This is a genomic window from Microcoleus sp. LEGE 07076 (assembly GCF_015207455.1).
In the GTDB taxonomy this organism is placed as follows: domain Bacteria; phylum Cyanobacteriota; class Cyanobacteriia; order Cyanobacteriales; family Microcoleaceae; genus Microcoleus.
Map to the genome: position 1 here is coordinate 1 of NZ_JADEWV010000026.1, position 46,904 is coordinate 46,904.

General features: G+C 46.1%; 40 protein-coding genes, 1 tRNA gene and 2 pseudogenes. 18 read left to right on the forward strand and 25 right to left on the reverse strand.

Going from position 1 to position 46,904, the window contains the following annotated elements; translation table 11 throughout:
- Window positions 1–574: hypothetical protein (locus IQ270_RS06540; RefSeq protein ID WP_193972437.1), on the reverse strand; the 574-nt coding region annotated here is incomplete at its 3' end.
- Window positions 575–1,436: 862 nt separating this feature from the next.
- Here IQ270_RS06540 and IQ270_RS06545 point away from each other — a divergent pair.
- The 4 genes from IQ270_RS06545 (at window position 1,437) to IQ270_RS06560 (ending at window position 4,290) form a co-directional block, all read left to right on the forward strand.
- The gene (locus IQ270_RS06545; RefSeq protein ID WP_193972438.1) at window positions 1,437–2,462 is read left to right on the forward strand and encodes a site-2 protease family protein; all 1,026 of its coding nucleotides are present in this window, start codon (window positions 1,437–1,439) and stop codon (window positions 2,460–2,462) included.
- Window positions 2,463–2,525: 63 nt separating this feature from the next.
- A complete protein-coding gene (locus IQ270_RS06550; RefSeq protein WP_193972439.1) occupies window positions 2,526–3,203 on the forward strand; it encodes a PEP-CTERM sorting domain-containing protein in 678 nt (225 codons plus the stop codon).
- 160 nt (window positions 3,204–3,363) lie between these two features.
- Window positions 3,364–3,445 (forward strand) — tRNA-Leu (locus tag IQ270_RS06555).
- Window positions 3,446–3,519: 74 nt separating this feature from the next.
- On the forward strand, window positions 3,520–4,290 hold the full coding sequence (locus tag IQ270_RS06560) for an RNA methyltransferase (RefSeq protein WP_193972440.1): 771 nt from the start codon (window positions 3,520–3,522) through the stop codon (window positions 4,288–4,290).
- Here the strand turns inward: IQ270_RS06560 and IQ270_RS06565 are convergent.
- From IQ270_RS06565 to IQ270_RS06580, 4 genes and pseudogenes are all read right to left on the reverse strand, one after another.
- Window positions 4,287–4,442: a hypothetical protein gene (locus IQ270_RS06565; RefSeq protein ID WP_193972441.1), complete on the reverse strand. Its 156-nt coding sequence runs from the start codon at window positions 4,440–4,442 to the stop codon at window positions 4,287–4,289. The two genes, IQ270_RS06560 and IQ270_RS06565, sit on opposite strands and share 4 nt — an antisense overlap.
- Before the next feature lie 123 nt (window positions 4,443–4,565).
- Window positions 4,566–5,155, reverse strand: a pseudogene (locus IQ270_RS30750) (IS1634 family transposase); the annotation flags it as partial.
- A 141-nt stretch (window positions 5,156–5,296) separates the two neighbouring features.
- Window positions 5,297–5,470: pseudogene (locus IQ270_RS30755) on the reverse strand (IS1634 family transposase); the annotation flags it as partial.
- A gap of 92 nt (window positions 5,471–5,562) precedes the next feature.
- Window positions 5,563–5,748, reverse strand: coding sequence for a hypothetical protein (locus tag IQ270_RS06580; RefSeq protein ID WP_193972444.1), 186 nt, complete (start codon window positions 5,746–5,748; stop codon window positions 5,563–5,565).
- A gap of 2 nt (window positions 5,749–5,750) precedes the next feature.
- Between IQ270_RS06580 and IQ270_RS06585 the strand changes: the two genes are divergently transcribed.
- A complete protein-coding gene (locus IQ270_RS06585) occupies window positions 5,751–6,374 on the forward strand; it encodes a hypothetical protein (protein WP_193972445.1) in 624 nt (207 codons plus the stop codon).
- 137 nt (window positions 6,375–6,511) lie between these two features.
- Here the strand turns inward: IQ270_RS06585 and IQ270_RS06590 are convergent, their stop codons facing one another.
- From IQ270_RS06590 to IQ270_RS06600, 3 genes are read right to left on the reverse strand one after another with little or no spacing between them, the layout of a single operon-like run.
- Window positions 6,512–6,859 (reverse strand): transposase, encoded by a 348-nt coding sequence (locus IQ270_RS06590; RefSeq protein ID WP_228056128.1) that lies wholly within the window; start codon window positions 6,857–6,859, stop codon window positions 6,512–6,514.
- On the reverse strand, window positions 6,856–7,035 hold the full coding sequence (locus tag IQ270_RS06595; protein WP_193972446.1) for a hypothetical protein: 180 nt from the start codon (window positions 7,033–7,035) through the stop codon (window positions 6,856–6,858). Before IQ270_RS06595 ends, IQ270_RS06590 begins: the two co-directional genes overlap by 4 nt.
- On the reverse strand, window positions 7,032–7,202 hold the full coding sequence (locus tag IQ270_RS06600; RefSeq protein WP_193972447.1) for an NblA/ycf18 family protein: 171 nt from the start codon (window positions 7,200–7,202) through the stop codon (window positions 7,032–7,034). Before IQ270_RS06600 ends, IQ270_RS06595 begins: the two co-directional genes overlap by 4 nt.
- A gap of 235 nt (window positions 7,203–7,437) precedes the next feature.
- Here IQ270_RS06600 and IQ270_RS06605 point away from each other — a divergent pair, with 235 nt between their 5' ends.
- From IQ270_RS06605 to IQ270_RS06615, 3 genes are all read left to right on the forward strand, one after another.
- Window positions 7,438–8,034, forward strand: a complete 597-nt coding sequence (locus IQ270_RS06605) for a phycobiliprotein lyase (protein ID WP_193972448.1) — start codon at window positions 7,438–7,440, stop codon at window positions 8,032–8,034.
- Between the two features lie 12 nt (window positions 8,035–8,046).
- On the forward strand, window positions 8,047–8,193 hold the full coding sequence (locus IQ270_RS06610; protein WP_193972449.1) for a hypothetical protein: 147 nt from the start codon (window positions 8,047–8,049) through the stop codon (window positions 8,191–8,193).
- Between the two features lie 103 nt (window positions 8,194–8,296).
- Window positions 8,297–9,055, forward strand: coding sequence for a phycobilisome rod-core linker polypeptide (locus tag IQ270_RS06615; protein WP_193972450.1), 759 nt, complete (start codon window positions 8,297–8,299; stop codon window positions 9,053–9,055).
- 352 nt (window positions 9,056–9,407) lie between these two features.
- Here the strand turns inward: IQ270_RS06615 and IQ270_RS06620 are convergent, their stop codons facing one another.
- On the reverse strand, window positions 9,408–10,367 hold the full coding sequence (locus IQ270_RS06620; RefSeq protein WP_193972451.1) for an RluA family pseudouridine synthase: 960 nt from the start codon (window positions 10,365–10,367) through the stop codon (window positions 9,408–9,410).
- A 217-nt stretch (window positions 10,368–10,584) separates the two neighbouring features.
- A complete protein-coding gene (locus tag IQ270_RS06625; protein WP_193972452.1) occupies window positions 10,585–12,036 on the reverse strand; it encodes an ATP-dependent DNA helicase RecQ in 1,452 nt (483 codons plus the stop codon).
- Window positions 12,037–12,457: 421 nt separating this feature from the next.
- Between IQ270_RS06625 and IQ270_RS06630 the strand changes: the two genes are divergently transcribed.
- Window positions 12,458–13,267, forward strand: a complete 810-nt coding sequence (locus IQ270_RS06630) for a phytanoyl-CoA dioxygenase family protein (protein WP_193972453.1) — start codon at window positions 12,458–12,460, stop codon at window positions 13,265–13,267.
- A gap of 536 nt (window positions 13,268–13,803) precedes the next feature.
- On the opposite strand, the gene IQ270_RS06635 is transcribed toward IQ270_RS06630, so the two are convergent.
- Window positions 13,804–14,184 (reverse strand): hypothetical protein, encoded by a 381-nt coding sequence (locus IQ270_RS06635; RefSeq protein WP_193972454.1) that lies wholly within the window; start codon window positions 14,182–14,184, stop codon window positions 13,804–13,806.
- A gap of 298 nt (window positions 14,185–14,482) precedes the next feature.
- Here IQ270_RS06635 and IQ270_RS06640 point away from each other — a divergent pair, with 298 nt between their 5' ends.
- The gene (locus tag IQ270_RS06640; protein ID WP_193972455.1) at window positions 14,483–15,091 is read left to right on the forward strand and encodes a M23 family metallopeptidase; all 609 of its coding nucleotides are present in this window, start codon (window positions 14,483–14,485) and stop codon (window positions 15,089–15,091) included.
- Window positions 15,092–15,444: 353 nt separating this feature from the next.
- Here IQ270_RS06640 and ftsH read toward each other — a convergent pair whose 3' ends face one another.
- Window positions 15,445–17,385, reverse strand: coding sequence for an ATP-dependent zinc metalloprotease FtsH (gene ftsH, locus IQ270_RS06645; protein ID WP_193972456.1), 1,941 nt, complete (start codon window positions 17,383–17,385; stop codon window positions 15,445–15,447).
- A gap of 418 nt (window positions 17,386–17,803) precedes the next feature.
- Here ftsH and IQ270_RS06650 point away from each other — a divergent pair, with 418 nt between their 5' ends.
- Window positions 17,804–18,349, forward strand: a complete 546-nt coding sequence (locus tag IQ270_RS06650) for an NADPH-dependent FMN reductase (protein WP_193972457.1) — start codon at window positions 17,804–17,806, stop codon at window positions 18,347–18,349.
- A gap of 232 nt (window positions 18,350–18,581) precedes the next feature.
- On the opposite strand, the gene IQ270_RS06655 is transcribed toward IQ270_RS06650, so the two are convergent.
- Complete coding sequence (locus IQ270_RS06655) at window positions 18,582–18,812, reverse strand: hypothetical protein (RefSeq protein ID WP_193972458.1); 231 nt, start codon at window positions 18,810–18,812, stop codon at window positions 18,582–18,584.
- Between the two features lie 124 nt (window positions 18,813–18,936).
- Here IQ270_RS06655 and IQ270_RS06660 point away from each other — a divergent pair, with 124 nt between their 5' ends.
- Entirely contained in the window at window positions 18,937–19,659 is a 723-nt protein-coding gene (locus tag IQ270_RS06660) for a photosystem II repair protein Psb32 (protein WP_193972459.1), read from the forward strand.
- Window positions 19,660–19,822: 163 nt separating this feature from the next.
- Here the strand turns inward: IQ270_RS06660 and IQ270_RS06665 are convergent, their stop codons facing one another.
- Complete coding sequence (locus IQ270_RS06665; RefSeq protein WP_193972460.1) at window positions 19,823–20,206, reverse strand: DUF4346 domain-containing protein; 384 nt, start codon at window positions 20,204–20,206, stop codon at window positions 19,823–19,825.
- 264 nt (window positions 20,207–20,470) lie between these two features.
- On the opposite strand from IQ270_RS06665, the gene dcm reads away from it, so the two are divergent.
- Window positions 20,471–21,505: a DNA (cytosine-5-)-methyltransferase gene (dcm, locus tag IQ270_RS06670; protein ID WP_193972461.1), complete on the forward strand. Its 1,035-nt coding sequence runs from the start codon at window positions 20,471–20,473 to the stop codon at window positions 21,503–21,505.
- Here the strand turns inward: dcm and IQ270_RS06675 are convergent.
- The 5 genes from IQ270_RS06675 to IQ270_RS06695 form a co-directional block, all read right to left on the reverse strand.
- Window positions 21,492–21,902 carry a hypothetical protein gene (locus tag IQ270_RS06675; RefSeq protein WP_193972462.1) on the reverse strand — a complete coding sequence of 137 codons (411 nt, stop codon included), beginning with the start codon at window positions 21,900–21,902 and terminating at the stop codon, window positions 21,492–21,494. The two genes, dcm and IQ270_RS06675, sit on opposite strands and share 14 nt — an antisense overlap.
- Window positions 21,903–21,983: 81 nt before the next feature.
- The gene (locus IQ270_RS06680) at window positions 21,984–22,391 is read right to left on the reverse strand and encodes a hypothetical protein (protein ID WP_193972463.1); all 408 of its coding nucleotides are present in this window, start codon (window positions 22,389–22,391) and stop codon (window positions 21,984–21,986) included.
- Entirely contained in the window at window positions 22,388–22,807 is a 420-nt protein-coding gene (locus IQ270_RS06685) for a hypothetical protein (protein WP_193972464.1), read from the reverse strand. The genes IQ270_RS06680 and IQ270_RS06685 overlap by 4 nt, the downstream gene beginning before the upstream one ends.
- Window positions 22,808–22,971: 164 nt before the next feature.
- Window positions 22,972–24,780: an aspartate kinase gene (locus IQ270_RS06690; RefSeq protein ID WP_193972465.1), complete on the reverse strand. Its 1,809-nt coding sequence runs from the start codon at window positions 24,778–24,780 to the stop codon at window positions 22,972–22,974.
- Between the two features lie 270 nt (window positions 24,781–25,050).
- On the reverse strand, window positions 25,051–25,857 hold the full coding sequence (locus IQ270_RS06695) for a Uma2 family endonuclease (RefSeq protein WP_193972466.1): 807 nt from the start codon (window positions 25,855–25,857) through the stop codon (window positions 25,051–25,053).
- Window positions 25,858–26,058: 201 nt separating this feature from the next.
- Here IQ270_RS06695 and IQ270_RS06700 point away from each other — a divergent pair, with 201 nt between their 5' ends.
- Window positions 26,059–26,718, forward strand: a complete 660-nt coding sequence (locus IQ270_RS06700; protein WP_193972467.1) for an HAD family hydrolase — start codon at window positions 26,059–26,061, stop codon at window positions 26,716–26,718.
- A gap of 629 nt (window positions 26,719–27,347) precedes the next feature.
- Window positions 27,348–30,695 carry a PAS domain S-box protein gene (locus IQ270_RS06705; RefSeq protein WP_193972468.1) on the forward strand — a complete coding sequence of 1,116 codons (3,348 nt, stop codon included), beginning with the start codon at window positions 27,348–27,350 and terminating at the stop codon, window positions 30,693–30,695.
- 333 nt (window positions 30,696–31,028) lie between these two features.
- Here IQ270_RS06705 and IQ270_RS06710 read toward each other — a convergent pair whose 3' ends face one another.
- Window positions 31,029–33,317 (reverse strand): iron uptake porin, encoded by a 2,289-nt coding sequence (locus IQ270_RS06710; RefSeq protein WP_339384359.1) that lies wholly within the window; start codon window positions 33,315–33,317, stop codon window positions 31,029–31,031.
- Between the two features lie 181 nt (window positions 33,318–33,498).
- On the opposite strand from IQ270_RS06710, the gene IQ270_RS06715 reads away from it, so the two are divergent.
- Window positions 33,499–34,230 carry a sucrose-phosphate phosphatase gene (locus IQ270_RS06715; RefSeq protein WP_193972470.1) on the forward strand — a complete coding sequence of 244 codons (732 nt, stop codon included), beginning with the start codon at window positions 33,499–33,501 and terminating at the stop codon, window positions 34,228–34,230.
- A 147-nt stretch (window positions 34,231–34,377) separates the two neighbouring features.
- On the forward strand, window positions 34,378–34,758 hold the full coding sequence (locus IQ270_RS06720; protein ID WP_193972471.1) for a DUF6464 family protein: 381 nt from the start codon (window positions 34,378–34,380) through the stop codon (window positions 34,756–34,758).
- Window positions 34,759–34,818: 60 nt separating this feature from the next.
- Here the strand turns inward: IQ270_RS06720 and IQ270_RS06725 are convergent, their stop codons facing one another.
- The 5 genes from IQ270_RS06725 to IQ270_RS06745 form a co-directional block, all read right to left on the reverse strand.
- The gene (locus IQ270_RS06725) at window positions 34,819–35,169 is read right to left on the reverse strand and encodes a late competence development ComFB family protein (RefSeq protein WP_193972472.1); all 351 of its coding nucleotides are present in this window, start codon (window positions 35,167–35,169) and stop codon (window positions 34,819–34,821) included.
- 80 nt (window positions 35,170–35,249) lie between these two features.
- Window positions 35,250–35,558 (reverse strand): DUF1830 domain-containing protein, encoded by a 309-nt coding sequence (locus IQ270_RS06730; protein WP_193972473.1) that lies wholly within the window; start codon window positions 35,556–35,558, stop codon window positions 35,250–35,252.
- Between the two features lie 951 nt (window positions 35,559–36,509).
- A complete protein-coding gene (locus tag IQ270_RS06735) occupies window positions 36,510–39,986 on the reverse strand; it encodes a PAS domain S-box protein (protein ID WP_193972474.1) in 3,477 nt (1,158 codons plus the stop codon).
- 166 nt (window positions 39,987–40,152) lie between these two features.
- Entirely contained in the window at window positions 40,153–42,054 is a 1,902-nt protein-coding gene (locus IQ270_RS06740; protein ID WP_193972475.1) for a response regulator, read from the reverse strand.
- Between the two features lie 748 nt (window positions 42,055–42,802).
- Window positions 42,803–44,089: a chemotaxis protein gene (locus IQ270_RS06745; protein WP_193972476.1), complete on the reverse strand. Its 1,287-nt coding sequence runs from the start codon at window positions 44,087–44,089 to the stop codon at window positions 42,803–42,805.
- A 252-nt stretch (window positions 44,090–44,341) separates the two neighbouring features.
- Between IQ270_RS06745 and IQ270_RS06750 the strand changes: the two genes are divergently transcribed.
- Complete coding sequence (locus IQ270_RS06750) at window positions 44,342–46,888, forward strand: GAF domain-containing hybrid sensor histidine kinase/response regulator (RefSeq protein WP_193972477.1); 2,547 nt, start codon at window positions 44,342–44,344, stop codon at window positions 46,886–46,888.
- Window positions 46,889–46,904: the final 16 nt, after the last annotated feature.

Consider the following 46,904-nt stretch of genomic DNA (forward strand, 5'->3'; position numbering starts at 1 on the left):
CCCCAGGCTTCAGCAACGGATTATCATCCCCGCCCACATAATCGCGGCCCTGCTTAATATTCGCGTAATTCAAATAAGGACTATCCGCACTCACACCCGTATCAATACTCCCCACCAACGGCTGATCAGCCAAAGGAAAATTGAGCAATTGACGGATTGCATTCGGATTGTTAGGATTCGGCGAATGCGGATCGACGGGAATCAAAGCAATCGGCAAAGTCTCAAACGCACCGCCCGGAGTGTAAGGGGTTTGAGTGGCAATCCCATCATGGTACAGACCCAGCGGGTCAAAATCAATCAGCGGTGGTAAATTATTAGTTGGCGCAGCAGGGTCGATCGGGCAAACACCGCTATCAGCCAAGAAATTAGGTAAATGTAAATCAGAAAGCGACAAAGAACCCAATAATTGATGTAGCTGGTCGAATTCGTGATCCCAATCTCCAAAACCCGCACTCGGAGTCACAATTCTTTCTAAGATAAAACTTTTCGGTCGTTTCCGACTCTTTGTTTTACTTGAATCCCCAAAACCTTGAGCCCGATCGCGTTTTTTGCCACCAAAATTTAGCCAACCCATAACTTTTGCACCCTGTATTAATATGAAGTCGATCGCCAGAACCTAATTAAATGCCTTCAGACACTCAACCAAAATCCTTTCCCTACAAAGATTTTTTAATAATCGTCAAAAATTTCTGTTTATTTGAAAAATTACGCAAAATTAACAAATTTTCAGTATAGGCGATCGCTTTAAATATGCCGCGCTTTGCTAACGGTCAGGCGGGCGATCGCACAAATACTTTGTTAATGCTTAATTTCTGTGGTTTGTAGCTTCTTCACGGTCATCATACACCAAAAATGATTTTAGCGATCGTAAAGTTTCTGTAAACTTTTTGGGAGAGCAATCCCCTCCTCAACCAGAAGTATCAGCTACACAAGGTTTCCCGCGCAATCACAGGTGAAAAATGCGTAATTTCTAAAATAGTTAGAACTTACACTTGCTTTTTTTCGGCTTTCTGATACCATAAACACCAAGGTGAAATTTGGATTAAAGTCTAAAGCCCAAACAAATATCACTCAAGCTTCTTCACAAAATGCTTCAATACTTCCCTGCTTCATTGAAATGGGGTCAAATTTCTTTTGAAAAATACGCTTTTCAGGGAAAGAGAGGGTTGATCGAAATACTCAAAAACCTAGCGGAGAAAACTGAAAAATATAAATTTGCGATCGATTCAAGACAATTCAATAAAAACACCCACTGTCTCTCTGCTTGATCCGAAAGTCTAGATCCCCCTCGCATCCCCCTTAAGAAGGGGGACTTTGAGAGAACTCTTGTCCCCCCCTTCTTAAGGGGGGCTAGGGGGGATCGAAATCTCCGCCTAAAAACGCCTAATTCCTATTCAATTAAATCGAAACTTTGCCATCCAAAGTTACAATTTACAATGCAACTCAAATCAGCGGTGCAGTGGATACCTCATCCCGACGGTTATTGGATACTTCGCAATCCCGAAGACATTACCTGTCTGCAAGTTGACGACTTTGACAAACAGGTAATCTTGCAACTAAGTCAACAGCCACTAACTAATATTCTCGCCGAATACGACCTAGATTTAGAAGATGTGCAAAATCTCTTAAAAGACTTAGCACAAGCAGGAATGCTAGAAGGAACCAAGCCCCCAAAAGCCAAATTCAATCTGCTATCCTTCACAATTCCCCTCGTCAATCCCGATGTTTTGCTGTCGCGGCACATCGACAAACTCCGCTGGATTTGGACGTGGGAGTTTGGCTTTTTTCTGTGCGCTTTCATCTCTTCCTCTGTAGCAGTGTGGTTGGCTTCCCCAGCGGAAGTTGCCACTTCGCACCAGCAGTTATTGACAGCCGGAAAACTTGAGAACATAATCAAAGTCGTCTTGCTGACAATGCTAGTAATAGCTTTGCATGAACTCGGTCATGCTTTCACCCTCAAACACTACGGCGGTATTGTTAAAGAAATTGGATTGTTGTTTATGTGTTTCATCCCCGGATGCTATACAGATACAACTGACCAATACAGTTTAGTCAGGCGGAAACAGCGAGTTTTAGTAGTAGCGGCGGGAGTATTGATTCAAGTAACAATTTGGGCATTTGCTGTTTGGATGTGGCTGTTTTCTCAGTTCAATCCAGTTTGGCATCAAATTAGTTACTTGTTGATGGTGGCGGCATTGCTGACAGTTGCAATTAACTTGAATCCGTTGAATAGATTTGATGGTTATTATTTGTTGGTTGCTGGAACTGGCATTAACAATCTGCGACAAAGGTCGTTTGATTTTTATGGGGATTTGTTGCGGAGGGAGGAGATTGAGGAAGCAGCAGAAACTCGATGGGTTTTGGCGGCTTATGCGCCTTTAAGTATAGTTTATACTGTTTGGGCTTTTAGTTACTTAATGTCTTTGATTGGAAATTGGGCTTTGCGGAGTTGGAGTTTTTAACCGCAGATGAACGCGGATGAACGCGGATAAAATACAATTTGATTATTTTAGGGGTTGATCGAAATGAATGTTTATCAAAAGTTGGGAATTGTTGGCGGAACTTTAAGTTTTGCAGTTGTTAGTCAATGTTTTGCTGTACAAGCTGCTACTCTCACTCAAACTTATACTGTGGATCTGGGTTCGCAGCCATTAAATAGTAGCACGAATGTGGTTTTGCCTAAGTTTAATTCGCTGTTGGGAACGCTATTAAAGGCTTATGTTACGGTTAAGTCTACTGTTAATAATAGTGTTAGCATTACTCCTTTGACAGGAGATTTTATGGGGACGGCGGCGACTAATGCCAGTATTGCTGTGAATATTCCGCTGTTGAAAGTTGACCCTAATTTGACTTTAAGTGTGTTAGCAAGTCCGCCGGAAACTAAGATTGGTAGTGGCACTACGGGAAGTGTTAGCGGTTCGGCTTCCGGTACTGTGTCAAAGAGTTATGATTCTCCGGAGTCTCTGAGTGCGTTAAGTGGATGTGATGGTGATACTTTGATCGCAGGTTTGATGACGACGGGTTTTACTCAAATTCAGGGGAATCCTGTGAGGGGAAGTTTCGACGGTAAGGTTGCGGCTAACACTACGGTTAGTGCAATTTATGAGTATGAACCTGTACCGGAACCGATGACTGCTGTTGGTACGTTTGTGGCTGCTGGAATGGGTTTGTGGTGGAAAAGAAGGGCTTCAAAAAAGGTGTAATATTAATTTGGATAGCCTCCTAGCCCCCCTTAATTAAGCAGGGTGGATAAGCGGTTCTTAAAGTTCTCCCTATTACTCGCAGCCGAGAAGAATAAAATAAATTGCCCAAAACAGTTGACAGATTTTCCAAGATATGGGATAGTATAAGTTCGTGACAAATGCGGAACTGGCGAAATTGGTAGACGCGCATGATTCAGGTTCATGTGGTGCAAGCCTTCCGGGTTCAAGTCCCGGGTTCCGCATTCTCAAGGCAGAAGAAAGTTTGGGGTTAACCCGATACAGGCAATAACCCCATTGGCTCTGCTGAATTAATACAATGCTCACAAGTATTCAAAACCCCCTAGTCAAAGAAATCCGCAAGCTGCATAGCTCGAAGGGACGCAGGGAAAAACAATTATTTTTACTCGAAGGGACGCATTTGCTGGAAGAAGCTTGCGCGGTGAAATACCTGTTAGAAACAGTTTGCTGCACTCCTGAATGGTTGAATGGGCATGAGAAACTGTGGGAGCAAATTGGTAGTTTAGCCGATCGCACAGAATTAGTCAGTGCCAAAGTGTTAGATTCGATCGCCACCACAGTTCAACCCGACGGCATCATCGCCACCGCACCCCCAGAAATTTCAACTTTAGGAATAGCCTTAGAAAAAATCCAAGATCCCGGCAACTTGGGGGCGATCGTCCGCACGGCAGCGGCTGCTAGTGCCGACGGTTTGCTGCTGAGCGCCGACAGCGCCGATTTAGATCATCCCAAAGTGCTGCGCGCCTCCGCCGGAGCTTGGTTTAAGCTGCCAATAGCAGTCGCTCCAGATTTAACCGCAGCAGTCTCGGGGTACAAAAATCGGGGAATGCAAATTTTAGCCACCGCTGCGGGCGCGAGTTTAACTTATTGGGAAGTAGATTTGCGAGTGCCGACTCTGATAGTTTTGGGTAACGAAGGTTCTGGATTGTCGCCAGAATTGAGAAGTTTGGCCGATCGACAAATCCAAATCCCCCTAAGCCGCAACGTAGAATCATTAAATGTGTCGATCGCCGGAGCCCTCATCTTATACGAAGCTCAACGGCAAAGAAGTCAGGCGCTGCTAAATTAGGGTACGATCGAGCAACGCCCGCCATCGCCTACTATCCAAATAATTTCTTTGATTTTGATACGGAATTGAAACATCTCCAAATTTAAGAAGCGCGAATTAATCATCGATCGAATGGACTGTTTGAGCAATTTGCTGTCTGAGGCCTGAATCACCAAGAGTTTTTCGTTTCAACCCCGCTATCACCCACATTCCGCAGGTACGATCGCCTCATCCAAGATTTTTCAAAATATAGGACTTGAAAAAAAAATGACTCGAGCGATGTACTAGCGTTACTCTCAAGAAAGCAGGTAATATTTGCGACAAGGCGCACCAAAAAATTGGATAATCCACAATCTTTCTCGATTGAGATTGGTAATTTGTTTGACGCCATTAACCGTTAACAAATGAATCGACATAAAACAGTGAAAAACCCATCTCATTGTGGGTTTGGCAGTAGGTTTACTTACTTGATTGTCAATGGTTTGTTTCGCTCGTTCGAGAGCTTGACGCAGCGAGGGTTGACCCAAACTATAAACAAACACAAACCCATTAACCTTGCCAGCGCAGCCACTCGCTCAGGGGTCTTGCTCAAGAAACTCGAAGTAAAAAATAACGCAGCTTTGAGAAACCGAAAACCTCGCTCCGCCGATGGCTGCGCCTTGTATTATTGTAGAATTTGTTCATCATTTAACACCTTCTAGTCTAACACATTGGTTGCCAACAAAAACAACCCTGCACGTTGCCGAACGGCCGCAATGACGCTACCTTTAGGAACAAGTACCGCACAGATTTGATAATGTTTCTGACCGGCTGCATCCAGGCGGGGTCTGCCAGATTTTTTGTGTTCTCTAATTTCGATCGCTTGCTTGTCCTGTAATTGATGGTAGGGTAACTGTTGCGACAATGCAGCCGCGGCAGCGTCGGGCATCTGGTTCACAGGCTTGCCTGTTGACTCTGTAATTGTTTGAGTACACAAACGGCTTTTGCTTGTTGTTTTGCTAGGCGTTTCTCCAATTGGAGAGAGGTCAGATACCCATCTCAATTGGGTCATCTGTTGGAGGTTAGCAGCAGTGTAGAGGGCTGCATCAGCCAGAAACAGTGCATCGACATTCCATTGCTGTTTCAATTCCAGAATCAGTTGGGCAAATACAGCTCCGTCGCTTTCATGGCCCGAGCCCACTCTCAGGTACAAAGGGATATCTCTCATATCAGACGCTTCAATATTGCTGATCTTTTAAAAATACTCGATCGCGCTCGTGCAGTATCCGAATGTGGGTTGTACTGGGATTATAGCTAAATTTTGTTGCCTGCGTCGTCGGTTTCTTCGGTGCCGATGGAGATGCGGGTTTGGAGGATGATTTGTTTGAGGGTTTGGTTTTGTTGGTTGAGGGGTTGCAGGTTGGGGGCGCGATGGCTGATGGGCGTTGCTGATTCATACGCCAGAATCAACTTTTCGCTTGATGTTACAAAGCTCACCATACTTGGCTTATAGCAATTGGGAAATCTTGAATTCATGTTTATATTCAGCAACGCCAGATTTAAGTTCTCAAATATCTAACCGCAGAGAACGCAGAGAAATCAGAGAAAGGGGAGAGAAATTCGATCGAGCTGACTGTACTGGATTTCACATTACCACAAGACCTCTATTCCCTCTTCCCTCTTCTCTCTGCGCCAAGAGCGCCCTCTGCGGTAAAAAAAAGGCGTTGCTGATTCTGGCGTATGAATCAATTTTTCGCTTGATGTTACAAAGCTCACCATACTTGGCTTATAGCAATTGGGAAATCTTGAATTCATGTTTATATTCAGCAACGCCAGATTTAAGTTCTCAAATATCTAACCGCAGAGAACGCAGAGAAATCAGAGAAAGGGGAGAGAAATTCGATCGAGCTGACTGTACTGGATTTCACATTACCACAAGACCTCTATTCCCTCTTCTCTCTGCGGTCTCTGCGCCAAGAGCGGTAAAAAAAAAGGTGTTGCTGATTCTGGCGTATGAATCAATTTTTCGCTTGATGTTACAAAGCTCACCATACTTGGCTTATAGCAATTGGGAAATCTTGAATTCATATTTGTATTCAGCAACGCCGGCTGATGTTGCCGTTTGATTGGATTACCCAGATGTAAATTTCTGAAAAGACAATGGAATATTCAACTATTGTGCAGTTTCTGGATCGGGCAATTTGTTGGATTTTGGGGATGGATAAGTAGGTCGGTATAAAAAAACAAGGCAAATAAAGAAATGTTAACAAGCGGAATTGGAGCTGAATTTAAAGCGATTAGTTATATAATTTCCTCGTTGCCCTCTCGCTTCAATTCCATCCATTACTGCGTAGGCAATATCTAGTTCATCTTCAAACATTTGTCCGACCAGTTCATGATTTTTAAGTTGCTGCCATTCCAGTTCAATCTTGTTCATTTCCGAACAGTATTTAGGTAAAAAGAAAATATACAATCCCTGGCTTTCCCACTGAGACCATTTTTGCTGGACATCCAGAAATTTGTGTATGGAACCATTATCTTGAATTATCACTCTGCTCCGTCCAGTTAATTTCATTTCCAACTCAGCTTCTTGTGCTTCATTTTCCATCATAGTGATATATGATTTGCTGCTGCGGGCCGGAGCGGGTCAATGCCCCATGCCCGGAGCGAGCCCATGCCCCAAATAATTGTCCCCGCACCTACTCGCGAAGCAGGTACGGGGATTAATTTATCAAAAAAGTTGTGTTGTACAGCTCTAGTGCAGCGGGCGATTGTCGAAAAGCTCACATTTTCTTCATCCAATACTTTAACAAGTTTTCTTTGACCATGTTCTGCCGCATAACTTCTAGCAGGTATTCCTGAGCTTGGTCTTGGCTCAAGCTTTTGACTTGTTCGCGCAGCACTTGCAATTTGAACTGCTGCTCCATGCTGAGGCTGGTTGTAGGCATATCCATAAATCGCTCCTCCAGTTTGCTACATGAGATCGTCTGTGCGATCGCGATCGTAATCACCTTTCGCAAGATTTCTTGTGTCTCCTACATTGTAAACTATCATAACATTCACTTGACAATATGTCCAAAGTAGACATTTTGAGACTAATTTGTTTCGCAAAAGTACATCTAAGTGGAGGGAGCTTTATCATAAAAAAGCGTAAAAACTGGGAAGCCTCAGCCAAAGGAGTTAGTTTGTATGGATGCAATGGAGTTTTTTCACAGTAGTGCTGGAGAATGGCGATCGCAGCGCAGCACTCACCACCTCGCTTTCCGCCAAGCGGAGATTGGGGATTCAAATATTCAGGTAACGGCCCTAGGTGCGGATGACGCGCGAGTGGCTGAAATTTGCCAGATGCACGAGGTCGATCCGAGTCGGGCTGCTGGGGGAGCATTTGTGACTTGGCACGGCACGATGGCGTGGGATAAGGATGATGAGAATCACAAGGGCTCTACTGTGTTCGCGATCGTCCCAGACCCTGAAAATCCGCGGCAGGGTTTGATGTTGCGGGAACGGGGTTATGCCGAAATCGTGCCGGTGGCGGGCCGTTTTGAGATGGACGATGAGGATGCGCTGCTGCTGATTACCGAATACGAGACTATGAGTTCGATCGAGCGTTTTTGGTTTCCCAATCCCAACGTGCGGATGCGGACGAGTAGCGTCAAGCGCTTTGGCGGTTTCAGCACTTCAACTTTTTGTACTGAAATTCGGGTGGAACCAGACTCGGATGCAGCGGCCCCGGCTGCTGAGAAGGAGTCGGTTGCTACCGAGTTTTACTCAGCCCTAGGCTGGTAATTTATTTGGCAGTTGGCAGTTGTCCGTTGTCCGTTGTCAGTTGTCAGCGAACAGCCAACAGTCAACAGTCAACAGCCAACAGTCAACAGCCAACAGTCAACAGTCAACAGCCAACAAATGTTACAGATTGTTGCAAAAATTCAGGAAAATCGGATTTAGATTGCCTGAATCCCCTAATCTGTATGTTGGTTAGTTGTATCCGTTATGCTGGCAGCTCGCGGTATCAACTATTTCGGAAATTTGAGATAACGGAGATTATAACGTGGCGCTTCCTTTGTTAAATTACGCCCCCAAAAGCCAAAACCAGCGCGTTGCTGGTTATGAAATTGGGGGCGACGAGCAGCCCAGAGTTTTCACAACTGAAAATGTGCTCTCGTCTGGAGACATGGAAAATTTGATTTGGGCTGGATATCGCCAGATTTACAGCGAACACCAAATCCTCAAGAGCAACCGCCAAAAGTTTTTGGAGTCGCAACTGAAGTTCGGCCAGATTACGGTGCGGGATTTTATTCGCGGTTTGGCGACTTCGGCTCCTTTCATGGAGCGGAATTATCAAACTAACAGCAACTACCGATTTGTCGAAATGTGCGTGCAGCGCATTTTGGGCCGGGATGTTTACAGCGAGCGCGAAAAGATTGCTTGGTCGATCGTGGTAGCCACTAAGGGGCCTCAAGGGTTTATTGACGATCTGGTCAATAGCGATGAGTACCTGGAAAAGTTCGGCTACGATACAGTACCTTACCAGCAGCGCCGGATTTTGCCTCAGCGTGTTGGAGGAGAAACTCCTTTCAACTTGAAGACGCCCCGCTACGGTGAGTACCACCGCTCGCAGCTCGGCTTCCCGCAAATTATCTGGCAGACAAGTGTCCGCCGTTTTGTTCCTCAAGAACAGCAGCCGAAGGCTGGCGATCCGTCGAACTATTTGGGTATGGCGCGCAATATGCCCATGCCTGCTACTCCGCCGCAGCGCGTGCCACTGGCCAATATCAATATCGACACGATGGTTCCTTACCGTCGGTAATTGATGCTGCTTGGTATTATTGTTTGTGTCGGGCGATCGACTTTTAGTTTGAGAAAATTTTGAGTTTTGAGTTTTGAGGTTTGAGTTTTGCAGTAAACTTGGAATCCAAAACTCAGGACTCATAATTTTTTGTGTGCTAAGCGAACCTGATATTAAAGGTTCGTAGTCAGGACTTTAGTCCTTTTTTCTAAATAAAAAAAGAAAAAACTAAAGTCCTGACTACAAACGGTGCCAATCGCCTCTATTGATTCTCCCGAGATTGGATGCTGCTAAGCGAACCTGATATTAAAGGTTCGTAGTCAGGACTTTAGTCCTTTTTTCTAAATAAAAAAAGAAAAAACTAAAGTCCTGACTACAAACGGCGCAGGCGCAATATTTTTAACAAGGTGTTGAATTGATCGGGTAAAGGTGCGATCGCCTCAATCAACTCTCCTGTCACCGGATGCTGCAATGTCAGCCGCCATGCGTGGAGGGCTTGTCCGGTCAAATTGACTCCTATAGAACGGTTGGAACTGTAAACTGGGTCGCCGACAATCGGATGTTTGATCTCCGCTGTATGCACGCGAATTTGATGGGTGCGGCCTGTTTCTAATTGATAGTGGATTAAGCAATAGTTGCCGAGTCTTTCTTGAATTTTCCAGTGAGTAATTGCGGGGCGGCCGCCTTTTTCTTCTGCTACTACTGCCATTTTTTTGCGGTCTGTGGGATGGCGACCAATTGGTAAATCTATTGTACCTGTTTCGATACTGGGAACGCCGTAAACTACGCCTAAATATTCGCGGCGGGCGGTTTTGGTTTTCAGTTGGGCTTGCAGGTGTTGGTGGGCAACATCGGTTTTGGCGATCGCGATCGCACCTGTGGTATCTTTGTCCAATCTGTGGACGATTCCCGGCCGCTGAACTCCGCCGATTGCTGCTAGGGGACAATGGGCTAAAAGCGCGTTAACTAATGTGCCGTCTGGATGTCCGGCGGCGGGGTGGACTACTAATCCGGCGGGTTTGTTGATGATAATTAATGCCTCATCTTCGTAGAGGATATCCAGGGGAATTGCTTGGGGCTGTAAGGATGTGGGCTGGGTTTCGGGTAAGGTGAGGTGAATGCGATCGCCCGTTTTTACTGATATTTTTTTCGACGTACAAGTTGCGTCGTTGACTTTGACATTGCCTTGTGCTATGAGGGTTTGCACGCGCGATCTCGATAAGTCTGGTATCTGGTTTGACAGCCAAATATCTAATCGCTGAGTGACATTACTATGGTTAAATTCCTCTGTATTTTCTACTGTATACATTTCTTTAGTATTTATTTCTATCATTTAGTTTATTTGTAATTTGTAATTTGTAATCGGTAATCGGTCGTCGATATATAATTATACCTTAAGGTGCGTCGCTATTAGATTGTCGATTTTTCTGGGGAATTTTTGATGGCGACGCACTCTACGGCTACTACGGCTACTTTCTTTCATATTTCTTAGTCCGCGGAGGCGGACTTTGTTTGACAAGGAGCGGTTTCAACCGCCGAGTTATCTAGAATTACCGACAATTATCGCAGTGGCCGCAGCGCATAGATGTAGCTTCCTTGGTAAAGCCAAAAGCTTGCAGCAAAAATTGCCATCTACACTGTCGGTGTTTGAGATATTTTGCCATTTCTGCGGCGGCGGTAAAGTTTTGTTTGGTGCCTTTTTGTGGTGCGGATTTGTCGATGATCGCATAATTGAAAGGATCTGACCATCTTAACTGTCCGCTGCTGTGCAAGATGGAAAGGGATCTCGCACTTTGGGGAAATTCCCGCCCCACAGCATCTACATCGCCCTTAGCTGGGAGTTGTTTCGCCAACTGCTGCGCTTCTCGAAATTGCGATCGTAATTTGTCTTGAAAAAATTGTGCTCTTTGTTTGTCATCGGGATAAAGCAAACCCGTAGGTTCGCTAATCAACGTCAGGGCGATCGATGATTTACCGTCCCGTCCGCCTCTACCTATTTCCTGAATGTATTCCGATAATAGCAAAGGTGCTTGAAAATGAACAACCCAGCGCACATCAGGCTTGTTAATTCCCATCCCGAAAGCACAGGTACAAATCACAAACTTAATATCTCCATTCAGCCAAGCTGTTTCGATTTTTCGCCGCGATTCTGGACTTAAGCCTGCATGATATGCTGCTGTTTCATAACCTGCATCTTCCAACAAAACCGCCAAGTTTTCGCTATCTTTTCTAGTGCGGACGTAGACTAAACCTGCTTGTTTTGGTCGAGCTTTGATAAAATTAAATAATTGCTGTTTGCGTCCTCTCGGAGTCCAAACTGTTTGCACTTGCAGGTGTAAGTTAGAACGGTAAGGACTTAGCAAAAATGCTTCTGGTTTTTGCAGTTGTAAAACATTTTTGATTGTTTTTTGTGCTGACGGGTTGGCGGTAGCGGTGAAAGCTGCGATCGCAATTTTACTACCTTCCGGCTTAGATTTTAACAAAGTCGGCCGTACTGTTCCCAAACGGCGGTAAGCGGGTCGAAAAGTATCGCCCCATTGGACTAAACAGTGAGCTTCATCTAATATTAAACCGTTGATTGGTATGTGCGGCTGACTGATAATTGCCCAAACAGGTTTGCTGAGTAATGTTTCGGGAGACAGATACAGCAATCTCAACTTATTTTGTTGCAGCGATTGCATAGTTTGTTGGCGTTGCTGCGCTGATAATTGACTGTGGAGGAGGGCAGCCGGGAGATTGAGTTCGCGCAATTCTTGCACTTGATTTTCCATCAGTGCGACTAACGGCGAAATCACCAAAGTTAAGCCTGTTTCTAACAAAGCTGGCAGTTGAAAGCAGATTGATTTGCCGCCACCTGTCGGCATAATTATCATTGTATCTTTCCCGGCTAACAAACTGCTAACGATTTCTGCTTGGGGCGGCCGAAAGTCGTCGTATCCCCAGATTTCTTTGAAGGCGGCGCGGGCTTGATTTAATAATGTTGGTTCTGGTTGGTATTTCATTTGGTTTATTCCCAGATCAGACCTGTCAATTATACCTGAGTCCGTAGGGTGCGTCAGCAAAAGTCCGATCTGTTTTTAGCAAAAATTTTATAACTGACGCACCCTACAATAACTGATTCCGTAGGGTGCGTCAGCAAAAGTCCGATCTGTTTTTAGCAAAAATTTGATAACTGACGCACCCTACAATAACTGATTCCGTAGGGTGCGTCAGCAAAAGTCCGAGCTGTGTTTAGCAAAGATTTGATAACTGACGCACCCTACAATAACTGATTCCGTAGGGTGCGTCAGCAAAAGTCCGAGCTGTGTTTAGCAAAGATTTGATAACTACTGACGCACCCTACAATAACTTCAGAGTATGCAAATATCGAGCATAATTAGTGTTAATTTAATAACAGTTAATAACTTTACTCAAATTTGAATTATGAACGCAAGCACCTTAAACGAAGTTTTTAGCTATCAGCAAAAGACTTGCGACATTTCGGATACAGCGGGCGCGGTAGCAGCACTACATGAAGATGGTTTTGCGCTGATTCCCGGTGTGCTAGGCGAGTCGGAAATAACGGCGGCACGGGAAGCACTCGATCGCCTGCAACCCTTCGGACTCGATGGTAGCAGTTGGAGTGAGTTGAACAAACATTTTAAATGCGTGTTCAATCGCGATCGCCTGTGGCTTTCATATATCGATCGACCTGGTATCATTGAATTGGCAGAAGCATTGATGGGCAGCGATTGCCACATTATCGGCATGACTGCGTGGAAAAGTGGCCCCGGTTACGATGGTTGGCGCGTGCAAGTCGATCAGGTGTTTGTCCCAGTACCCGAAAACGTGTTTACCGTTAGCACTTTTCAACTACCTGTCTGGATTTGTACAGCCCATTTCTATCTCAGCGACATCACAGAAGACCTCTGTCCTACCTATATTATTCCTGGCAGTCACAAATCTGGTAGAAAGCCCGATCGCAGTGAAGAAACTTGGAACGGACACTCGCCAGAACCAGTTGTGTGCAAAGCAGGAGACGTGCTGTTTTTTTGCAGTGAAATTTGGCATTCCGGCGGCAGAAATACGACAGTCGATGGCAGTCGCTATATGCTGCAAGTGCATTATTCCCATCGCAACATCGCGCAGAAGTTTTCGCCTTGGCCGTGGCAATTCAATCCCGAAATTATCGCTACCGCTACAGAAAGACAACTGCGACTTTTAGGCAAACATCCTGAGTCAAACTACGGTTAAAATATAGCCTTTCTCAAAAAGATGAGGTATGTCTGGTAATCAGTAATCGGTAATTGGTAATTGGTAATTGATAATCGATAGTTCCTATAAGCTTTCTGAAGTTTTTGGAGGTAAAGACGCTGTACGTTTGTGTGTGTTATTCTTAGTGATAGCAGAATTTGGCATACGTTATATTTATGATATAGCGGTTCTCAAAAAGGTGAGATATGCCCTATGCCCTATGCCCACGAGAGTACCTCATCTTTGTGAGAAAGGCTATAACCGCTATATGATCAGTTTGGCTTGAGGCGCGATCGACAAATAAACGTGAAATGTCATATTTATTAGATCGGATTGCCCAACTCAAAAACTCTCTTCAAATGAATCTGCGTTTGTCTGCCTTACATCTGCGGTTAATCTATCAATCAAAAATGTATGCAATTAAACTCTATTTTAGATTTTGAGTTTTGGATTTGAGACGATCGTCAATTCTAGATCCCTGCGAATCCCCGAATATCTTCAGCAATCCCAATCCAAAATCCCAAATCTAAAATCGCCTAAGATTGACCGTCTCGGCGGCCGAGTTCGTAAACGCCGCAGCCAATACAGGCGATCGTCCCCATAGATACCGCCCAACTGGTACCCAACGACAATTCGACGCCCCAATTGCACAATCCGCCCACAATTAAAAAGGGCAGAATACTCAGCAGGGAAGCATAAAAAGTATTTTGAGCTTCTCGCGCTTGGCGGGTTCTCTCAAACTCCGCTTCCGAGGTATAGAGGGATCTTTCGGCAAAATTCATCCAGCGGTTGAGTTGCAGGATTACCCATTCTGTGAGGGGCGAGAGACCCCAGTACAGGGCTAAAGACCACAATGACGCGCCGGCGATCGCAGTTGCATCTATGGCAAAACTAAAAGGGAAAATTTCAGTAAGCATTGCTGATGTGTGTTATAAATTTGAGATTTCAGAAAGCATCCAAAATCCCGGACTAAACTATAGTGTCAAACAAAAGCTCGATCGAATTCAACCGCACGACAAATTTCTCAGTCCAACGACTTTCGGTTCCCTAGCATATTTAACCTGAACGCTTGACACCAGTTCTGTATGCAGTAAGATACACGTTGGTTAACTGATTCGCTACTGGGCAAAGCACGCGAGGCAATCTTGCAGCGAATTGGCACAACAGACAACGCAGATTCGCAAATACATTAAACTTTCAGGAGTTAAATAAATCGTGCAAGACTCTACAATACCGAGAGTGGCCAAACGCTTTTTTCGCCCCAAATCGCTGCTGCTGGTAGCAGCTTCCATCGGCATTGGTTTACTTGGTATGGGGTGGCGGCAGGAGTTAGTGCGGGCTCAGCAAGCTTCGCCAACCAAAATCGCTACGGGTAATTTGTGGCAAGAAGCTTCTTTCCCTGTCGAAAATTTTGAAGCCTACAGTTCTCCGTTCGGTCCCCGCGGCGGCGATTTTCATTACGGTTTGGACATGGCGGCCCCGGAAGGCAGCTATATCCGCAATTGGTGGGGGGGTCAAGTGGTGGAAGTTTGGGAAGATGGCAGGTGCGGCACTGGTATGGTAGTGCGATCGGGAGATTGGGAACACATCTACTGTCACCTCAGAGGTAGAGTAGAAAAAGTTAACGGCGGGCGCTATTATGTCGATCGCGAAGGCGGCCTGCAAATTTGGCAGGGTCAAACGGTGCCGGCGGGTGCGAGAATTGCCAGAGTGGGAATGACAGGGCGCACGAGTGGGCCTCACTTGCACTGGGGATTGAAGTACGGCGGCCGCTGGGTAGACCCGGCTTTGGTATTGCGGGAAATGTATTCGCAACAATCTTAATTAGTCATTAGTCAGCAGTCATCAGTCAGTAGTCAGTAGTCATTAGTTAAGATAAAGAGTCATTGGTCATTAGTCATCAGTCATTAGTGATTAGTTAGCAGTCTTTTTTTTTGTTAGCAGTAAGGAATGCAAGTTCTTGTCCTTATTTGTCAAAGCAGTAAGCTGCTTCAGGCGAACCCTAAAAGTAGAGTCTGTGCATAATTCCTACTTCGTTAACTAATGACTAATCACTAATCACCAATGACTGATGACTAATGACTCTTTACATTAACTGCTGACTAATGACCAATGACTAATGACTCTTTACCTACTGCCATTTGCCAACTGCCAACTAACAACTGTCAACTGACTATTTACGTTGGAGCTAACTCTTTTTTGGTCAACTCGGTGTATCGAGCGACAATTTTGCGGAATTGGTCTCCGTCGATCGTTTCTTCATCCAACAGCACTTCCACAAGTTTGTCTACCAAAGCGCGGTTTTCGCGGATAATCCGGCGAGCTTCTTCGTAGCAGTGAAAGGCAATCTCCCGGACTTGCCGATCGATCTTGATTGCCATTTCTTCAGAATACTCGGCTCGCGAATTCCAGCTTTGACCCAAAAACACCTCATTGTTCGGACTTTCCAAAGCCACAGGCCCCAAATCCGACATCCCGTAAAGCGTTACCATCTCCCTAGCGAGACTGCTGACTTGTCTGATATCGCTGCTGGCACCCTTGGTTACTTCGGCATCGCCGTAAATTTCAGCCTCCGCAGCCCGTCCCCCCAAAGCTACTGTAATCCGGCTTAACAGCCAAGCCCGACTTGTCAAACCTTCGCTGTCGATCATTTCGTCGTCGTACACAAAGTTAGCAAAGCCTCCGATGCCGCCCGAACGGGGAATAATCGTTACTTTTTCCAGCGGATCGGCATTTTTGAGCATGGTCGCGACTAGGGCGTGTCCGATTTCGTGGTATGCTATGAGCCACTTTTTCTTGCTGTCGAGCAGCGGGTTGAGCGTCAGCCCGATCGTGATCCGGTCGATCGCATCGTTAACTTCTAAGTTACCAATCGTGTCTTTGCGCCGTCGGGCGGTGAGAATTGCCGCTTCGTTGAGCAAGTTTGCCAAGTCAGCGCCGGAAAAGCCGGGGGTGCGGCGGGCGATCGTGTCTAGAGCAACTTCTGCGTCGAGTTTTTTGTTGCGCGCGTGAACTTGCAAAATTCCCAAACGTCCTTTGTAGCTGGGTAAATCTACCGTTACTTGTCGATCGAACCTGCCGGGCCGCAGCAGGGCAGTATCGAGCACGTCAGGGCGGTTAGTAGCTGCAATCACAATCACCCCGCTGTTACCCTCAAAGCCGTCCATTTCTGTCAGCAACTGGTTGAGAGTTTGTTCGCGTTCGTCATTTCCACCGCCGATACCGGCGCCGCGCTGCCTTCCTACCGCGTCTATTTCATCGATAAAGACGATGCAGGGGGCATTTTCTTTAGCTTTTTTGAACAAGTCGCGGACGCGGGAAGCGCCGACTCCGACGAACATTTCGACAAATTCCGAACCGGAGATGCTGAAGAATGGGACGGCTGCTTCGCCTGCGATGGCTTTTGCCAACATTGTTTTACCGGTTCCCGGAGGCCCGATCAACAAAACTCCTCTGGGAATTTTGGCACCGATAGCGTTAAAGCGTTCGGGTTTTTTGAGGAAGGTTACGACTTCTTGCAGTTCTTCTTTGGCTTCTTCTATCCCTGCTACGTCGTCGAACATCACGCCGGTTTTGGCTTCCATTTGGAAACGGGCTCGGGATTTGCCGAAGTTCATGGCATTTCCTTGCGATTGGGTCGATCGGCGCAGGATAGCCATCAACACTGCCAACACTGCAAAAATCACTAGCAAGTTTACTACTAAACTGACTGCCGCGGCATTGTCGGCTGTTTGTTTGACTTCAAAGTCAATCTTTTTGGCGCGGATTTGCGAGTAAAGTTCTCGGTTGTTGTAATCGAACAGGGTAACAGTTTGGGTTCGATCGGTTTTTTGATCTTTTAGCTTAACTTTGGCACTTCTTTGAGTTTCGTCTATTTCGATTTTACTGACTTGCCCTTTGTCTATGTTTTCGATGAGTTTGCTGTAACTCATGGTGTTGTTTGGTGCGCTGTCGGCAAAAACCGGGGTCGAGAGCAATATTCCTTGAGAAATCACCAAACTGCCCAGGATTCGCCAAAGATTCCGTGCGGGCATTGATTTTTTAGGATTCTGCTGGCTCGATTTGTCTTTGTTTACAGCTAGAGGCCCCAGCCATGCGTGTTTCCAAGAATTTTTCATATTGCTTTTTTGCCCGAGGTTGAAGACTGCCAAGATTGACTGCTTGTGGTTTGCTACGTTCGTTTATTTTAACAAGATGCCGGGTGTTGGATGGGTTGATCTCTGGCTGGGATCTCAACAGGCCACTCGAGATAGTCCGTAAAAAACCCGCTGCGACTGAGAAATCGGGTTTTTTACCGAATTTCGTGGCTGTAACCAAGTATTGTAAAAACCTGGTTTTTCCACCCTGTAGGCTGAATTTGCCGACTGCGACTGAGAAACCGGGTTTTTTACCGAATTTCGTAGCTTTAACCAAGTATGTGGTAAAAACCAGGTTTTTCGGCCCGGGTAAATCTCAAATCGATTGACAGTTGCCGATCGAACTTGCTAGATTAATCATAGTCGTAATGAGTACGCTTTAGGGTGGTTTTTAAGTTTTATGGTGAAGATTGTCGGCATTGGTGGAAGTTTGCGGGCTGGCTCTTACAGCCAGTTAGCGTTGAAGGTGGCAGCAAGTCGGGCGCAGGCCTTGGGCGCAGAGGTTGAAATATTCGATTTGCGATCGAGCGCTCTGCCCTTCTGCGACGGCGAGAATGATTATCCCGATTACCCGGATGTGGAAAAGCTGCGGAATGCGGTGAAGCAAGCAGACGGTTTGATTTTGGCAACGCCGGAGTATCACGGCAGCGTCAGCGGTGCTCTCAAGAATGCTCTGGATTTACTCACTTTCGAGCATTTAGATGGGAAAGTTGCGGGTTCGATTAGCGTTTTGGGAGGGCAAGTCAACAGCAACGCGCTTAACGATTTGCGAACTATTTTGAGATGGGTGCACGCTTGGGTAATTCCCGAACAAATTGCGATCGGACAAGCTTGGAAAGCTTTTAGTCCTGACGGTAAATTGTTGGATGAAAAACTGTCTGAAAGGTTCGACGAATTTGCTAAAAGTTTGGTAGAAAATACGCAAAAATTGCGAGGAGTTTCTTAGTAAAAGGCTAGCTTTTGGAAATTATTAACTGTTGACTCTTGACTGTTAGTTGTTGTTTGTTAGTTGTTAGTTGTTAGTTGTTATTGGAAATTGAGAAGTGGAAATTGGGAATTCGTAGCAAGTAACCAATAACCAATAACCAATAACCAATAACCAATAACTAATGACTACTGACTACTGACTATTGCCAACTGCCAACTGCCAACTGCCAACTGCCAACTGCCAACTGACTTCAAAATGGCATATCGATCGTGTCTCCGAAAGGATACGGTACATCGATCGGCATTCTTCCGGGTTTTGACTCATACTTGTCAATCCACTTTTTGGCTAATTCCAAAGCTTCCTCCTCAGTCTTGGCATTTTGGACGGCGACGTGGCGGTTGCCCCGGCTATCCCAAACTTCGACGTAGAAGACTTTCTGCGATTGCATAATCCAACCTTTATAACTGTCTGCTGGCTGCATAGTTAAAATCCTAAAATCATCGGGCGGGGCGTTAGCAGGGCGACCTAAATTTAAATATTGCTTTGCATAAATTGCATTTTACGCTGGTTTCTATAGTATTTTTGGAAAAAAGTCAGTTTTACGGTTGACTAGACTCCTCAAGCAATTATTTAAATGGAGAAAATATCTCCAACCAGTGGCGGCGGCGATCGCGATTGCCCTGATCGCCTCCCAGATAGCGGTATTGCCGGCATTGGCGACTGGCGTTTACGAAATGCCGCTGCTGTCGGCGGGCGATCGAATTTGGGTGTTCGACAAAGGCGACGTACTCAGCCGCAGCAGCGAAAGCAATATCACCAGCCAACTCGACAACCTAGAAAAAGAAACAGGCAAAGAAGTCAGGTTTGTCACCATCCACCGCTTAGACTACGGCGAAACAACTGCCACTTTTACTAACCAACTGTTTGAACAGTGGTTTCCCACAAAAGAAGACCAGACCAATCAAATTTTACTGGTTCTCGACACTGTTACCAACAGCGCCGCAATTCGCATCGGCGAAGGGGTGAAGTCCCTGCTAACCGATGAAATTGCCCAGAGTGTAGCTGGGGAGACCTTGCAAGTGCCGCTGCGGGAAGCTAACAAATACAACGAGGCATTGACGGAGGCGAGTTCGCGCATTGCTGCTGTTTTGTCCGGTGAACCAGATCCGGGCGCGCCTGAAGTTGTTGATAACATTCAAGTTGAAGGCACGTTTAAAAAAGCTGAAGAAACAGACCAAGGTAATGCCACAGTTGTTGTGGTTGTGCTGTTGGTGTTGGCGACAGTGATTCCGATGGTGACTTATTTCTGGTATCAAGGTTTTTCGTGATCGGTTGCTGCCAGATGCCATAAGTTGTTCTGTATTTAAATTGTATTTCAAGAACAAATCAAACTCTTGTGGGATGATGCTTCAAGCACAGTCTGGAATATCCAATTTAAATATGCAACAGCTTAAGTTGCCGTTTTGTCAAGCAATTCATGGCGCGGCTGGATTAATCTTGAACGTATTCTCGATCGCTCAACAAAGCAATTTCTGCCCGTACAAATTCCCGTCCCAGATAAGCCGCGTGATCTAACATTGTCACCGGGCTGGGGCGGGTTTCTTCTAGGATTTTGACGCAAAGTTCTTTGGCGGTTCTGGCGGTAAAAAGTGTAGACTGAGTGCGTTCTACCTTGCCGCGGGCGGGGATGGGTTTGCCGGTTTCGGGATCGACTGCGAGACCTCTATCGTCGATGATGTTGGTGAAATGTTTCGCACAAATTAGGCTGGTTGTGCGATCGAGGTAGATGATGAAGTAGCCGCCTGGATCGAGGTCGATGTGGCGTTTGGATAGGTTGTCATCGATGGCGGTGAGGTTTTCCAAGGTTTGACTCATGGTTGGTGAAAGGAAGTAGATAATGGCTGTAATTTTTCCTGCTATTTCTAGTTTAGTCGGCTGCGGGACAAGTTTGGGAGTTTTTGGGCGATCGACATTCTACACGATATCTGTAGGGACTTAAGCCTTGCCCTGTCTGGCGCGGGGTTTTGGTTTAAATTAGTATTTTGAACCACAGAGAGCGCAGAGAGCGCAGAGTGGAAGAAGAGAGAGAAACAAAATATGTTATAATTGGCTTGAGTAAGATTTAGTATTAAATTATAGATGAAATTTATAGATTTATTTTCGGGGATAGGAGGTTTTAGACAAGGGTTTGAAAAAGTGGGTTTTGAATGCGTTTTTTCCTGCGAAATTAACAGCAAATGCCGAGAAGTTTACACAGACAATTTCGGCGAAGTACCTTTTGCTGACATCAGTAATATCAATCCCGCCGATGTAGCAGACTTTGATGTTTTAGTCGCCGGGTTTCCGTGCCAACCTTTTAGTATCTGCGGCAAAAAGCTCGGTTTTGAAGATACTAGAGGTACGCTGTTTTTCGAGATTTGTAAAATTATCAAAGTAAAGCAACCTCAAGTAGTTGTGCTGGAAAATGTCAAGCACTTAATCCATCACGACAAGGGAAATACCTTAAAAGTAATTATTGCCAGTCTTGAAGATTTGGGATACAGCGTAAATTGCAAAATGCTAAATGCTAAAGACTTCGGCATTCCCCAACACCGCGAAAGAATATTCATTATTGCAACTAAAGGTAAAGAATTCAATTTTTCTCGTCTCAAAACCAAGTTTCCGCCAAAACTCAGGGATTTTCTAGACGAGACAGGAGATTTTGAAATATTGGATAAATCAGAGTATACTTTAATTGAGTATCCGAGAAAGCAAGATTCGGGACTTGTGTTTGTAGGCTATAGGAATAAAGGTACTTGGAAAACTGGCGTGAGGCCGAATACAGAACATTTGTCGAGGGTTCACAGACAGCCGAATCGCATTTATTCGGTGGATGGCGTGCATCCGACAATTCCTTCGCAAGAAACATCGGGCCGGTTTTTTGTCTATTTTCTCGATCGAGATTTGGTGAGAAAGTTGACGCTGAAAGAATGTTACCGTCTCATGGGTTTTCCTGAAGATTTTAAGAGTTATCCGAGTGCGGGGGAGAGTTACAAGCAAATTGGGAATTCTGTTTGCGTGCCCGTGGTGGAGGCGATCGCGAAAGAAATATTAAGTCAAAACTTATTGTATGATGAAATGAAGGAATTGCCATCTGATGCACTACGAGAACATTTATCGTTCATGCTTCATTAAACCAGTTTAGCCGATCGACTAATATTACCGCTGAAGTAATATGTTTTGAGCGATATTCCGCACTCACATGATAAATGTAAGATGTCTGATCGGCATTAATCGGGCAGCTCAAGCGTACTGCGCGATCGGCATTTGTATTTTCCCAAGCAAGCCAAATACTACCTTTCTTATTTGGACTTATCTTTGAGGCTTTTGGAAAACTGTTTCCCATGCGATCGTAGGCTTCAACCACCAATTTCATCGCTGTCCTGAAAGCATACTCGGTCGGTCTCAAAATTCCGTACTCATCCTCTTCTTCTAAATCTAAAAGCTCGATCAGACGTTCGATAGTGATGCGGAAATTCGATAAACCGCTATTGCTACTGCTATCAGTAATTTTTTCGTTAGCTACAGTCATAAGATTAAATCCCTTTTGGGCGATCGCTAGTTTTATGCTAACACACCCTAATGCTATGAAATTATTAAACAACTTGCTGCACTATACTTGGGAAGGTTTCCATATAATTTGAGATTGCTGTGCTAACAAATCAGCCAGCAAATCAGCCATCTCAGGGTCATCTTCAGCGTAAGGTAGGCCTATGATATCAGCATGAGATATAGAGTCAGGAATTACATCTAAACCTAACTCGCGAACGCTACCTACCTCAAGGCGAGCAACTCCATAACAAGTTCTGAATCTTGCAGCACATTCTTCCGGAGAACAAACACTAGCAATGTTTACAGAAATACCCTGTTCGTTTTTATTTTTTCGCAAGTAGTAAGCTTCAGATTCAACCAGCCCCGTATCCTCATTTATCCACGGTTTACGAAGTAATGCCCGGTAGACAATAGCCCTATTAGAGAGTGGTTCAAACTCTGCCCGATCGCTAAAATCTTGTTCGTTCATGCTTGATTAAACCACTGTAGCCGATCGACTAATATTGCTGCTGAAATTACCTTCTCTGAACCGTGTTCATGATCTTTGCGATGATAAATACGAACCGGTTGCTCGTCATCGTCAATAAACGGACAAAACAAGCGGACTTTACAAGCTGGATCTACACTTGTCCAAGTCAGGCTAACACCACCTTGATGATCGGTACAAGCTGACGCTTTTGGGAAACTGCTTCCCATAACAGAATGTGCTTCTACCACTAAATTAAGTGCTGTTTTGAAAGCAAAATCGCTGGGTTTTAAAATGCCATATTCATCCTCATCATCTTCGCCTTCATAAAGTTCTCCAAGACGTTTGAGAGTGATACTCAATCCTGAGCGGCTGTAGTTGCTACCGCTATCAGTAATCTGTTCGTTGGCTAATGTCATAAAATTAAATTCCTTTTAGCCGATCGCTAATTTTATGCTAACACACCCTAATCCTATGCAATAACTATCGATAGTGTCGAACTATCAGGACACTCAAGATGCTGTTTCCCTACAATTAATCGAGGTAGGGACACGGCATTGCCGTGTCCTCCTTGGTGACTTTATCAGGCGGGAACTTGAATTCTTTCACTCCCCGCAAGCTCAAAGGCTGCGTGAATTGCTTTCAAAGCTGTGACACCCTGTGCCTCATCCACAACGCAGCTAATTTTAATCTCGGAAGTAGCAATCATTTGAATGTTGATTTGGTGCTGGGAAAGCGCTTCAAACATCTTTGCCGCAACTCCCGGATGCGCTACCATCCCGGAACCGACAACGCTAACTTTGGCGATTTCTGTATCGACGGAAACTTCGCCCCAGCCGAATTCTACTGCTGATTTTTCTAGGACTTCTTTCGCTGCTTCTGCGTCAATTTGTGCTACGGTAAATGCAATGTCGCGAGTCAATATGCCGTCGATATTGTGGCAGCGCTGCGATTGAATGATCGTGTCTACGCTAATATTTTCTTCGGCTAACAATCCGAACAGTTTTGCGGCTACTCCGGGTCGATCGGGCAATTGGCGAATTGCCAGACGCGCTTGATTGAGATCCAACGCCACAGCGCGCACAGCAGGCGGTTTTTGGGATGATAAACGCAGCCCTACAGGGGAGTTTGCTACGTCAAATGCTTTGCAAAGTTCGGCAACTGCCCGATCGCAATCCGTAGCATCGATCGTACAACTAACTTTCACCTCGGATGTGGAAATCATCTGAATATTAATCCCCGCATCCGCCAATGTCTTAAACATCTCCGCAGCTACCCTCGGCCGCCCGATCATTCCCGCACCCGCAATGCTAACTTTGGCTATGGGTCTTTCCTCTGCTTTCACTTCTGGTTCCCCCAATTCTGGGCGAGAATTCTTACCCAAGGCGGGGACAATTGCATCTGCAACCGCCACAGCTTGATTCAGCGAATTTCGCCTCACCGTAAAGGCGATATCGTTAGTATTTCCTTCGTGAATTGACTGGATAATTAAGTCTACATCGAGGTTTTGCTGCGCGATCGCCCCAAACAACCTGGCTGCTACTCCCGGGCGATCGGGTAAACGCAACAGCGACACCCCCGCCTGATCCAAGTCAAATTCCACCGCATCCACCGCTTTCGCGAGCTCCAAGCCCTCCAAAGGTCGGGCGGATGGAGGGGGGGAAACTACCCGCGTACCGGGCGCGTCACTCCAGCTAGAAAGCACCACCAGCGGCACGCCGTAATTCTTGGCAATTTCTACCGCGCGCGGGTGCAAGACTTTTGCACCCAAACTCGCCAATTCCAGCATTTCGTCGCAGGTGATTTCGTCCATCAGTTGCGCCTGTGCAACCAAGCGCGGATCTGTAGTCAGAATCCCGGGCACGTCGGTATAAATTTCGCATCTATCGGCCCGCAGCGCTGCGGCGAGGGCGACTGCTGTGGTGTCGGAACCGCCCCGCCCCAAGGTGGTAATTTCCAATTCTCCGGCGTTGGCGATGCCTTGGAAACCCGCGACGACGACGACTTTACCGCTATTTAACTGGGTTTGGAGCCTGTTCGGGTCGATCCGCAAAATCCGGGCGCGGGTGTGGGCTGCTTCGGTGACGATGCCGACTTGGGCTCCTGTAAGGGAAATTGCCGGCTGTCCCATTTCTTGCAATGCCATGCTTAACAGGGCGATCGAGACTTGTTCCCCTGTCGAGAGCAACATATCCATTTCCCGCTTGCTGGGATTTGCGGAAATTTCCTTAGCCAGTTTCACTAAACCGTCGGTGGTTTTCCCCATTGCTGAAAGGACGACAACTAAGGAGTTTCCCAACTGTACTGTTTTGACAACTCGTCGGGCTACTTCTAAAATGCGATCGACTGTACCAACCGATGTTCCGCCAAATTTCTGAACTATTAGTGCCATAGGACTTACACAAAAGTGATGCAATACTTTACTTAACCAATTAATATACGCAAATTCTGGATGAGAATCGATGTCGATCTTGTTTTTGAGGCTGGTAGCTGCGAATCAAGAAACTGGGTTTGTGGCGAGATTGAAGGTTTGAATCGAATACTTGGGCGCAAAAACCCGGTTTCTCGTCACCGCTGCGTAAGTTCAAAGAAACCGGGTTTTTGGGAGATTGAGGATTCTTTGCGAATATTTTGGCTAAAAACCACGGTTTCTGGCTACCTATTAGCTGCCTTCTATCTCTCGCAAACGCGCTTCCAAAGCTTGAATTCGCAACTCAGCTTCTATTCGCCTTTGTCGTTCTTGTTCTGCTTCTGACTGCGCTTGTTGTGCTGCTAATTCTGCTTGTTCGACTGCCAATTCCGCTTGTTCGGCCCGTTCATCAGCGGCCAGCAGCAAATTCCCCTCAGCATCCCACCAGCGCATCCAAGGCAGTTCTACCCCCTGATAAATTCCTTGCCAAATACCTAATTCCAATCCCATTGGCTCGATTTGGTAATGTCCGCGCTGATTTTCTGACATTAACTCAAATCTATCTTCTACCAAATGATAGCATTCTATTTTGGCTTTTTTGACTTCATAAATTCCGTAAAAAGCAGGTCTAATAATCCGCTCGTAAATCCAGAATTTCCCCTTTTTGGGAGTCTTATCTCTTTCTTCGCTGCCATCTCCAGAAACAAATTCTAGTATAATTAACGGCGGCATTAATTCCCGCCACATTACATAGGAACGCCGCAGATTTCCGTCAACAGTTGGCGGCACATCGGGCACGTAAAACCAATCAGGTGCTTCCGCTCCTTTTTCTGGCGGTTCCGGGGGTTGGGCTACTCGCCAGTAAATACCGGAATCTTGACCGATGCAGTATTGTCCGTCGGGATGAACTTGGTCTAAAATCGGTCTAATTGATGTTGTTAATAGGATGCTTTGAGGGTGTTCTTGAAAATTTTTCACAAAACTACCGTCGGAGTCTGGTAATTGAGTGTGGTCTGGAAAGTCTGTTGCTAGAAATTCTGATTTTTCGGTGACATTCATCTTGATCTCTTGAATGTTGAAAGATTATCGGCAGTCACTTGAATTCGGCAGGCTTGGTAATTGGCAGTTGCCAAAAATGTAATTGCCAGCACACATTATTTAATTGAGTGATAATATACTTAGCTTATTCTTATTTAGAAATTGACAATTTTATTGTATCATCGTTTTCAGCCTCATGTAGCTAGGTAGGGAATTTTGAATATGAGTCAGTACAAGTTAATCATTTTCGACTTCGACGGTACTTTGGCAGTTACACACAAAGCTATTATATATTGCTTTACGAAAACTTTTGAAAGTTTCAATATTGCCGCGCCTGATGCTGATACAATTCGAGCGACGATCGGCATTAATTTACCAAATACTTTTAAAATGCTGCATCCGGGGATCGAGGAGAGCGCAATTCCCGAATGGATTGAAACTTACCGCTCTTTTTATCGGACAGAAGGTGAAAAGCAGCTCGATTTATTTCCCGGGACAAAGCAAGTATTGCGGTTGGCGAGCAAGTCGGGATTGAGCTTGGGAGTTTTGAGCAATAAACACGTTAGTTTTGTAAATTTATTTATGAAAAAGTTGAGAATTCATAGTTTTTTTGATTTGATTTTAGGTGATGACGGACAAATTATTCAGAAACCAAATCCGAGTGTTTTTAACTCGATCATTAAACCGCTGTTCCCTGAGTTGGATAACAGTCAAGTTTTAATGGTTGGCGATACGGCGGTTGATTTGCTGTTTGCGAAAAATGCTGGGATAGATGTTTGTTGGGCGGCTTACGGATATGGCGATCGCGCTGAGTGTCTCGCCCTAGAGCCGACTTTTGCGATCGACAATATTTCGGAACTTGCTGCGATGGTTCAAAACTAATCTTTAGCCGCTTTGTTTGTCAAAAAAAATAAAGTTATTGATTCATCAACTAATTAATTACAAAACTTACCGCAGGTGAGGATACAAACTGGATTTAAACCTAGTTGTTTTAACTAAAAAATAGATTTATTTGAGAAAAGCCAGGTTGCATATCGTAAGTTCTGAATTACAAACATTTAAAGAGAAGTAGACATTTTTTTGTGTAGTACCAACAAGATTAGCGGCACCAACCAGCAAGCGGTGCGAGTCCTGGGAAGTAAACCATACCAAAGATAGAGATATCCCAGGAACAACTATTATAAATTGACAGATAGAAGTCGTTTGAAGGCACAAAGCACAAGGCAGAAGGCAGAAGGAAAGAACAACGGGTGCATCTGAGTTTGGCATTGGTAGCGATGTTAAGGCGATCGCACAGTGAAAAAAAACTGTAAAAAAGAATGCTTTTTCCACTTCCACAGCCGGAGATGCTAGCGGAAAAATGATGGATACCAGATTTTTGCTAGGTGCAATTTACTGCAAAAATTATGCACGCTCCATTCTAAGTGCTGCCTGCGGAAAACAAGGCAATTCTGTTAAGCTTTAGGGTGAAGTTAGTCGGGATTGACAATAAACTCAATCTATAAAAATTCATGCAAATCGATAATATAAGTATTCATTCTGAAACGCTATCGCCGACTCGCACTGGTGGCAATGCACCGAATTTAATAGAAGAAGTATGGAGGCTGTACGATCGCGCCCTGGGAGCTACTAGCAACGGCATCGCGATCGCGGACGCTACGGGGCCAGACAAACCAATAGTCTACTGCAACCAGGCTTTCGAGCGGATTACAGGCTACTCTAGCAGCGAAATCATCGGGCACAACTGTCGCTTCCTGCAAGGCCCGGATACCGATCCTGCTGCCGTCGCTCAAATCCGCACAGCCCTGAAAGAACAACACGACTGCAAAGTAGTTCTGAAAAACTACCGCAAAGACGGCACCCCTTTCTGGAACGAACTAGCCATCTCGCCGGTGCGCGACAGCAGCGGCAGCGTCACCCACTTCATTGGCGTTCAATCTGATATCACCGATCGCAAGCAAGCAGAAGAAGCGCTGCAACAAGCTGAGGAAAAATACCGCAGCATCTTTGAAAACGCCACCGAAGGCATATTTCAAACTGCCCCAGACGGGCGCTACCTCAGCGCCAACCCCGCACTCGCCCGAATGTACGGCTACGATTCCCCGTCAGAACTGATCGCAAAATGTTCGGCAAAAAACCTTTACGCCGATCGCGCCCGCCGCGCTGAATTTATCGCCGAAATCAGTAAAAACGGTTCCCTCAAAGAGTTTGAATCTTACATATATCGCAAAGACGGCAGCACAACCTGGATCTCGGAAAACGTGCGCGAAGTCCGCAGCCCGGAGGGCGAACTTTTTTACTACGAAGGAACAGTCGCCGAAATCGCCGATCGCAAAACAGCCGAAGCAGCCCTGCGCGATCGAGAATACTGGCTGAAAACCGCGATCGATGCGGTACCCGACGCGATCCACCTCACAGACAGCGAGGGGCGCTGGCTGATTGCCAACGACTGCGCCCTCAAACTCTTGGGCTGGGAAACGGCAGACTACCAGGGCAAAACTAATGCCGAACTCGCAGCCGCCGCCACTGGGAGAGTCAGAGAAATCCTGCTGAGTTGGCAGGAAACCGACGAAACCACCTGGGAAGCAGGCACTCTCACTTCCAGCAGTCAAATTGTCCCCCTCCCCACAGGCAGCAACAATTTGTTTGAAGTGCGGAAAGTGCCGCTGTTCAACCCCGACGGTTCCCGCAAAGGCATGGCAGTCGCGGGGCGGGACATCACTCAGGAAGTGGCAGCAGAAGCAGCTTTGCGGGACAGCGAACAGCGGTTTCGGGCAATTTTTGAACGCGGTGCGATCGGCATGGCAGTCGCTACCCTCGAAGGTATGGCGATCGCCACTAATCCGGCATTTCAAGCGATGCTGGGGCTCTCCGAAGCCGAACTGCGCGGTGCCGGCCTCGACGACTGCGCCCACCCGGAAGACGCAGCAGCTTCCCACCAGTTGCGCCAACAGTTGGCAGCAGGCTCGCGGGAAGCTTACCAAATCGAGAAGCGCTACCTGCGCCCTGACGGCAGCATCAGGTGGGGACGCCTCAGCGCTTCAGTCATCGACAGCAGTCAAGGAAGGCCGCAGTTTATTTTGGAAATGGTGGAGGATATTACCGATCGCAAACAAGCCCAGTCAGCTTTATTGCAAAATGAGGCTAAGTGGCGATCGCTGATTCTCAACAGTTCCGACATCATTACTATTCTCGACGAGGGCGGCCGCATTGTTTACCAAAGCCCTTCTGTAGAAACAGTTCTGGGTTACGAACCAGAGGAACTAATCGGTCGCATGGTTCTCGATTTCATTCACCCTGACGACATTCCCTCGGTGATGTCCTACGGCGAAAAACTGCTCGCAAATCCAGGCGATCCGATCGCCCTAGAAGGTCGGTTCCGTCGCGCTGACGGTTCTTGGTGTTTTCTCGAAGCCGTGGGCATGAGCTTGCTAGCAGACCCCGCTGTGAGCGGAATTGCGATCAACTCCCGCGACATGACGGCGCGCCGGCAAGCAGAGTACCGCCTCAGCAAAATCAACGAGTGCTTTTTGGGATTCACCACCGACGCGGCTGACAACATCCAGTGCCTGACAGCCTTAGCAGGCGAGCTTTTGGGCGGAACCTGCGCCGTCTACAGCCACGTCGGTGACGGGCTGCTGCGCGCGATCGCAACTTGGCAAACGCCGCCTGACTACCCGGAGGTCGATCGCGCCGAGGGCCACATCTGCACCGACGTATGCCACAAAGGCAGCGATCAGGCTGTGGCGATTCCTGACTTGCAGAACACGATCTACGCCCAAATCGATCCCGCTGTCATCCGCTACCAAATCCAAAGCTATCTGGGGCAAGCAGTGCGGCTGGGCGACAATTACGTGGGTTCGGTGTGCGTTCTCTACACCGAGCCGATCGCGCCTTCTCAAGCCGACTGCAAACTGATCGGAATTATTGCAGGGGCGATCGGAGTTGAGGAAGAACGGGCGGCGGCGGCTGCGCGCGATCGGCAAAAATCCCAAGAACTGCAAACAGCTTTGCACGATTTGCAGCAAACTCAAATGCAGTTAGTCCAAACCGAAAAAATGTCTTCCCTCGGACAAGTGCTAGCAGGAATTGCCCACGAAATCAACAACCCAGTCGGCTTTGTCGCCGGCAACCTCTGCCACGTCCGCGACTACGTTCTCGACTTGCTAGAAATCGTCCAAGTGTATCGACAAGAGTACCCAAATCCCCCAGCAAAAATTCAGCAACAAGCCGAAGATATAGACATAGAATTTCTCGCAAAAGACCTGCCCAAGTTGCTCAACTCGATGCACACAGGATGCGAGCGCATTGTAGAAATCATTCAAACTCTCCGAAATTTCTCGCGTGCAGACGAAGCAAAAATCAAGTCTGCCGACATTCACGAAGGTTTAGAAAGTACGTTGTTAATGTTGAACAGCAGGCTGAAAGCCAAAGCCAAATGGCAGGGCATTGAAGTGATTAAAGAATACGGAGAACTGCCCCAAATAGAATGTCATCCCGGACTGTTAAATCAGGTATTTATGAACATATTGGCAAATGCAATGGACGCATTGGAAGAAAGCAGCAGCCAAGCAAAAAATACCGCAACTTCTATCTTTCCTAAAATCATAATTAAAACAGAAACAATTGATAACAAGAGCATTTGCATTCGGATCAAAGACAACGGCCCCGGCATTCCCGAAGATAATATTGTGCGTCTATTTGACCCCTTCTATACCACAAAACCCGTAGGTAAAGGCACCGGTTTGGGTTTATCAATTTCGCACCAAATTGTCGTAGAAAAACACAAAGGCAAATTGCAATGCCTCTCCCAACTCGGTCAAGGTACCGAATTTATTATTGACATTCCAATTCGTTGACATCAGGACAGCGCCAATCAGGATATCATCTCAATTAATTCAGTAGTCAGCAGTCAGTAGTCAACCAGAATCAATCTAATTAATCTGCGTTAATCTGCGTTCATCTGCCTGTATCTGCGGTAAAAAAAAGAAAATCTTTAACCGCAGATGACAGTGTAGTCAGCAGTCAGTAGTCAACCAGAATCAATCTAATTAATCTGCGTTAATCTGCGTTCATCTGCCTGTATCTGCGGTAAAAAAAAGAAAATCTCTCACCGCAGATGACAATTGATAGAGAATGTGTACCTGACTCAACTGCAAAATACAATTAGGTTGAACTAAGTCCTAATTGAGTTAAAAACTAAACTGCGTCCGCAAATTCCCCACAAAAATTGTCGGGTTGTTATCGAAATTATTGGGATTGGCGATCGCATAAAATGCCGGCACAATCGAAATATGGTCGGTGAGAGGCAAATAATAAGTTGCCTCAATTTCGTACTGCTTGCCACCATTTCCCCCGCCCGAAACCAGAAACCTCCGACCGCCAGTAACGTCAAAAGGTACTAAAAACGACAGCGTAAACTGAGCTCCTTTTTTCAAGAAATCGGGAAGTGCAAATCCCAACTGATAAGATTGAGTTTCGATCTTGCCGTCCGGTCGGTTAGTCTTGGGAAATATATTAGTTTCGGCGTAGCCGTAGCGACCGAAAAGACCGAAACGGCGGCTGACAGACCAATCGAAATTAAAGCTAAAAGTATTCGCAGTAGCATTTCCCAGACGGCCGCCGAAACCGTCATCTGCTAAAGCATTAATCGGCTTGGCATTAGGCGATCCAATTAGTCCGCCAATTTGCTGGATGTTGGAACGGCTGTACAGAAACCGCAAATTAGCCCGATCGCTCGGACTGAATGTTAGTTCGGCGGTACTCGTATTCGTCCCGCCAAACAAGCCTTGGGACGGATTGGAAGCCGAATTAAACACCGAAGTGGGCAAAAATTCCGTACTCTCGCCCAAATAACCCAAACGCAGTTTCAATCGGCGGCTGATATCCCACAAAGCCAAAGCACCTGCACCGCGTCTAGTAGCAGTTAACAAAGGGCTGTTGTTAGAATTAAAGCTGCTCGCACCGTCCACGAAAAAGTTAAACTTATTGTTGTCAAAGTAGCGGTAGAAATTAATTCTCGGGCCAATTACTACTTGCAAGCTGTTGCTAACCGGGAACCGATAAGAAAGTTCCCGCAGAATAACTTCATTGGGATTCCCTCCAGCAGTTTGGTCGAGAAAAGGAGTGCCAAAGGTATTGAACAAACCAGGAGAAGTATACTGATTGGCTGGTGAATTTCCGTTGCCTACAGCTAGCTGTGTAATCAATTGGTCTTTGCCTGTAAAAGAAGTAGTGAGGGTCAACCAAATTAACTGGCTGAAAGTGATTTCTGGATCGTCGTCAACTTTCTGCACGATCGGTCTGTTAGTAACTGGATCGCGTCCGGGTACTCGATCTAAGGGAGCAGCTTTTGCATTTGTTGCTTCAACTCGGACTCGCTTGCCCGCAAAAGCTCCAGTCAGGTTAAACCAAGCAAAGGCGTTAAGTTTAGTAGTAGTTGAAAATTGGTTCGCTTCCAATTCAGAAGTGCGAGCTTCTAAAGCATCTACTCTACCGCGCAATGTAGCTAATTCTGCCGCAAATTCTTCTTGCAATCTTTGCAGAGATGCTAAATCTTCTCGGGTGACTAAATTACCAGTAGAACCGCTAATTTGTTTGGTAATTTGATCCAAGCAAGCGTTTAATCCGGCGGCAAATTCGTACCGAGTCATTGCCCGATTTCCTCGGAATGTGCCGTCGGGATATCCCGCTATGCAGCCGTATCTTTCTACGAGAGATTGCAGGGCTTGAAATGCCCAGTCTGTCGGGCGCACGTCGGAGAGTTGGGAAACAGAGGTGACTTGTGCTGCGTCTTCTTGTATGCTGAGGTCTTCAGCGGTGCTGCTATCGCTGCTGATATCGGCAATTTTGCTGGCTTCAGCAACATTTTGAGATGCAGGAGTGTTGGCAATTTCTAACTCCTGTGGGGGCAGTGGGCGAATTGCCTGCGTTATTTGTGGGGCGGTTGCTGCAAGATTCTCTGTTGCTTTATCAGTTTCGGGTAAAGCGCGATCGACCGTTGCTATATCTTGCTTGGGTAAAGCGCGATCGACCGTTGCTATATCTTGTTTGGGTAAAGCGCGATCGACTGCTACTATATCTTGTTTGGGTAAAGCGCGATTCACCCATGCTGCATCAGTTTCGGGTAAAGTACGATCGACCGTTGCTATATCTTGTTTGGGTAAAGCGCGATCGACTGCTACTATATCTTGTTTGGGTAAAGCGCGATTCACCCATGCTGCATCAGTTTCGGGTAAAGCGCGATCGACTGCTGAGTTAGTCTCTGCTGAGTTAGTCTCTGCTGACTGAGGTATTTCAATAGACGCAGCAGCGAGCGCTACATCTGCAGTAGCCCCAAGGACGGCACTCGCCTCTAGCCCAACTTCTGGAGTTGAGTTATCCTGAACTTGAGCTATGGCTGCGATCGACCCCAAAGGCACCGACGCACCAGAAATCAAGAAACACAGCCAAAAAGCTTTAACGGAGGTTGAATTATTCACCAAAATACTCACACCACTTGTTGCAAATTAAATTTGGGCAATCTTAAACGATCGGATTGCTGATAAATGTATTTTGTTTAACAAATTCTTATAAATAGTTAAAATTATTTTAGGAAGCGATTGCTCCCCAATTACCAATCACTGATGACGGATGACTGCTGATTACTGACTAATTCCCAAAATGAAGTTTTTGTTAGTTACAGACTTAGACAACACGCTAGTCGGAGATGACGAAGCAACCCAAGTTTTCAACCAGCGCTTGCAATCAATGCGATCGCAAATTTGTTTGGTGTACGCTACCGGGCGTTCTCATGCTTCAACTTCCCAATTAATTTCCCAAAAACAACTGCTAGCACCTGACTATTTGATCGCAGGTGTAGGCAGCGAAATTTATCAAGATGGAACTCAGGATTTAGATTGGGCCCAACATATTTCTCAAGACTGGGATAAAATGGCGATCGCCTCTTTAGCTCAGCAGTTTAAGCAGCTTAAACCCCAATCCCCACAAGTACAAAATCCTTGGAAAATCAGTTATTGTCTGGAACCAACAGCAGAAAACAGCTCGATTGTCGAAGCATTGCAGCAAAAGTTAACTGCATCGGGACTCGCAGGTCAAATCATTTTTAGCAGCAATCGCGATGTAGATATTTTACCGAAAACTAGCAATAAAGGTAATGCTCTGACTTATTTACAAAAGCGCCTGCAAATTCCATCTGAAGTAACATTAGTCTGCGGCGATTCTGGCAACGATATCAGTATGTTTGAACAAGATGTTCGGGGAGTAATCGTCGCTAACGCAATGTCCGAACTCTTAGCATGGCATCGCGAATGCGGCGGTAAAAACCATTATTTAGCTGCTGCTGCTTGCGCTTGGGGAATCATGGAAGGAATGGCATATTTTTGGGAGTTTTGATTGCCAAAAATGCGGTTTGGTTGGTAGCGAGGACTTGAGTCCTCATAAAAAATCAGAGGACTCAAGTCCTTACTACAAACGTACCCCAACCGCCCCAAGTCTCGCAATGCGATACCATCAGCGTGTACTCGCTCGGCACGCCGCCACATGGAACAAAATACTTTACCAGTAGAAGTGATTCTATCTCACCCCCGCCAATCCTTGGGCAGCATTCGGCTGGATTGGACACCGCAACCGGGGAACTATCTAGATTTAGAGGGACAAACCTATGCTGTTTTGGAACGGCACCATCGCTATCAACTCAAATTCGGCCGCTACCAACTGCAAAAAATCGCCCTGTACGTGCAGTCTGTCGCATTGCCGACGGAAAGAACATTTGTAAGCGGCATCTGGGTTGTTGGAGATGCTAGCTGTCGCTTTAACGCTCGATCGGAAATTCTGCGCTGTGCTGTCAACCCCAATGGCCCGTGCGAAGGCTGCGGTGATTACCAAAAGTGTGAATCGCGATCGAGCTTTAGACAATTCTAGCTCTATCGCCCAACCGACGAGAGTGCCGATCCCATCGGCATATCCCTGATTGACAGCAAACTATCCAAACCAACTAGCAACTCTCTCAGGAGATTTCAATTGTTCCCAAACGCCGCAATCTATCTTCTGATAGCTGTGGAGCACGTCGCGAATTCCAGTATGAATTAAATTTTCTATGTGCAGCAACTGCTCTGAAGAACAGCGAATCTGTACTTTTTGGTTGAGAGACTCACCCGATTCGATCGCAATATATTTATTAGGAACTCGGCTGAGTACATAAGCAATCAAATCCTGCCGCAAGCCCCAGGGCGAAAAAGCTTCTTGGTAGGGGTATTTGGGATAATTACCCAAGATAATTTCTACTTCCTCCGTCACTAAAGCCAAGGTAATATTCACAAGATTTTTCGGCATTTTCCCTTTCTATCTCCCCAAACACTACTTTACTAATATCTTTGTTGCGCCAGTCTAGTTCCTCTGATTTTTTCTGCATCTTAGCAGGCTAATACCGCACTTTTTTGGGGGGTAACAACTATATCTAACTCGCAACTTACCTCTTCTATAACCCGCAGCACGTAGCACGGAATCTTGTCGGATAAAATAGCACTTGCCACCCCGCAGGTGTGAATTTCTAAAACTGCTTCTGCCGCAGCTTCAAACATCAGTCGCTGTCCCGGAAACACCACTCTTTCAAAATAAGAATTAGCAATGTTCTCAATCCGAACTATCTGAATTTGGTTGGTAACATTTGCGTAATAGCACAGAAGCTGGCTGTTACCTTTAGAACATAGGCGATCGGACATTTTTAAAATCTCCAACAAATCTTTGAACAACTTACTCAGACTTGGCGCGGGCTATTTTGTAGAGCCCTACTCCTAACTTACTTCGGTTGGTTGTACTGTCGCGGCAGTTAATCGAAACTACCCTCACACACCAGAACCGGTCTGACAACCCGTTTGTTCTTCGGCATCGGAATGCTACTGAAAGTGCGACCTTTAACTGAACAACCTACAACAAACAATATCTAACAAATCTGAGGGAATTATGAAGATCATCATTTTTTTTTGATGAATATGCTTTTGCTGGGGCCGGCATTACAACACTTAGGTAGAAGCGATCGTCTCACTTTTAGGGTCAAGCTAGAAATTGGAGTTTTGAGGTACTCGGCAGAACTAAAGAGGAAGCTAGAAGAAGCTACAAGAAGTGTTTTTGCAAATATGAGATGCTCCTAGGCATAAACTGGGTTTTTAACCAAAAAACTTCACTGCATTCTAGATTCTTGGTTAAAAAGCCTGGTCGATCGACACAAGTATCCGTAATTTCAAGACTTGTTAAGCTGTTGCGGCATTTAAATTGAATGTCAAAAAAAATCCCCTAATGAGTGGGGTGGGCACGCGAGCTATCCCTGAACATACAATGTTTATTTGTCCGACAGCTTACCCTACCTATAAATACTGTAGTTGCTGACGATCGACTTTATGCGCCACAAAAAAACCCGACTCCCCAAGGTGATCTGTGGAACTTCTGGGGAATCTGGGTTGGAAGTAACCAATCACCCGATCGCTCTATAAGCTAAATCACAAAAATGAGGAAATTCTGAAAATAGCCAAACTAGGACTTTCCGGGACGCAGAAACCCAATTTTCTGAATAATTGCCAGATTTTAGCAAAAGATTGAGCGCGATCGACCTGATTTGGCCCTCAGCACGCGGTTGCAACCGCCGACTCCGATGTGCGATCGGATTTTAACCAATTTCAGCCGACATTTCCCAACCGCTGGCTGAAACTTCCCCCTTCGCCTTCAAACGGTGCAGGTAGGGTGAAATAGAAAGTGCTACCTTCAGAGACAACACTTTCTACCCAAATTCTGCCGCCGTGCTGCTGCACAATGCTGCGACAGATAGCCAAACCCAAACCCGTACCTCCTTTTTGGCGGGAGTCAGAAGCATCCACCTGTTGAAACCGTCCAAAGATAGTTTCTAGTTTATCAGCAGGAATCCCCCTGCCCCGATCTTTGACTTCAAATAAAACCCGTGAAGCGTAGCTATCCCGTAGGGAATCGCCCAAATCTTCAACCCTGACAGTTACTGTACAGCCGGGAGCCGAAAATTTAATCGCATTGCTCAACAAATTTACCAGCATTTGAACGATCCTGTCCGGGTCAGCCCAAACTTGTGCAGAAGAGGGCAAAATCGACAAGTTAATCTCATTTTCAGCAGCCACAGACAGCACAGCTTCCGCAGACTTCTCCATCAACGCCTGCGCGTCGCACCACTGCTTGACGATCGTAATTTGGCTCGAATCGAGCCGCTCTAAATCGAGAATATCGTTGACCAAACGCACTAACCGTTCGCTCTGGTTAGACGCAATTTCTAACATCTTTTTGGCAGTTTCCGGTCGATCTTTGAGCACCCCAGCCGCCAGCAAACCTAAAGAACCGCGAATTGAGGCAAGCGGCGTTCGCAGTTCGTGACTGACAATCGAAATAAACTCATTTTTCATTTTTTCAATTGCCCGACTTTCTGTGATATCTGTGACTGTGCCGACGTGACCGATTAGTTGACCTCGGTCGGAAAAAATCGGAGCTGTTTTTAGCCGACAAAACCTGATTGTTCCGTCTGGCTGGATGTGACGAAATTCGCAGGAAAATTTCCCGTCTAGCGATCGCGATTCCGACCATTTAGACCGAATTAGTTTAATGTCTTCCGGGTGAACAAACCGCATCCAGCCGTTTCCTAAAGCTTCGGCTGCGGCGAAGCCGCCAATTGCTTGACAGCGCGGATTTGTATAGGTACATTTCCCCCCAGCATCGATTTTGAAAATGCCGACAGGGGAACTCTCGCTCAAAGAGCGAAATAAAGCTTCGCTTTCCCGGAGTTCTACTTGAGAGCTTTCTAGTTGTCTGGTTCGCTGCAAAACTCGCATTTCTAACCGTTCGTTGAGCTGTTGGAGGGCGGCTTCAGCAAGTTTTCGATCGCTAATGTCGCGCTGCACGGCAACCCAATGGGTAAACCCACCTTTTTCGTCTGCGATCGGCACAATACTCAATTCTACCCAAAATTCCGTCCCGTCTTTGCGGTAATTGATCGAGTCAACCCGCACCGGCTGCCAGGTTTCCAAAGCTCTCCGAATCGGATCGAGACTTGCCCTATCTGTTTTTTCTCCTTGCAAGATGCGCGGCGTTTTGCCTAAAACTTCTTCTAGCGTATAGCCAGTCATCCGCGTGAAAGCTGGGTTGACATAAACAATTCGCGGGCCCGGTTCGCGAATCGGTTCAGCTTCGGTAATTAACACCGCGTCGTTAGTCGTGGTGACTGCTGATTCCAACAAACGCAACTGTAATTCTCTAGCTTTGCGATCGGTAATTTCTCTAACAGTCCCCACCATCCGCACAGCTTCGCCCGCTTCGCTGTAAAAAAACTTACCTTTCCCCTCAATCCAGTGAATGCTGCCGTCGGGCCAAATCACCCGGTGTTCGTGACAATAATCCGATCGCTCGACGAGGGCCTGATTCACAGCATTCTCCATACCTTTTAAATCGGATGGGCAAATACAAGCTGCAAAAGTTTGATAATCTCCCGCAAAAGTTCCCGGCGTCAACCCGAACAACTCTTCGTGTTCCCTCGACAAAACAATGCGACTGTTCTGTACATCCCAGTCCCAAAATCCAATTTTGGTAGCCGACAAAGCTAAGTTTAGCTGCTGATTGATTTTCCGCAACTGCATACTAGCAATCGCCACTCGCAGTTCTCGGGCAACTTCAATTTCGCACTGCTGCCAAGGCAAAGATTTTAACCTCACAGTTTCTACCCACAAATCAAAGGAAATGCGAGGAGACATCAACGGGCTGCCATCCGGCTTCAATTTTATTGGCCAGTCTGGTAGACCTGCCCAATTAACAGTTTGAATTGCTTCGGGACGGAACCACAAAACGTAAGAATTTTCCATCTCGGACAAAACCAGCACCAGCAAACCGCTAGCTATTTCTTTAAACTTATCTGCTGGCGGATACAGTTTTGAAAGACAATCGGTATGAAAAATATCATTATTTATTTGAGTTTTTATCCAACCAATTAAGTTTTCGATTTCTGCCAATTCCGGCACAGTGCCGAAGGTTGTTATGTTTTGATTGGCACACACAACTCCACCAGTAGCGCCCACCAATGCCAGAAATTCATCTCGGCATTTAAGCAAACCTTCTACAAAGCAGTGTTTTTGAGAAAGTTTTGCGATTAACTTATGAGAAATTTGTTTTAAATAAGTTGCATATTCCCGGTCTTCGCTATCTTGTTTGTAGTTGAGTTCTAGATTCACAAATCTTGCTAGCAATTCGCAAGCCGTTCTTGTTTTGTAGTTGACATACTTTGGTGTTTGGTGGTGACAAGCGATCAATCCCCAGAGTTTTTTGTCTTTCATTAATGTCACTGTCATGCTAGCGCCAACGTTCATATTTTTGAGATATTGAACGTGGCAAGGGGAAACTGTTCTCAACCAGGAAAAGCTCAGATCCAGGGGGCGACCTGTCAGCGGATTGCAGTCAGGAATTAGTTGGACGGGCTGATAGTCAAGGTCGGGAATAAACCGAATTAAATTCATACTGAACAGGATTCTTGCCTGCGGGGGAATATCCGTAGCCGGATAGTGCAGTCCCAATAAAGGAGCCAAACTTTCTATTTTGTCTTCGGCGACGACTTTCCCGGCACCGGTGGCATCAAATTGATAGACGATCGCCCGATCGAAACCGATTGTCCTCCGCACTTCCGCAACTGCTGTCTGACACAGCATTTGCAGGTTTGGTGTTTTGTGGATTTTGTCGATCGGCTCTTGAACCAAATCATCAGAAGTGAAACAATCGCTAGCTTTTAGCTCCACAACGGGTTCTAGTTCCACAATTAATACTGAACTCGATTGATGCAGCGTTCCCTCAAAAACCGACTGGCAATTTTGACAGGTCAATGATAATCTAATAGGGTGAGGTCGAGCGCAGTTTTGGGCTAAAACTTTTTCAATTGCCTCAATTTCCTCGCTCTCAACAAATTCCTGTAAAAACTTGCCCAAAACTGCTTCGGGGTAAAGACCTAAAGCCTCAAAAATATTGTTGCTAACTTGCAAAATTTTCAACAGCGGAGATTCCAGCACCAACAAGATGCCGTGAGGTTGAATAGCAGCCGGAGCGTCAATTAATTCGCAGTCGCTGTCATTGAGAGCGCCTGTTTCTGAGGGTAATACCATTGCTTTCGTGTGATTGTAAATACTGTTTTAAATTAGCCTGTGTTTTTGCCGATCGGGCAATTTTGGTTTCACGGGCGGGTTAGAAGTACCCAACTGCCGCAATCCTCGCATCAGTTGCACAAATATGTTGGGGTAGTGCTAAGAGTGCCTACCCCCACGCAGTTGCTTAGCGCTGTGTCTGAGCCAGTCTGTGCCTCAGTTGAATCCGCTCCAAACGATTCAGGAGGCGAGCAATCAATTCCGGTTCCACGATCGGCTTATTAACGTAGTCATCAGCACCTGCGACAAACATTTGGCGCACTATTTCCGACTCGGAATGAGCCGTCAAAAATAGGATGGGGAGCTTGCTCCAGCGCAAATCGTTCCGCACCGCCAAACACAGCTCAATACCGCTATAACCGGGCATCTCCACATCTAAAATTAGCAAATCGGGACAAATGGTTTCGAGTACCTCCCAGAAGTTTTCTGGTTGATCCAATGTTGTTACTTGAAAACCCCAAGGTTGCAGAATTATTTTCAGTGCAGCCAATAGATGCACGTCATCGTCTACCACCATAACTTTAGCTTCGGCAGGGTCTGTATGGTCGAGAATCTGACCGACTGCTTTGAGTATATCTGCTGGGGGTAGCGATTTGTGCAAAAAGCCGGAAGCTCCCAAACGAGCAACTTCAATTCGATCGCTCAATTGATTGTTCGCGCTCAAAATCATCACCGGAATATCCGGTTTTTCACTGCGGAGTTCGGCTAACAGAGTAAGTCCGTTTTCTCGAACTCTGGAAAAAGTCAAATCCAGCAAAATCGCGTCGGGAGGCTGTTGATAAATCGCACTTCTTGCCGCTTCCCGAGAGTTGGCAACTTCTATCTCGAATCCGGAACCGGCTGCTGCTATTTTCAGTTGCTCGCTCTGAACATGATCATCATCAACGATCAGCATTCGGCGCGGATGGGCAACCCGATCGACCAAATCGGTTTCAGATGCCGGCAGCGGGCGATCCAATATCTGTTTGAGCAAATGCAGAAATTCCTCAATCTTCTGAGCAGTCCCCGGTTTCAAGACGTTTTGGGCCTTGAACAAATGTTCTATCTTGCGTGCCACATCCGAACCTCTCGGTAGCCCGATAGTTCCCAAAGAACCGACTAATTTGTGAGCTTCCGCCTGAGCTTCCTGCCGCAGTTTCTCCTCCAGCGTTCCGGTTTTGATTTGAGCGGTAGCGCGATCGAATATCACCACCTTTTCGATAAAATTAGCTCTTAACTTGCCCCGAATTGCCGCAACTACAGTCAGGACTTGGAGGCGGCGTTCGTCATTGTTTAATTCCTGGCCGGGTGCGCTGAATTCAGATGTAGTTTCTGCCGTTTCCCGGGCCACATTTGGGTTCTCGATATCCTCCGGCAGACTTTTGAGCCGGTAGCCCAATCCGTACACGGTTTCCACTAAATCTACAGTCATCCCGGCTCCTTTGAGCTTGTGCCGCAACCCCTTGATGTGAGCGGTAACAGCTTCTTCTTGAGGAAATTCGCCTACCGACCAAATGCGATCGAGAATCGCGCTGCGGCTGAAAATTCGCCGGGGATTTCTCAGGAAAAGTTCCAGCATATTGTACTCTTTGGGAGTCAAATGCAGCACTTTTTGGGCATAAGTTACTTCCGTAGTGTCCGGGTTGACTTGCAGTTTTTCCCAAGTCAAAATTGTACTCGACAAACTTGCCTTACCCCGGCGCAGCAAAGCCCGAATTCGAGCAATTAATTCTTCTAGATTGAAAGGTTTGACCACATAATCGTCAGCACCGGCTTCTAAACCTTTCACTAAATTGCTGCTGCTTTCTAGCGCTGTCAGCAGTAAAATCGGCATTTTGCAGCCGGACGATCGCAATTTCCGACACAAACTAATGCCGTCGAGTTTAGGAATCATCACATCCAAAACAATCAAATCGTAATCGTAGGCCAGCGCCAACTCCAAGGCTGTTTCGCCGTCGGCTGCCGTATTTACATTATAATTGTGAGAATTCAGCAATTTGGTCATCAAATTGACTGCTATCGTGTCGTCTTCTACTAGCAGAATTGTCATAATTATCACCTATTAATTAAGCTCTATTTGAGATTTATCTGTTTTTGCAATTTACATAGGGCTTGCTGATTTAACCAAAAACCTAGATAAATCAATATATTTAGAGGGATCACAAGTGTAGGAGGTGCAAAAAATCAGCTTTTAAACCATCAAAAGTCAATCACTTTCCTAGATTACTGACTATTCTTACGTCCTCTAATTCTGACTCCTGACTCCTGACTCCTGACTCCTGACCTTAACGAAAAGACTTTTTCAACAAGCCCTACATAGCCTTTTTTAACTCCCTATAGCAATTCTGGGCAACATGAGGTACAAACGGTAATTAGTAATTGATAATTTGTAATTGGTAATGGGAATGGGTAATTAGTCATGCCGGCGAACCCGCCAGCCGCATTACCGCGGTCGGGTGTACCTCATTTAACTGAGACTCGGCTACATTTAACACCAATAGCGCAGGGATCTCCCAAACTGGCGAAACATTGACAAAAATACATCATTACAGCCTGCACCCAAGGTAAAAAACCCGGTTCCTTTGCTTGGAGTCCCGGGCGATCAACCGGGTTTTCCCCTTCAATACCCGTTACAGGCGACAACAACCCCAAAAACCCGGTGTCTAGGCCCTGTGCGCTCACTAACTGTTTAATTTTTACCAGTTTCAATGAAATAAATAGCATTATTGAAATAGTCACACACTCAATCATTATTTTTTTTATCAATCCAGTTTTTTCATCATATTCTATCTGGAATTTTATGGTTTTTGGGACTTCAGCGCCTGCTGAATTTTATCGATCAGATATTTCGATGAATTTTGCTGCTTAACTATCTCTTCCAACTCAGAAACCGCTACTTCTGCGTGTTCTATATCTTTAACTAAAGAATGGGTTTTCACACTTTTTTGGGTTCCCAAAGGTTCTTTAATAGGTGGAATTGAATTGAAATCTTTCTCCGATATTAATTCCTCCAACTCTAACAGCGCCATTTCCGCGCGATCGATCTTGATGGTCACGGATTTAGCCACATTAGCACCCGCTCTTGCAGCTTCTGTGAGTTCGTGAACCCGCAGTTTGAACCGGCTGGCAATTTGCTCCATTTGAGTCCCCAATTCAAAAGTTTTACTTGCCAGTCTGCCAATTTCCAGGCTCACTTGGGTTAGGCCGCTGGGCTGGCTTCCTATTTGATTGGTAACTACAGCCACCTGTACTGCTAAATGCCTGACTTGTTCGATCGCCTCCCGGATTGTTCGGGAAGTGCGGTTAACCGTTTCTAAATCGTTAGCTATTGCTTTGCCAACCCCCAAAATTTTATCTGTATTGTTGCAAATAGAATTAGCACCTTGAAAAGTAGCTTGAAATGCTTGGCGACCTTCGGAGGAAATCAGCTTCGCAATTTTCACAAATCGCTGATTCATTTGAGCAATTTGTTCGGCTTGTTTTACAATTGCCAATTCCTGGAAAGTCGGACTTTTCTGTGTTTTTTCTGCCTCAATAACTTGGGATTCTAAAAGCTCATGGCATTCGCGAACCTTTGCCTGTTCTTTTTGAATAATCGCCAGATGCTTTTGTTTTTCTATTCGGTATTTTTGAATGATCTTGTAAGCTTGCGATAAATTTTTAGATTGGGCGATGATTAGAGTTTGAACATCCAAAATGCGGAGGCTCTGGTTTTCCATTACCACAATAATTGGTTCATAAATCAAGTCTTTCTGCCTGTTGAGAGAGGCTTGCACGGCATCGTCAATTTTCCAGTTTTCCTCCATCATTAAAGGCGGAATTCTGATAAAATCTAACAAGGAGCGAATCGGCTGCTCCCGGTAAAGTTCTACGCGATCGGGAAAAATCATTTGCTCTCGAAATTTGACGCGAGAAATTAAGCCCAACACCTGTGATTCGTGAGTAATAATGACTCCCGGCAGGTCTGGTTCTTGCTCGAATTTTTCAGCCACTACCTGTCCTGGAGTTGCAGCACTCACTTGGAAGTGGTGAGACGGCAGATGTCCGATCGTGAAATCGGGGGTGAGTTGAGTTGGATTGCTCATTTACCCGGATAGTGTTAAGTAGAAGTTAACAAATTATATATTGATATTATACTGGAATAAGATTGTTTAAAGTAATGACAACTATAGGGAGAAATCTGCTGTCGGACTCGCGGGCCCGCTCCGAGCCTGCCTTGTGATAGCTTCGAACTCAAGTCTTTGGGTGCGGTTCCCTCTGCTGCGCCCCGGTTTCGTCCCTAAAACATCGGCCTCGTCGATCTTGTGTTCTTGAAAACAACCGGAAAAATACCTAGATTGAAACCAAAAAGCTTAAATCGAACTTTGCCGCTAGCAACCTTTGAGGCTGCTTACCAGTTGTTACAGCAAATGGCTGAACTCCCGGGAGCGATTTGGCTGGCCGACGATGCGCTCGCGGATGATGAAAATGGGGAAAATTCGTCGGAAAGGTTTGCAGTAGTGGTATCAGATCGGTTTAGCGCGCTGCTGCGGGGCAAGCTATTAGATAAGCAGGCAACAAACAAAGGCAAACACAGCGAAAAATATCTCTATTCGCAATTAAATGTGGAGTTGACCTTCGAGCCAAGGGCGATCGCCAATTTTCTCTCTCCCCTCGCAAAAAAAATCGCAGAAATAACCCCCGCAACCAGGAAAACAATTGACCTTCGTCCCCTCAAACAAGCAATAAAAAATATACAGCCCAACTCGGCAGCTATTCAAAGCGAATTTACCCTGAATTTGCTGGAGCTTCTCGCGACAGAGGCCAGCAAAAACAGTCAGCCTCCCCTACAGGCCCAAACAGAAATACAGGAAAATTCTGCGCCCCAACCGATCGCTCCGGAAACGCTACAGCACCAGATTGGTGAAGCTGTCGATCTTGCACAAATTCCCAGTTCCAGCATTCCATTTTGTCAAGCAGTGGAAGATGCTTTGCAGCAACAGCTCGCACAAGAGCGACTTCTCAATCAGGTGACAACTCAAATCCGCCAGAGTTTGGAATTGCCTGTCATTTTGTCAAAAGCAGTTTCGAGAGTGCGAGAGTTTTTGGAAGTCGATCGCCTGTTAATTTATCAATTTGAAAAAGTGCCTGCGCCGCCCGATGGCGAGTTAGGCAAACAAATACCTGCAGCAGTTTCTGGCTCTGGCGAAGTCAAAGAACATTTCGGTTCTTTCTTGTATTTAGGTAGCGTCACCTACGAAGCTTTAGCCACCGATGCTATCTCGTCTGTACTGAATTTTAGTGAAGGCGCACAGTGTTTTCCTGATGGAGTCATCGACAGAGAAAAGTATCGCAAAGGTTTGGCTTTGTACGTCGCGGATGTGGAAACAACTTACTCTTCCCACCCTTGTTTTTTAGAGTTGATGCGGCGGGCGAAGGTGCGGTCGAAGTTGCTAGTACCGATCGTAGTTCAAGACGAATTGTGGGGGCTGCTAATTGCCCACCAGTGTACTGTGCAGGAGTGGGAAGAAACCAAAAAAACATTTTTGCGGCAAATAGCAGAACATTTGGCGATCGCCATTTACCAAGCCGAACTTTATGCAGAAGTTCAGCAACAAAAATGCACCTCAGAACTGCGCTTCATAGAGCGCACGCGAGAACTACGCGATGCACTCGTCGCCGCCCAGTCTGCCAGCCTCGCCAAGAGCGAATTTTTGGCAGCTATGAGCCACGAATTGCGGACTCCCCTCACCTGCGTCATCGGCATTTCCGACACCCTGCTGCGGTGGTCTTACGGCAAAGTTGGCACCAAACAAGTGCCGCTGCAAAAGCAGCGGCAGTACCTGCAAACTATCCGGGACAGCGGCGACCACTTATTGGAATTAATTAACGATATTTTAGATTTATCGCAAGTAGAAGCTGGAAAAGCAGTATTAAAAATTAGTGCATTTTCAATTTCTAAATTAGCTTCTCAAAGCCTCCACGCCCTCAAAGAAAAAGCTGCCGCTAAAGGCGTTGAATTAATTCAAGAACAGCGGATCGCACAAGAGTGCGATCTCTTCACCGCTGACCCACGCCGCTTGAGACAAATTCTTTTCAATTTATTAGGAAATGCAATTAAATTTACTCCCGAAGGCGGGCGAGTCATCCTGCGAGTTTGGGTGACTGAAGATCCAAATCGAACGCCGGAAGTGCGACAGCCCGGTACTGCACCGCCCGGTAGCACTGCTGTGTTTCAAATCAAAGATAGTGGCATTGGAATTCCCGAAGATCAGCGCTCGCTTTTGTTTCAAAAATTCCAGCAGTTGGATTCCCCCTACCGCCGCGAATACGGCGGCACCGGTCTGGGATTGGCTTTAACCAAACAGTTAGTAGAGCTTCACGGCGGCGCGATCGAAGTCAACTCTACAGTTGATGTCGGCTCTACTTTTACCGTTTTTATACCCATCCAAACTAACACCAAAGATGAATCCACAAAATTAAAATATGAAAAATTGAATTCATCTTTACCGCTGCACTCTTCCTCGCGAAGCAGCCTCGTACTCGTCGAAGAAGATGAAGAAACTGCCATGGTGATTTGTGATATCCTGACAGCAGCAGGACTGCAAGTGGTGTGGATGATTGAAGGTTCGGCGGCGGTAGAACAAATAGAACTTTTGCAGCCGAATGCTGTGATTGTCAGTATGCGTTTGCCCGGGATGAATGGCTGCGAAATAATTCACCAACTGCGCCAAAAACCCGCTACTGAAAATCTCAAAATCCTGGCTTTAAGCGCCTATGAAATTCCTGCCGATCAAGTATCTTTAGCGACGGCGGGAGCTAACGATTGTTTGGCTAAACCGATTCACCCTCAGCAATTGCTAGACAAAATTCTTTTTTTAATGACCGGAATTGGTAATGGGTAATTGGGCATGGGGCATA

What these genes read in the sequence shown, in the direction of transcription:
- IQ270_RS06545 (WP_193972438.1), top strand. Translation starts at nt 1,437, where the DNA reads ATGCAACTCAAATCAGCGGTGCAGTGGATACCTCATCCCGACGGTTAT.
- IQ270_RS06550 (WP_193972439.1), top strand. Translation starts at nt 2,526, where the DNA reads ATGAATGTTTATCAAAAGTTGGGAATTGTTGGCGGAACTTTAAGTTTT.
- IQ270_RS06560 (WP_193972440.1), top strand. Translation starts at nt 3,520, where the DNA reads ATGCTCACAAGTATTCAAAACCCCCTAGTCAAAGAAATCCGCAAGCTG.
- IQ270_RS06580 (WP_193972444.1), bottom strand. Translation starts at nt 5,748, where the DNA reads ATGGTGAGCTTTGTAACATCAAGCGAAAAGTTGATTCTGGCGTATGAA.
- IQ270_RS06590 (WP_228056128.1), bottom strand. Translation starts at nt 6,859, where the DNA reads ATGATGGAAAATGAAGCACAAGAAGCTGAGTTGGAAATGAAATTAACT.
- IQ270_RS06600 (WP_193972447.1), bottom strand. Translation starts at nt 7,202, where the DNA reads ATGGATATGCCTACAACCAGCCTCAGCATGGAGCAGCAGTTCAAATTG.
- IQ270_RS06605 (WP_193972448.1), top strand. Translation starts at nt 7,438, where the DNA reads ATGGATGCAATGGAGTTTTTTCACAGTAGTGCTGGAGAATGGCGATCG.
- IQ270_RS06620 (WP_193972451.1), bottom strand. Translation starts at nt 10,367, where the DNA reads ATGATAGAAATAAATACTAAAGAAATGTATACAGTAGAAAATACAGAG.
- IQ270_RS06625 (WP_193972452.1), bottom strand. Translation starts at nt 12,036, where the DNA reads ATGAAATACCAACCAGAACCAACATTATTAAATCAAGCCCGCGCCGCC.
- IQ270_RS06630 (WP_193972453.1), top strand. Translation starts at nt 12,458, where the DNA reads ATGAACGCAAGCACCTTAAACGAAGTTTTTAGCTATCAGCAAAAGACT.
- IQ270_RS06635 (WP_193972454.1), bottom strand. Translation starts at nt 14,184, where the DNA reads ATGCTTACTGAAATTTTCCCTTTTAGTTTTGCCATAGATGCAACTGCG.
- ftsH (WP_193972456.1), bottom strand. Translation starts at nt 17,385, where the DNA reads ATGAAAAATTCTTGGAAACACGCATGGCTGGGGCCTCTAGCTGTAAAC.
- IQ270_RS06650 (WP_193972457.1), top strand. Translation starts at nt 17,804, where the DNA reads ATGGTGAAGATTGTCGGCATTGGTGGAAGTTTGCGGGCTGGCTCTTAC.
- IQ270_RS06655 (WP_193972458.1), bottom strand. Translation starts at nt 18,812, where the DNA reads ATGCAGCCAGCAGACAGTTATAAAGGTTGGATTATGCAATCGCAGAAA.
- IQ270_RS06665 (WP_193972460.1), bottom strand. Translation starts at nt 20,206, where the DNA reads ATGAGTCAAACCTTGGAAAACCTCACCGCCATCGATGACAACCTATCC.
- dcm (WP_193972461.1), top strand. Translation starts at nt 20,471, where the DNA reads ATGAAATTTATAGATTTATTTTCGGGGATAGGAGGTTTTAGACAAGGG.
- IQ270_RS06675 (WP_193972462.1), bottom strand. Translation starts at nt 21,902, where the DNA reads ATGACTGTAGCTAACGAAAAAATTACTGATAGCAGTAGCAATAGCGGT.
- IQ270_RS06680 (WP_193972463.1), bottom strand. Translation starts at nt 22,391, where the DNA reads ATGAACGAACAAGATTTTAGCGATCGGGCAGAGTTTGAACCACTCTCT.
- IQ270_RS06685 (WP_193972464.1), bottom strand. Translation starts at nt 22,807, where the DNA reads ATGACATTAGCCAACGAACAGATTACTGATAGCGGTAGCAACTACAGC.
- IQ270_RS06690 (WP_193972465.1), bottom strand. Translation starts at nt 24,780, where the DNA reads ATGGCACTAATAGTTCAGAAATTTGGCGGAACATCGGTTGGTACAGTC.
- IQ270_RS06695 (WP_193972466.1), bottom strand. Translation starts at nt 25,857, where the DNA reads ATGAATGTCACCGAAAAATCAGAATTTCTAGCAACAGACTTTCCAGAC.
- IQ270_RS06700 (WP_193972467.1), top strand. Translation starts at nt 26,059, where the DNA reads ATGAGTCAGTACAAGTTAATCATTTTCGACTTCGACGGTACTTTGGCA.
- IQ270_RS06705 (WP_193972468.1), top strand. Translation starts at nt 27,348, where the DNA reads ATGCAAATCGATAATATAAGTATTCATTCTGAAACGCTATCGCCGACT.
- IQ270_RS06715 (WP_193972470.1), top strand. Translation starts at nt 33,499, where the DNA reads ATGAAGTTTTTGTTAGTTACAGACTTAGACAACACGCTAGTCGGAGAT.
- IQ270_RS06720 (WP_193972471.1), top strand. Translation starts at nt 34,378, where the DNA reads ATGGAACAAAATACTTTACCAGTAGAAGTGATTCTATCTCACCCCCGC.
- IQ270_RS06725 (WP_193972472.1), bottom strand. Translation starts at nt 35,169, where the DNA reads ATGCCGAAAAATCTTGTGAATATTACCTTGGCTTTAGTGACGGAGGAA.
- IQ270_RS06730 (WP_193972473.1), bottom strand. Translation starts at nt 35,558, where the DNA reads ATGTCCGATCGCCTATGTTCTAAAGGTAACAGCCAGCTTCTGTGCTAT.
- IQ270_RS06735 (WP_193972474.1), bottom strand. Translation starts at nt 39,986, where the DNA reads ATGGTATTACCCTCAGAAACAGGCGCTCTCAATGACAGCGACTGCGAA.
- IQ270_RS06740 (WP_193972475.1), bottom strand. Translation starts at nt 42,054, where the DNA reads ATGACAATTCTGCTAGTAGAAGACGACACGATAGCAGTCAATTTGATG.
- IQ270_RS06745 (WP_193972476.1), bottom strand. Translation starts at nt 44,089, where the DNA reads ATGAGCAATCCAACTCAACTCACCCCCGATTTCACGATCGGACATCTG.